This is a genomic window from Microtetraspora sp. AC03309, from assembly GCF_020826795.1.
Taxonomy (GTDB): Bacteria; Actinomycetota; Actinomycetes; order Streptosporangiales; family Streptosporangiaceae; genus Microtetraspora; species Microtetraspora glauca.
On record NZ_JADDIL010000023.1, the window covers coordinates 1 to 56,193 of the forward strand.

At 69.6% G+C, this 56,193-nt stretch carries 56 protein-coding genes (1 of these 56 only partly in view); 24 read left to right on the forward strand and 32 right to left on the reverse strand.

The genetic code is table 11. The features are described from left to right. The 3 genes from IMZ11_RS15700 to IMZ11_RS15710 all read left to right on the forward strand — a co-directional run. The coding region (locus IMZ11_RS15700; RefSeq protein WP_228642040.1) for an acyltransferase family protein at nucleotides 1–1,508 on the forward strand (1,508 nt) is incomplete at its 5' end. Between the two features lie 60 nt (nucleotides 1,509–1,568). Next, nucleotides 1,569–2,711 (forward strand): glycosyltransferase, encoded by a 1,143-nt coding sequence (locus tag IMZ11_RS15705; RefSeq protein WP_228642042.1) that lies wholly within the window; start codon nucleotides 1,569–1,571, stop codon nucleotides 2,709–2,711. A 100-nt stretch (nucleotides 2,712–2,811) separates the two neighbouring features. Next, nucleotides 2,812–3,546 carry an acetoacetate decarboxylase family protein gene (locus tag IMZ11_RS15710; RefSeq protein ID WP_228642044.1) on the forward strand — a complete coding sequence of 245 codons (735 nt, stop codon included), beginning with the start codon at nucleotides 2,812–2,814 and terminating at the stop codon, nucleotides 3,544–3,546. 60 nt (nucleotides 3,547–3,606) lie between these two features. On the opposite strand, the gene IMZ11_RS15715 is transcribed toward IMZ11_RS15710, so the two are convergent. The 6 genes from IMZ11_RS15715 to IMZ11_RS45250 form a co-directional block, all read right to left on the reverse strand. Then, entirely contained in the window at nucleotides 3,607–4,488 is an 882-nt protein-coding gene (locus tag IMZ11_RS15715) for a glycosyltransferase family 2 protein (protein WP_228642046.1), read from the reverse strand. 202 nt (nucleotides 4,489–4,690) lie between these two features. Continuing rightward, entirely contained in the window at nucleotides 4,691–5,449 is a 759-nt protein-coding gene (locus IMZ11_RS15720) for a CDP-alcohol phosphatidyltransferase family protein (RefSeq protein WP_228642048.1), read from the reverse strand. Further along, on the reverse strand, nucleotides 5,427–6,467 hold the full coding sequence (locus IMZ11_RS15725) for an iron-containing alcohol dehydrogenase family protein (protein ID WP_061253704.1): 1,041 nt from the start codon (nucleotides 6,465–6,467) through the stop codon (nucleotides 5,427–5,429). Before IMZ11_RS15725 ends, IMZ11_RS15720 begins: the two co-directional genes overlap by 23 nt. A 159-nt stretch (nucleotides 6,468–6,626) precedes the next feature. After that, on the reverse strand, nucleotides 6,627–7,358 hold the full coding sequence (locus tag IMZ11_RS15730) for a sugar phosphate nucleotidyltransferase (RefSeq protein ID WP_228642050.1): 732 nt from the start codon (nucleotides 7,356–7,358) through the stop codon (nucleotides 6,627–6,629). A gap of 121 nt (nucleotides 7,359–7,479) precedes the next feature. Next, nucleotides 7,480–8,121, reverse strand: a complete 642-nt coding sequence (locus tag IMZ11_RS15735; RefSeq protein WP_255706530.1) for a DUF5941 domain-containing protein — start codon at nucleotides 8,119–8,121, stop codon at nucleotides 7,480–7,482. After that, nucleotides 8,118–9,719, reverse strand: a complete 1,602-nt coding sequence (locus IMZ11_RS45250; RefSeq protein ID WP_308066796.1) for a CDP-alcohol phosphatidyltransferase family protein — start codon at nucleotides 9,717–9,719, stop codon at nucleotides 8,118–8,120. The genes IMZ11_RS15735 and IMZ11_RS45250 overlap by 4 nt, the downstream gene beginning before the upstream one ends. A 92-nt stretch (nucleotides 9,720–9,811) precedes the next feature. Here IMZ11_RS45250 and IMZ11_RS15745 point away from each other — a divergent pair, with 92 nt between their 5' ends. Together IMZ11_RS15745 and IMZ11_RS15750 are read left to right on the forward strand one after the other, a co-directional pair. After that, nucleotides 9,812–11,218, forward strand: a complete 1,407-nt coding sequence (locus tag IMZ11_RS15745) for a bifunctional cytidylyltransferase/SDR family oxidoreductase (RefSeq protein WP_228642052.1) — start codon at nucleotides 9,812–9,814, stop codon at nucleotides 11,216–11,218. 18 nt (nucleotides 11,219–11,236) lie between these two features. Beyond that, nucleotides 11,237–13,012, forward strand: a complete 1,776-nt coding sequence (locus tag IMZ11_RS15750; protein WP_228642054.1) for a CDP-glycerol glycerophosphotransferase family protein — start codon at nucleotides 11,237–11,239, stop codon at nucleotides 13,010–13,012. 6 nt (nucleotides 13,013–13,018) lie between these two features. On the opposite strand, the gene IMZ11_RS15755 is transcribed toward IMZ11_RS15750, so the two are convergent. After that, nucleotides 13,019–14,005, reverse strand: a complete 987-nt coding sequence (locus IMZ11_RS15755; protein ID WP_255706531.1) for a glycosyltransferase family 2 protein — start codon at nucleotides 14,003–14,005, stop codon at nucleotides 13,019–13,021. On the opposite strand from IMZ11_RS15755, the gene IMZ11_RS45255 reads away from it, so the two are divergent. Continuing rightward, on the forward strand, nucleotides 14,004–14,129 hold the full coding sequence (locus IMZ11_RS45255; protein ID WP_255706532.1) for a hypothetical protein: 126 nt from the start codon (nucleotides 14,004–14,006) through the stop codon (nucleotides 14,127–14,129). The genes IMZ11_RS15755 and IMZ11_RS45255 overlap by 2 nt on opposite strands. Before the next feature lie 7 nt (nucleotides 14,130–14,136). Further along, nucleotides 14,137–15,621, forward strand: coding sequence for an LCP family protein (locus IMZ11_RS15760; protein WP_228642056.1), 1,485 nt, complete (start codon nucleotides 14,137–14,139; stop codon nucleotides 15,619–15,621). Nucleotides 15,622–16,006: 385 nt separating this feature from the next. On the opposite strand, the gene IMZ11_RS15765 is transcribed toward IMZ11_RS15760, so the two are convergent. Further along, nucleotides 16,007–16,708 carry a TetR/AcrR family transcriptional regulator gene (locus IMZ11_RS15765; protein WP_228642058.1) on the reverse strand — a complete coding sequence of 234 codons (702 nt, stop codon included), beginning with the start codon at nucleotides 16,706–16,708 and terminating at the stop codon, nucleotides 16,007–16,009. A gap of 116 nt (nucleotides 16,709–16,824) precedes the next feature. Here IMZ11_RS15765 and atpB point away from each other — a divergent pair, with 116 nt between their 5' ends. Further along, nucleotides 16,825–17,613, forward strand: a complete 789-nt coding sequence (gene atpB, locus IMZ11_RS15770; protein WP_228642060.1) for a F0F1 ATP synthase subunit A — start codon at nucleotides 16,825–16,827, stop codon at nucleotides 17,611–17,613. 402 nt (nucleotides 17,614–18,015) lie between these two features. Continuing rightward, nucleotides 18,016–18,366: a hypothetical protein gene (locus IMZ11_RS15775; protein WP_228642062.1), complete on the forward strand. Its 351-nt coding sequence runs from the start codon at nucleotides 18,016–18,018 to the stop codon at nucleotides 18,364–18,366. A gap of 140 nt (nucleotides 18,367–18,506) precedes the next feature. On the opposite strand, the gene IMZ11_RS15780 is transcribed toward IMZ11_RS15775, so the two are convergent. Both IMZ11_RS15780 and IMZ11_RS15785 read right to left on the reverse strand, forming a co-directional pair. Beyond that, nucleotides 18,507–18,836: a DUF4288 domain-containing protein gene (locus IMZ11_RS15780; RefSeq protein WP_228642064.1), complete on the reverse strand. Its 330-nt coding sequence runs from the start codon at nucleotides 18,834–18,836 to the stop codon at nucleotides 18,507–18,509. Between the two features lie 62 nt (nucleotides 18,837–18,898). Continuing rightward, nucleotides 18,899–19,462: a hypothetical protein gene (locus IMZ11_RS15785; protein WP_228642066.1), complete on the reverse strand. Its 564-nt coding sequence runs from the start codon at nucleotides 19,460–19,462 to the stop codon at nucleotides 18,899–18,901. Nucleotides 19,463–20,024: 562 nt separating this feature from the next. Between IMZ11_RS15785 and IMZ11_RS15790 the strand changes: the two genes are divergently transcribed. Beyond that, complete coding sequence (locus tag IMZ11_RS15790) at nucleotides 20,025–20,501, forward strand: signal peptidase II (RefSeq protein WP_228642068.1); 477 nt, start codon at nucleotides 20,025–20,027, stop codon at nucleotides 20,499–20,501. Between the two features lie 455 nt (nucleotides 20,502–20,956). Here the strand turns inward: IMZ11_RS15790 and IMZ11_RS15795 are convergent, their stop codons facing one another. Further along, nucleotides 20,957–21,451, reverse strand: a complete 495-nt coding sequence (locus tag IMZ11_RS15795) for a hypothetical protein (RefSeq protein ID WP_228642070.1) — start codon at nucleotides 21,449–21,451, stop codon at nucleotides 20,957–20,959. A 335-nt stretch (nucleotides 21,452–21,786) separates the two neighbouring features. Then, nucleotides 21,787–22,425 carry a hypothetical protein gene (locus IMZ11_RS45940; protein WP_305075881.1) on the reverse strand — a complete coding sequence of 213 codons (639 nt, stop codon included), beginning with the start codon at nucleotides 22,423–22,425 and terminating at the stop codon, nucleotides 21,787–21,789. 805 nt (nucleotides 22,426–23,230) lie between these two features. Here IMZ11_RS45940 and IMZ11_RS15805 point away from each other — a divergent pair. Both IMZ11_RS15805 and IMZ11_RS15810 read left to right on the forward strand, forming a co-directional pair. Then, nucleotides 23,231–24,178 (forward strand): LysR family transcriptional regulator, encoded by a 948-nt coding sequence (locus IMZ11_RS15805; RefSeq protein WP_228642072.1) that lies wholly within the window; start codon nucleotides 23,231–23,233, stop codon nucleotides 24,176–24,178. A gap of 684 nt (nucleotides 24,179–24,862) precedes the next feature. Then, nucleotides 24,863–25,471 carry a peptidase inhibitor family I36 protein gene (locus tag IMZ11_RS15810; RefSeq protein WP_228642074.1) on the forward strand — a complete coding sequence of 203 codons (609 nt, stop codon included), beginning with the start codon at nucleotides 24,863–24,865 and terminating at the stop codon, nucleotides 25,469–25,471. 174 nt (nucleotides 25,472–25,645) lie between these two features. On the opposite strand, the gene IMZ11_RS15815 is transcribed toward IMZ11_RS15810, so the two are convergent. Both IMZ11_RS15815 and IMZ11_RS15820 read right to left on the reverse strand, forming a co-directional pair. Then, complete coding sequence (locus tag IMZ11_RS15815) at nucleotides 25,646–26,143, reverse strand: nitroreductase/quinone reductase family protein (protein ID WP_228642076.1); 498 nt, start codon at nucleotides 26,141–26,143, stop codon at nucleotides 25,646–25,648. A 213-nt stretch (nucleotides 26,144–26,356) separates the two neighbouring features. Beyond that, the gene (locus IMZ11_RS15820) at nucleotides 26,357–26,827 is read right to left on the reverse strand and encodes a hypothetical protein (protein ID WP_228642078.1); all 471 of its coding nucleotides are present in this window, start codon (nucleotides 26,825–26,827) and stop codon (nucleotides 26,357–26,359) included. A 197-nt stretch (nucleotides 26,828–27,024) separates the two neighbouring features. On the opposite strand from IMZ11_RS15820, the gene IMZ11_RS15825 reads away from it, so the two are divergent. After that, a complete protein-coding gene (locus IMZ11_RS15825) occupies nucleotides 27,025–27,756 on the forward strand; it encodes a TetR/AcrR family transcriptional regulator (RefSeq protein WP_228642080.1) in 732 nt (243 codons plus the stop codon). 154 nt (nucleotides 27,757–27,910) lie between these two features. Next, on the forward strand, nucleotides 27,911–28,357 hold the full coding sequence (locus tag IMZ11_RS15830; protein ID WP_228642082.1) for a DUF1801 domain-containing protein: 447 nt from the start codon (nucleotides 27,911–27,913) through the stop codon (nucleotides 28,355–28,357). Between the two features lie 202 nt (nucleotides 28,358–28,559). Here the strand turns inward: IMZ11_RS15830 and IMZ11_RS15835 are convergent, their stop codons facing one another. Next, entirely contained in the window at nucleotides 28,560–29,723 is a 1,164-nt protein-coding gene (locus IMZ11_RS15835) for an acyl-CoA dehydrogenase family protein (protein ID WP_308066797.1), read from the reverse strand. Nucleotides 29,724–29,814: 91 nt separating this feature from the next. Here IMZ11_RS15835 and IMZ11_RS15840 point away from each other — a divergent pair, with 91 nt between their 5' ends. The 3 genes from IMZ11_RS15840 (at nucleotide 29,815) to IMZ11_RS15850 (ending at nucleotide 32,207) form a co-directional block, all read left to right on the forward strand. Continuing rightward, nucleotides 29,815–30,498: a TetR family transcriptional regulator gene (locus IMZ11_RS15840; RefSeq protein ID WP_228642084.1), complete on the forward strand. Its 684-nt coding sequence runs from the start codon at nucleotides 29,815–29,817 to the stop codon at nucleotides 30,496–30,498. 144 nt (nucleotides 30,499–30,642) lie between these two features. Then, entirely contained in the window at nucleotides 30,643–31,962 is a 1,320-nt protein-coding gene (locus tag IMZ11_RS15845; protein WP_228642087.1) for a UDP-glucose/GDP-mannose dehydrogenase family protein, read from the forward strand. Between the two features lie 98 nt (nucleotides 31,963–32,060). Further along, nucleotides 32,061–32,207: a hypothetical protein gene (locus IMZ11_RS15850; protein WP_228642089.1), complete on the forward strand. Its 147-nt coding sequence runs from the start codon at nucleotides 32,061–32,063 to the stop codon at nucleotides 32,205–32,207. Here IMZ11_RS15850 and IMZ11_RS15855 read toward each other — a convergent pair whose 3' ends face one another. The 4 genes from IMZ11_RS15855 to IMZ11_RS15870 form a co-directional block, all read right to left on the reverse strand. Next, nucleotides 32,208–32,942: an alpha/beta hydrolase gene (locus tag IMZ11_RS15855; protein WP_228642091.1), complete on the reverse strand. Its 735-nt coding sequence runs from the start codon at nucleotides 32,940–32,942 to the stop codon at nucleotides 32,208–32,210. A gap of 425 nt (nucleotides 32,943–33,367) precedes the next feature. Next, a complete protein-coding gene (gene purE, locus IMZ11_RS15860; RefSeq protein ID WP_228642093.1) occupies nucleotides 33,368–33,889 on the reverse strand; it encodes a 5-(carboxyamino)imidazole ribonucleotide mutase in 522 nt (173 codons plus the stop codon). Further along, entirely contained in the window at nucleotides 33,882–35,051 is a 1,170-nt protein-coding gene (locus IMZ11_RS15865; protein ID WP_228642095.1) for a 5-(carboxyamino)imidazole ribonucleotide synthase, read from the reverse strand. The genes purE and IMZ11_RS15865 overlap by 8 nt, the downstream gene beginning before the upstream one ends. 90 nt (nucleotides 35,052–35,141) lie before the next feature. Then, entirely contained in the window at nucleotides 35,142–36,104 is a 963-nt protein-coding gene (locus tag IMZ11_RS15870) for a hypothetical protein (RefSeq protein WP_228642097.1), read from the reverse strand. Between the two features lie 286 nt (nucleotides 36,105–36,390). On the opposite strand from IMZ11_RS15870, the gene IMZ11_RS15875 reads away from it, so the two are divergent. Further along, nucleotides 36,391–36,876, forward strand: a complete 486-nt coding sequence (locus IMZ11_RS15875; protein WP_228642099.1) for a GtrA family protein — start codon at nucleotides 36,391–36,393, stop codon at nucleotides 36,874–36,876. Here IMZ11_RS15875 and IMZ11_RS15880 read toward each other — a convergent pair. The 9 genes from IMZ11_RS15880 to IMZ11_RS15920 form a co-directional block, all read right to left on the reverse strand. Continuing rightward, complete coding sequence (locus IMZ11_RS15880) at nucleotides 36,849–38,117, reverse strand: ATP-binding protein (RefSeq protein ID WP_228642101.1); 1,269 nt, start codon at nucleotides 38,115–38,117, stop codon at nucleotides 36,849–36,851. The two genes, IMZ11_RS15875 and IMZ11_RS15880, sit on opposite strands and share 28 nt — an antisense overlap. Before the next feature lie 26 nt (nucleotides 38,118–38,143). Then, on the reverse strand, nucleotides 38,144–38,812 hold the full coding sequence (locus IMZ11_RS15885; RefSeq protein WP_030451323.1) for a response regulator transcription factor: 669 nt from the start codon (nucleotides 38,810–38,812) through the stop codon (nucleotides 38,144–38,146). Between the two features lie 264 nt (nucleotides 38,813–39,076). After that, the gene (gene bfr, locus IMZ11_RS15890) at nucleotides 39,077–39,559 is read right to left on the reverse strand and encodes a bacterioferritin (RefSeq protein WP_061253398.1); all 483 of its coding nucleotides are present in this window, start codon (nucleotides 39,557–39,559) and stop codon (nucleotides 39,077–39,079) included. Between the two features lie 15 nt (nucleotides 39,560–39,574). After that, nucleotides 39,575–39,754, reverse strand: a complete 180-nt coding sequence (locus tag IMZ11_RS15895) for a bacterioferritin-associated ferredoxin (RefSeq protein WP_061253397.1) — start codon at nucleotides 39,752–39,754, stop codon at nucleotides 39,575–39,577. A 141-nt stretch (nucleotides 39,755–39,895) separates the two neighbouring features. Next, the gene (locus tag IMZ11_RS15900) at nucleotides 39,896–40,501 is read right to left on the reverse strand and encodes an MBL fold metallo-hydrolase (RefSeq protein WP_228642103.1); all 606 of its coding nucleotides are present in this window, start codon (nucleotides 40,499–40,501) and stop codon (nucleotides 39,896–39,898) included. Between the two features lie 79 nt (nucleotides 40,502–40,580). Next, nucleotides 40,581–41,666 (reverse strand): S-(hydroxymethyl)mycothiol dehydrogenase, encoded by a 1,086-nt coding sequence (locus IMZ11_RS15905; RefSeq protein ID WP_228642105.1) that lies wholly within the window; start codon nucleotides 41,664–41,666, stop codon nucleotides 40,581–40,583. A gap of 59 nt (nucleotides 41,667–41,725) precedes the next feature. Next, nucleotides 41,726–42,751, reverse strand: coding sequence for an adenylate/guanylate cyclase domain-containing protein (locus tag IMZ11_RS15910; protein WP_228642107.1), 1,026 nt, complete (start codon nucleotides 42,749–42,751; stop codon nucleotides 41,726–41,728). Nucleotides 42,752–42,768: 17 nt separating this feature from the next. Next, nucleotides 42,769–43,281 (reverse strand): PH domain-containing protein, encoded by a 513-nt coding sequence (locus IMZ11_RS15915; protein ID WP_228642109.1) that lies wholly within the window; start codon nucleotides 43,279–43,281, stop codon nucleotides 42,769–42,771. 54 nt (nucleotides 43,282–43,335) lie between these two features. Then, nucleotides 43,336–44,166 (reverse strand): biotin--[acetyl-CoA-carboxylase] ligase, encoded by an 831-nt coding sequence (locus IMZ11_RS15920; protein ID WP_228642111.1) that lies wholly within the window; start codon nucleotides 44,164–44,166, stop codon nucleotides 43,336–43,338. A 153-nt stretch (nucleotides 44,167–44,319) separates the two neighbouring features. Here IMZ11_RS15920 and fdhD point away from each other — a divergent pair, with 153 nt between their 5' ends. Continuing rightward, entirely contained in the window at nucleotides 44,320–45,186 is an 867-nt protein-coding gene (gene fdhD, locus IMZ11_RS15925) for a formate dehydrogenase accessory sulfurtransferase FdhD (RefSeq protein ID WP_228642122.1), read from the forward strand. 48 nt (nucleotides 45,187–45,234) lie between these two features. Here fdhD and IMZ11_RS15930 read toward each other — a convergent pair whose 3' ends face one another. The 3 genes from IMZ11_RS15930 to IMZ11_RS15940 all read right to left on the reverse strand — a co-directional run bounded on the left by IMZ11_RS15930 (nucleotide 45,235) and on the right by IMZ11_RS15940 (nucleotide 50,297). Then, nucleotides 45,235–47,871, reverse strand: coding sequence for a phosphoenolpyruvate carboxylase (locus IMZ11_RS15930; RefSeq protein ID WP_228642124.1), 2,637 nt, complete (start codon nucleotides 47,869–47,871; stop codon nucleotides 45,235–45,237). A 117-nt stretch (nucleotides 47,872–47,988) separates the two neighbouring features. Next, complete coding sequence (locus IMZ11_RS15935) at nucleotides 47,989–49,545, reverse strand: hypothetical protein (RefSeq protein WP_228642126.1); 1,557 nt, start codon at nucleotides 49,543–49,545, stop codon at nucleotides 47,989–47,991. Further along, nucleotides 49,521–50,297 (reverse strand): ABC transporter ATP-binding protein, encoded by a 777-nt coding sequence (locus IMZ11_RS15940; protein ID WP_228642128.1) that lies wholly within the window; start codon nucleotides 50,295–50,297, stop codon nucleotides 49,521–49,523. The genes IMZ11_RS15935 and IMZ11_RS15940 overlap by 25 nt, the downstream gene beginning before the upstream one ends. Nucleotides 50,298–50,363: 66 nt before the next feature. On the opposite strand from IMZ11_RS15940, the gene IMZ11_RS15945 reads away from it, so the two are divergent. From IMZ11_RS15945 to IMZ11_RS15965, 5 genes are all read left to right on the forward strand, one after another. Then, a complete protein-coding gene (locus IMZ11_RS15945; RefSeq protein WP_228642130.1) occupies nucleotides 50,364–51,953 on the forward strand; it encodes an acyl-CoA carboxylase subunit beta in 1,590 nt (529 codons plus the stop codon). Nucleotides 51,954–52,021: 68 nt separating this feature from the next. Then, entirely contained in the window at nucleotides 52,022–52,189 is a 168-nt protein-coding gene (locus IMZ11_RS15950) for a hypothetical protein (RefSeq protein WP_374462277.1), read from the forward strand. 101 nt (nucleotides 52,190–52,290) lie between these two features. Further along, nucleotides 52,291–53,229 carry an NYN domain-containing protein gene (locus IMZ11_RS15955; RefSeq protein WP_228642135.1) on the forward strand — a complete coding sequence of 313 codons (939 nt, stop codon included), beginning with the start codon at nucleotides 52,291–52,293 and terminating at the stop codon, nucleotides 53,227–53,229. A gap of 70 nt (nucleotides 53,230–53,299) precedes the next feature. Beyond that, on the forward strand, nucleotides 53,300–54,778 hold the full coding sequence (locus IMZ11_RS15960; protein ID WP_228642137.1) for an AlkA N-terminal domain-containing protein: 1,479 nt from the start codon (nucleotides 53,300–53,302) through the stop codon (nucleotides 54,776–54,778). A 22-nt stretch (nucleotides 54,779–54,800) separates the two neighbouring features. Further along, nucleotides 54,801–55,331: a methylated-DNA--[protein]-cysteine S-methyltransferase gene (locus IMZ11_RS15965; RefSeq protein ID WP_228642139.1), complete on the forward strand. Its 531-nt coding sequence runs from the start codon at nucleotides 54,801–54,803 to the stop codon at nucleotides 55,329–55,331. On the opposite strand, the gene IMZ11_RS15970 is transcribed toward IMZ11_RS15965, so the two are convergent. Further along, nucleotides 55,321–56,193 carry the 3' portion of a hypothetical protein gene (locus tag IMZ11_RS15970; RefSeq protein ID WP_228642141.1) on the reverse strand. It continues 108 nt past the right edge of the window, so the window shows 873 of its 981 coding nt (coding positions 109–981); the start codon falls outside the window, past its right edge; the stop codon is at nucleotides 55,321–55,323. The genes IMZ11_RS15965 and IMZ11_RS15970 overlap by 11 nt on opposite strands.

Here is a 56,193-nt window from a genome sequence, read left to right on the forward strand (position 1 = left end):
ACCCCCACGCCACCACGCCCGGACCGGACCCCCTGGCCGCGCGTGACCCCTTCTCCGCCCCGGCACAGGACCCCCTCGCCGCGCCCGTACAGGATCCCTTCGCGCCGCCCGCCGCGGACCAACTGCCCAAGCGGTCACGCCGCGCGTCTCTCCAGGGGCAGGCCCCGACGCAGGCGATGCCCGCCGTCCCCCCGGCGGCGCCGGCCCAGCAGTGGCCCGAGTTGCCCGCCGACCCGTGGGACCCCTGGCGTCGCGCGGACCACGACGTCCCGCAGGGCCTCGCCGTACCGAGCACGGTGGAGCCTCCCCCCGCCGCCCCGGCCGCTCCCCCGCCGCCGAGCCCGGAGCCGCTCCCGCTGCCCGCGTGGGCCCAGGCCCCCCAGCAGACGTCGCCGTACGCTCCCGGCGGGATGCCCGGCTTCGGCGAGGTCAGGCCGCCCACCGGCTGGGAGGAGCAGGAGCCCGAGGAGGAGCCCGCTCCCCAGCCCAAGCGGCGCGACCCGTACCTGGACAACGTCAAGTTCCTGCTGATCGCGCTCGTGGTGACCTCGCACGCGATCCGCCCCACGGTCGGCGCGGACGCCAACCGGGCGCTGTACATCTTCATGTTCTCGTTCCACATGCCGCTGTTCGTGATGATCAGTGGCTTCCTGTCGAAGAACTTCTGGAACTCGAACGCGAAGACCAACAAGCTCGTCGACACCTTCCTGGTGCCGTACGTGATCGTCGAGTTCGGCTACAACCTCCTCCGCGTGGCCTTCGGGCACAAGTGGAGCATCTCGATCCTCGATCCGTACTGGCTCAACTGGTATCTCCTCGCGCTGTTGTTCTGGCGGTTGTCCACTCCGGTGTGGAAACGCATGCGCTACCCGCTGCCCACCGCGGTGGTCGTCTGCCTCTTCTCCGGCCTGTCCCAGCTCAGCGGTGATTTCAGCATCGACCGCGTGTTCGGCCTGCTGCCCTTCTTCGCGATGGGCCTGGTCCTCAAGCCCGAGCACTTCGAGGTGCTCAAGCGCACCCCGGTCCGGATCCTGGCCGGAGTCACCCTGCTGGCCTGGGCGGTCGCGGTGTACGTCCTCGCGCCGCGCCTCAAGCTGGGCCTGTGGTACTTCAACGCCAGCTACCACGACCTGCACATGACGTGGTGGTACGGCATGGGCTTCCGCGTCGTCTTCCTCGCCGGGGTCACCGTGATCTGCTTCAGCGTCATGGCCCTCGTGCCCCGGCGCCAGATGTGGTTCTCCGAACTCGGGACGCGCACGCTCTACGCGTACCTGCTGCACGGCGTGCCCGTGATGATCGCCAAGGAGATGGGCTGGCTGAACGCCTCGTGGCTGAACGGCCCCCTCGGCGTCGTCGCCATCCTCAGCGGCAGCTTCGCCCTGGCCACCATCCTGTGCCTGCCGGTGACCCGCACGCTGTTCAAGTGGATGCTGGAGCCCCGCCTCGCCTGGCTGTACCGCAGGCCCAGGAAGAGCAACGATCAGCAGCCGGAAGTTCAGCGGTAGTTCCGCATGGATTAACGCGGCACATCCGGGCTCGACGGGATAGGACCGCAGAGTCGTCGCATGAGGGTATGTGTCGGCACAATCGTCCACCACCCCGAGGACGCCCGGATCGCGCACAGGCAGATCCGGGCCCTGCTGGACGCGGGGCACCAGGTCACCTACGTCGCGCCCTTCACGGACTGCAACGTGACGCCGCCGCCGGAGATCCGGGCCGTCGACGTGCCGCGCGCGGTCGGCATGCGGCGCGCGAAGGCGCTCAGAGCGGCGCGGGCCGCGTTGTCACGGGGCTGCCGGGACGCCGATCTGCTGCTGGTCCATGACATCGAGCTGCTGCTCGCGCTGCCCCGCAGGAGGCCCGTGACGGTCTGGGACGTCCACGAGGACACGCGAGGACTGCTGGAGGCCGAGGCGCCCCTCCCGGGGCCGCTGCGTCCGGTTCTGCCGCGTCTGATCGACACTCTGGAACGGCGCGCGGAGCGCCGCCTGCATCTCATGCTCGCCGAGGAGTCGTTCCGCGACCGGTTCCCCGGCGGCCACCCGGTGGTGCCGGACCACACCTACGTCCCGTCCGCGCCGCCCCCGCCGCCGGGCGACGACCGGCTGGTCCACGTCGGCCGCCTCTCACGGGCGCGCGGCGCCGCCGAGCTGATCGAGCTCGCCCGGCGCCTGCGGCCGTACCGGATCCGGCTCGACCTGATCGGCCCGGCCGACCCGGGGGTACGGCCGCTGCTGCGGGACGCCCAGCGGGAGGGCCTGCTCGACTGGTTCGGGCACGTGCCCAACACGCACGCGCTCCGGATGGCCGAGGGTGCCCTGGCCGGCCTGTCGCTGCCGCACGACGTGCCCGCCTTCCGGAACACCACGCCGACGAAGGTCGTCGAGTACATGGCGCGCGGCCTCCCGGTGATCACCACGCCGCTGCCCGGCGCCGCCTCGCTCGTGCTCGGGACCGGGTGCGGCACCGTGGTCCCCTTCCCGGCGGAGGGCGCCGAGAGCACCGTGGACGCGACGGTACGGGCCGTCCTCGCCCTACGGGACGACCCTGAGGGGCGCACCGCGATGGGGGCCCGGGGTCACGCCGAGGCGCGGCGCCGCTTCCACTGGCCGGTACGCGCCGCCGAGTTCGTGGCCCAGCTCGAACGCTGGGCGCAGGCCCCGGACCGGGTCACGGCCCGCCCGCGCGGGCGCGCCCTTCCCGCCTGACCGCGCGGGGGTGCCCTCCGTGAGCCGCCGGGATCCGGCGCGACCCTCCCCGCGAGCCCACGGCTACCGCCGTGGCGCCGATCTTGTTCTACTTGGAGATGTGAGAAGCCATCTCGTCCAGGGACGCCGGATCGACATGCCGGTACGGATCAGGGACGCGTCGGCGTGCGCCGCGACCTATCTCGTACGGGCCGACGCCGCCCGCGCCGTGATCGCGTACTCGGGACTGGACGTGACCGAGGTGCTACCCGGAAAGGCCGCCTGCACGCTGGTCTTCGTCCAGTACCGCGACGGAGATCTGGACGCCTACCACGAGTTCGGCATGGCGTTCCTGATCCGGCCGCCGGGTGCCGGACGCCCTCCCGGGCGCGGCCTGCTGGCCGGACTGAAGGACGTCCGCGCGGCGGGCTCCGGCGCCTTCGTCCACTGGCTGCCCGTCGACCAGGGGTTCACCCTGGAGGCGGGACGGCGGATCTGGGGCTTCCCCAAGGAACGCGCCGAGATCGACCTGCGGCTGGCCACGCCGTACAAGCGGTGCATCCTGCACAGGGACGGGCGGCTGGTGCTCGACCTGCTGCTGCGTCCCGGAGTCCCCCTCCCGCCGGGGACCATGGCGCCGATCGACGCCTACTCGCACCTCGACGGGATCACCCGGCGCGTTCCCTGGACGGCACGCGCGAGCGGTGTCCGGGCTCGGCCCGGCGGCGCCCTGATCAGGCTGGGGAACCATCCGATCGCCAAGGAACTGAGCGAGCTCGGCCTACCGGGGACCGCGCTGATGACGGTGACCGCGGATCACGTGACGATGTCGTTCGAGGACGCCGTGCCCATGTGAACCCGTGCCCATGTGAACCGGTGACCGGAGTGCCGGGCGCCCCGCGTCGGCGCGCGGCCGTCAGACGATGGGCGGGCGGCCGAGGCGCAGCATCCGCCACGCCGTACGCCAGGCCATCGGGCGGCGCTCACCGGCGGGCTCGCGCAGACCTTCGCGGAAGCCCTGGAACCACGCTTTGAGCGACGGGCCGGACCGCTCCCTGAGCAGGGTGAGGGCGATCCAGTTGCCCAGGTAGAGGACGGCGAGCGGCCAGGGCAGGTTCCTGCGCGCCAGCCACACCCGGTTGCGGGCGTTCAACCGGAAGAAGTCGGAGTGCCGGGTCGGCAGCACCAGCGGGTGGTACATGACGGTCCGGGCGTCGTACTCGATCCGGTAGCCCTCGCCCAGCAGCCGCCAGGCCAGGTCGGTCTCCTCGTGCGCGTAGAAGAAGCGCTCGGGCAACCCGCCGACCTGGAGGAACGCCGACCTCCTGATGGCGCAGGCGCCGCCGAGGAAGGTGGTCACCGGCGAGGAGCGCTCGGGGTCTCCGGCACGGAGCCGGGGGACGTGCCGGCGCTGCACCGAGCCGCCGTCGGGATCCATGACCCGGAAGGAGATCACCGCCAGGTCGGGCTCGGAGGCGAACCGCTCACGGATGTGCGCGACCAGCTTGGAGTCGGCGTACCACCCGTCGTCGTCGAGGAACAGCACGACGTCGCCCGAGCACTCCTGGACACCGCGGTTGCGCCCCATGGGGATGCCCGCGTTGTGGCCGATCCGTACGGTCCTGATCGTCGCGGCGGAGCCGGGACGTGGCCGCGCGCTCAGCGGCGGCACGTCCGCGCCGTTTCCGACGATCACCACTTCGACGTCGCCGTCGGTCTGCGTCAGCGCGGACTCGACCGCCCGGTCCAGCTCGGCGACCCGGTTGCCCATGGTGAGGATGACGCAAGAAATCTTCACCGCGTCATCGCCTCGACGCGTGACAGAGGGCACACGATTTCATGATCACCGAGTCTGTACGGCTGAACCATCCCGGACCTGTCTGGTTTACTGCGAATCAAGGGTATCGGAACAGCCGCCGAACCCCCACCAAACACTCCGACGCGGGAAGCCGCCCCGTGGTTCCCCGATTCGTCGTCGGCAAACCTCGCCCGCCGTCCGTTCACGACAGCCGCCGCGACGCCAGGATGCTGACGAGGTGCAGGACGAGCTGGAGCAGAGCGATCACCGCACAGGCGACGGTCAGGATCCGCGTCGCCGGGAACCAGAAGTCGAGCACCGCGGCGACCACCACGATCAGGGACAGCTCGACGGCCTGGATCACGCGGTGGAAGCGCAGCGCGGCGGCCACCTTCCTGGCCGCGCCGAGGCGGCGCGACTGGAACTGACCCGCGGACGCGTCGGTGGCGGCGATCAGACCGGACCGCGCTCTGGCCACGTCGACCAGGTCGGTCTCCGCCTTGATCAGGATCGCGCCGAGCGCGGCCACGACGCCGAGCACGGTGTACCAGTCGGGCAGCACCTCCGAGGCGCGGAAGCCCAGGCCGATGAGCAGTGCCGCCTCGGCGAGGTAGTGGCCCACCCGGTCGAGGTAGACGCCCGTGATGGAGGTGCGTCCGGTCCACCGGGCCAGCTCGCCGTCGGAGCAGTCGAGCAGCAGGTAGACCTGGATCAGCACCGCGGCGCCGACGGCGGCCCAGAGCCCGGGGAGCGCGAGCACGGCTCCCGCCAGCACGCCGCACAGGATCATCAGGCCGGTGACCTGGTTCGGCGTGATGGGCGTCTTGGCCAGCACCCATGTCGCGTAGATGGACAGTTTCCGCATGTAGAGCAGGCCGGCCCAGTGCTCGCCGCTGCGGCGGTCCATCGTGGTCTGCGGCTGCGCGACCGCGCGCAGCTCAGCGACCGACGGCGCGGACATAGTCCTCCACCCTCGTCCTGACCTCGGTCTCCGACAGACGGAGGTGTTCGAGGATGGTATACCTGCCGGGCCTCGTCGACGGTGCCAGCATCACGGCGGCGGTGAACTGCTCGGCCGTCAGGCCGACGTCTCCGGGAGTGACGGGCAGCGCGTGCCGCCTCAGGCAGTCGGTGACCTGATCGAGGCGGCGAGAGTCCTCTCTCAGGAAGAAACAGAACGCCGTGCCGATGCCGGCGAGCTCGCCGTGGTTGGACGTTCCGGGAAAGAGCTGATCCACGGCATGAAGGATCTCATGGTCACCACCGCTCGAAGGACGGCTCGACCCCGCGATGACCATCGACATGCCGGAAAGGATCAGAGATTCGGCCAGGACGGTGAGGAAAGCGTCGGACTCGATGGAGTCGGACCGCCCGATCACCGCCTCCGCGGCGGTGCGCGCCATGGAGATGGCGAGGCCGTCGATCGGCTCACCGCGCTCGGCGTTGCCGAGCTGCCAGTCCTCGATCGCGGACAGGTTGCTCATGACGTCGCCGACCCCGGACCGGACCAGGGCCTCGGGCGCGTCGTGCACGAAGTCGAGGTCCACCATGATCGCCAGCGGCATGGGCACCCCGAAGGAGCCCTTGCCCCCGTCGTGGACGAGGGAGGCGACGGGCGAGCAGATCCCGTCGTGCGAGAGGTTGGTGGCGACCGCGACCATCGGGATGCCGGCGAGTGACGCGGCGTACTTGGTCGCGTCGATGGTCTTTCCCCCGCCGATGCCGATGACCGCCTCGTACGCGCCCTTGCGCAGGTCGGCACCGAGCGAGACGGCCGCGTCGACCGAGCCGTCGGGCACCCGGAAGACCCGGGCTTCTCCCAGGGACGGCGCGATCACCTCGGCGATCTTGTCGCCCTGGCTCACCCCGACCGCCACCGCCACCCGGCCCGAGGTGGCGACCCGGCTGTCGGACAACAGCACACCGAGTTGCGCGATCGCGCCCCGCCGTACCTCCATCGTGAGGGGGGCGGGGAGCATCCTGGCCAGAATCGGCAAGAGGGTCTCCTTAGGGGACGAGGGCCAGTGCCCCGACCGGCGGGATCTGCGCGGAGGGAGTGGCGTCCAGGGGGGTGCATCGCGAGGCGGCGGGGTGCCGCTCCGGGCGACGCGATGGGGCGGGGATCGACCGGAGGGACACTAGTAGCGGCACGCGATCTCGCGAGCCTTGGACAGATCGTCGTGGTTGTCCACCTCGACCCAGTCGACCTTGCCGATCGGAGCGACGGAGATCTTCTCGCCCCGGTTGACCATCTCCTGGTAGCCGTCCTCGTAGTAGAGCTGCGGGTCGCGCTCGAACGTCGCGCGCAGCGCGTCGGCGAGCCGCTCGGCGGCGCCCGGACGGATCAGCGTGGCGCCGATGTACTCGCCGTACGCCTTGGCCGGGTCCATCAGCTTGGTGATGCGCTTGAGGCTGCCGCCGTCGAGGGTGACCTTCATCTCCTCGTCGGCCAGCGACTTCACGTCGTCCACCGCGAGGAGGACGTCACTGGTGTCGTCGGCGGACAGCAGGGTCTCCTCGACCGAGACAGGGTGCACGGTGTCGCCGTTCACCAGCAGCGCGCCCTGGGCGAAATGGTCGCGCGCGCACCACAGCGAGTAGGCGTTGTTCCACTCCTCCGCCTTGTCGTTGTGCACGAGCGTCAGCTTCACGCCGTGACGGCGCTCCAGCTCCGCCTGACGCTCGTGTACGGCCTGCGCCTGGTATCCGACGATGACGACGACGTCACGCAGGTCCACCGCGGCGAGATTGCGCAGCGCGATGTCGAGGATCGTGGTCTCGCCGTCGACCGGCACGAGCGCCTTGGGCAGCGTGTCGGTGTACGGCCGCAGGCGGCGTCCGGCTCCGGCGGCCAGCACCATTCCCAGCAACGTGCACTCCTAGAGGTCGATCGACTGACAGTAACCCCAAAGATTAGTTGCCTTTGTGCCGTGATCGTGTAATCCGTACGTGGTCGGGGGTTCATCACGGGCCGGCCCGGTCACTCGGGGATCAGTCTCCGGCGCCGAGATCGGCGGCCTCGACGCCGGAACGCGGCGCCGCCAGCCAGCAGGTCAGGCTCTCCCAGCAGAACAGGCCCCACAGGTAGAGGCCGAGCAGCGCGAACATCGCGGTGACCAGGTCGACGGCGCCGCCGATCGCCACGGCCAGCATCCGCCCGTCCCAGCCCAGCCCGGCCACCGGCAACCACGAGGGCGGGTAGACGTGCTGCCGCACCCGGTAGACCGTGTCGTAGTGGTGGAACACGATCGCGCCGAGCAGCGCGAAGATCAGTAGAGGCGGGACGCCGTGCGCGAAGCCCACGCAGGCGATGAGGCCGTACTCGGTGAGCCGCAGGATCGGCGGGACCATCCAGTCGAGCCGCCCGTCGTGCCGGTGCGAGCTGCCCGGCCCGGCGAGCAGCAGGGCCACCGCCGGACCGAAGACCGCCAGGCCGTCGCTGCCCGCGACGCCGACGAGGAGCAGCACCCCGGTGACGAAGGCCCCCGCGACGGCGGGCGGCAGCGGCGGGAGCTGTCCCGCCACCAGCACGCCCATCGCCCGGGACAGGGCCCCGTCGTCCCGGTACGCCACGACCGAGCTGCGCGGCACCGGCGTCATGTGCACGGAGATCATGCCCGCGCCCTCCGTCATGTGAGAGACCTGCCGATCCGCCCGGCGAGGGTGTAGATGAGCGCGGCCGTGCCCCAGGTGAGCAGCGCGAGGAAGGTCACCCTGGCGTTGAACACGGCGGCGGTGACCGCGATGAGGGCCATCCGCTCGCCGATCGGCAGCACGATGACCTTCTTCGCCCACCGGGTCACGGCGCCGAGGTCGAGCCGCCGGGACAGGCCGATCATCCGGCTCGCGACCGTGCCGCCGGTGCCGCCGGGGACGCCGGGGACGCCGAACTCGCCGCCGCGACCGCCCGCGAAGCCGCCCTTGAACGGGCCGCTCGTCGCGTCGTCCAGGCGGGGCAACTCCGAGGCGACGGAGAGCGGGAGCGGCGGGCGGTTCCCGGCGGCGCCGTCCTTGGCGGCGTCCGCCACGGCGCCCGCGTACGAGAAGTCGATCATATGCCGGATGGCCTGCAGCAACATGGCGGCGACCGCGAGCGCCCAGATGCCGCCCGGCCCGGTCGCCCCGCCCTGCGTGGTCCCGGCGTAGCCGATGGCGAGGCCGGCGTACACGAGGTATTCCTTCACCCTGTCGAAGGTGGCGTCGAGCCAGGCGCCGAGCGGCGAGAAGCCGCGGGTGTAGCGGGCGAGCTGGCCGTCCACGCAGTCCAGCGCGAACGACAGGTAGAGCGCCACGGCGCCGGCGATCTGGGCGGTCCGCTCCCCCGCCGAGAACCAGATCGCGGCGATCACGGCCAGGCCGACCGAGACGCCGGTGACCGCGTTGGGCGTCATGCGCAGCCGCGCGGCCAGCCGTACGAGATGGGGGGACCACGTGCTCACGCAGAAGGTGGCGAACAGGCCGTCGTCGGACTTGACCGCGGCCCGCAATCTCGCCCCGGTCTCGTCCACGTCGGCCAGCCGGCGTATCGCCTCCTCGGCCGCGGGCCGGCTCCCGACCCGCTCACAGCGCAGCCCGCCGAGCGGGGCGGCGCGTACGGGCACCCCCGCGCGGACCAGGCCGGCGAGCAGCAGGCCGGCCACCTCGGTGTCGCTCACGCGTCCGAGCCTGCGGTTCTGGGCGAGGTCGGCGAGTTCCTCGGCCACGTCGGCGAGGCTCGCCAGGTGGGCCTCGCCCACCTGGAGGACGCCGCGGAAGGTGGCGTCCGGCGACTCGACCTGATGGAAGGAGTTGCCCGCCGCCGCGATCTGTCCGCACTCGGTCCGCACCGGAGGGAGCAGCGGGGTGGCGGCGCCGGGCGCGACCAGCGCGCCGGAACCGCGCGAGGGATGGTCGAGCAGTACGGCCAGGGCCTCGGTGTGAGCCACGAGATCGCCGTGGAGCACGGCCACGGGGCAGGTGGAGGCGCGGGCCACCTTGGCGACGGCGCGCAGGTCCTCGGCGAGCCCGCCGCCGGTGTCCTCGGCCCGGATCACGACCTGGACGTCACGGACGGACAGCGTCCGGAGCTGGCCGGTGACACGTTCGAGGAGGCTCGTCCTGCCGCAGACCAGAGCGGCCGCGGGTGTCGTCGCGAAGACCACGGCGACGGCGCCGGGTGTGGTGCCCGGGGTCCCCCGGGCCGCTTCTGCCCCCATGGTCTCCCGCTCCACTTCGATCACTGCCGTGTCCACACCGCAACGTAACTGAGCGATCACTAGGTGGCAATGCCATTCGGCAGCGGTTCGTGAACGGCCTCCGGGTATGGTCAGTGCGGGGAGGCATCATGATCGCGAAATCGCGTCTGCGCACGGTCGGCGTCGTACTGGCCGGCGGGGTCGGCCAGCGGGTGGGACTGAACACCCCCAAGCAACTGCTGAAGATCGCCGGCAGGACCATTCTGGAGCACACGCTCGGCGTGTTCGACGGCCATCCGGAGATCGACGAGGTCATCGTGCTGATGACCCCCGGTTTCACCGACGAGGTCGCCTCCCTGGTCGAGCGGAACGGCTACACCAAGGTCACCCAGATCCTCGAAGGCGGCGCCAGCCGCACCGAGACCACGTGGCGCGCCCTCCAGGCGCTGGGCGACGAGGAGTGCGACGTGCTGCTGCACGACGCGGTCCGGCCCCTCGTGGAGCCGCGCATCATCAGCGACTGCGTCGCCGCGCTCAGCCGCTACGAAGCGGTGGACGTGGCCATCCCCTCGTCGGACACCGTCGTCGTGGCCGTTCCCGGGCCGCGCGGCGAGATCATCCGCGACATCCCGGACCGTTCGCGGCTCCGGCGCGGCCAGACCCCCCAGTGTTTCCGGCTGTCGGTCATCCGGGCGGCGTACCGGCGGGCCTTCGCCGACCCCGACTTCGACAAGCTGCCCGCGACGGACGACTGCGGGGTCGTCCTGCGCTACCTCCCCGACGTGCCGATCTACCTGGTGCCGGGCAGCGAGCACAACATGAAGGTCACCCACCCCGTCGACGTGTTCATCGCGGACAAGCTGTTCCAGCTCGCCGAGAGCACCGCGCCCGCGCTGACCGAGGACGGCTACCACGAGGCGCTGCGCGGCAGGAGCCTCGTGGTCTTCGGCGGCAGCTACGGCATCGGCGCCGACATCGTGACGCTCGCCCGGGGCTACGGCGCGACCGTGCACTCCTTCTCCCGGACCGCGGGCGGCGTACGCGTGCAGGACGCCTCCGCCGTCGAGGACGCGCTCGCCGGGGTGTACGCGGAGACCGGCCGCATCGACTACGTGGTGAACACGGCGGCCGTCCTGCACATGGGCAAGCTCGGCGAGGCCGACCACACCACCATCGAGGAGACCGTCGGCGTCAACTATCTCGGTCCGGTCAACATCGCCCGCGCGTCGCTCAAGTACCTGGCGGAGACCAGGGGGCAGCTCCTCCTCTACACCTCCTCGTCGTACACGCGGGGCCGGGCGGACTACAGCCTCTACTCCTCGACCAAGGCGGCGGTCGTCAACCTCACCCAGGCGCTCGCCGACGAGTGGGCGGACCAGGGCGTACGGGTGAACTGCGTCAACCCGGAGCGCACCGCCACGCCGATGCGGCTGCGGGCCTTCGGTGACGAACCGGCGGGAACGCTGCTCTCTTCGACCGCCGTCGCCCGTACCAGCATCGACGTGCTCATCTCCCGCCTCACCGGACACGTCGTGGACGTGCGGCTGACCAGGTGAGTGGGTAGGCAGCCATGCATGGGGGGATCGTTCAGGGGGAGAAACGCCCTGCTCATCGGGGTCGTGCTCGCGTCGTATCCGGCACTGGTGGGGGCCGCGCTGTACCCGCTTCCGTGGGTGTTCGTGGTCCTGGTGCCGGTGTCGTACGCCGCGGAGCTGGCCCTGCCGCGGCGGGCGGCCGAACGGCTCGGCCGGCTCCAGCTCGCGGCCACGCCGCGCTTCCTGATGCGCGAGATGGCGGCCGTGCTGCTGCTCGCCAGGACCGCGGGAGCCGAGTCGCCGTGGTTCGCCCTCCTCGCGGGCGGCCTGTTCCTGTTCCACTGGCTGCGTGCCGTCCAGAGCGCGCTGGCCACCTATCTGAACCGATGCCACAACCTGAAGCCGGTCGACACCAGGAACATCGACGTCACGTTCCCTCCCGCGCCGCCTGAGACGCTCGTCAACTGGCGCGGCGCACGCCTGCTCTACCTGGACGTGCTCCCCGTGGCGACGGCCGCGTTCGGCGCCCTGGCCGGCATGGACTGGCTCGGCGCGGCCGGTGTGGGGGCGGCGCTCGGGCTGGAGATCACCGCCCTGTTCGCCTTGTATCTCCATGTGGTGCGCGCCGCCCCTCTGGCCGACCGGCGGCGGGTCATCGCCTCGGTGGACGACGAGGTACGCGCCTACCGCCCCGAGGTGCTGCTCTACTTCTCCGGCCCGGCCGACTCGGCGTACCAGGCGACCATGTGGCTGGGCACGCTGGAGCGGATCAGCAGCCGGGTGCTGGTCGTGCTGCGGGAGCGCGACCTGCTGACCGCGCTGGGCCGCACGACCCTTCCGGTGCTGTGCATCCCCTCGGCCGTCGACATGATGAACTTCCGCGGCCTGGACACCGCGCGGGTCGCCCTGTTCGCGTCCAACGTCGGCAACAACATCCACATGCTTCGGATGCCCGGCGTCACCAGCGTCTTCATCGGGCACGGCGACAGCGACAAGGAGGCGTCCTTCAACCCGTTCACGAAGGTGTACGACGAGGTCTGGGTCGCCGGTCCCGCCGGGCGGGACCGCTATCGCCGCGCCCAGGTGGGGGTGCGGGACGAGGTCGTCGTGGAGGTCGGCCGGCCCCAGCTCCACGGGGTGCGGGCGAGCGGTCCCGGCCTGCCGTACCCGAGCGTCCTGTACGCACCGACCTGGGAGGGGTGGACGGACGATCTGTTCCACACCTCGGTCGTCGCGATGGGCCCCACCCTGGTCCGGAAGCTGCTCGCCCTCGGAGCGCGGGTGATCTACAAGCCGCACCCGCTCACCGGCCACCGTTCCGCGCTCGCGCGCGAGGCGCACGCCGCGATCATGCGGCTGCTGCGCGAGGCCGAGCCGGGGGCGGCGGCCCCGCCGCACCTCGCGGTGACGGGGGACGAGCCGCACCTGTACGAATGCTTCAACCAGGCCGACCTGCTGATCAGCGACATCTCCAGCGTGATCGCCGACTTCCTCGCCGGCGGCAAGCCGTACGCGGTCACGAACGTCGCGGGGCTGCCCGCGCACGAGTTCCGGGAGCGCTATCCGACCGCCGCGGCGGCGTACCTGATCGGCCCGGACTGCGGTGAGCTGCCCGGCGTCGTGTCACGGGTCCGCCCGGAGGAGGACGTCCTGGCGGGTGCGAGGCGCGAACTGAGGGCGTACCTGCTCGGCCCCGACCACCCGGACGCGCTCACCCGGTTCGACGACGCCGTCACCGCCGCCGGCGCCCTCGCCAGAGCCGGCGCGGGCGACGCGGGGAAAAGCCTCGCGACGGCCGGGGACGAGGTCGCCTAGTCTCCGCTAGTCTCCGCGGAGGTTCTGCGACAGGGCCGTCTGCCGCGCCGGGCGGGGCTTGCTGAGGCTCGGCGGACTGGTCAGGAAGCCGGTGCCCCAGGAGACGTGCATCGTGACGTAGACCAGCGGGAGCCTGAGCAACGCGGCGGCGGACAACCCGCGGCCGGTGAGCACGGAACCCGCCAGGATCGCCGCGAGGTAGACCCCGGGAACGAGCAGGCCGGGCCAGAAGAACGGCGAGACGACGATGCCGAGGAGCATGGCCAGCACCGCCGCCGGCGGCGCGAGGTAGCGCAGGTTGATCGTCCCCTGGTGGGTCCGGGAGACCACGCGCCGCCAGCGACCGTAGTGGAAGTACTGCTTGGCCAGCGCCCGCGCCTTCGGCCGGGGACGGTAGGACACCCGCATGCGCGGCTGGAAGAAGACCAGGCCGCCGGTCTCGCGGATGCGGTGGTTCATCTCCCAGTCCTGGGCACGCTGGAAGTGCTCGTCGTAGCCGCCGACCCGCTCCAACGCCGCACGGCGGAAGACGCCGAGGTAGACGGTGTCCGCGGGACCCGCCTGGCCGCCGGTGTGGAACCGGGCGTTGCCGACGCCGATCTTGGAGGTCATCGCGCACGCGACGGCCTGCTCGAACGGGGTGACGCCCTCGGCGGCCATGATGCCGCCGACGTTGTCGGCGCCCGTCTGCTCGAGCGTCTCGACGGCGGTGGCGAGGTAGTCGGGCGGGAGCATCGCGTGCCCGTCCACCCTGGCGATGATCGGATTTCGGGACGCGGCGATGGCCGCGTTCAGGGCGTTGGGGGTGCGACCCGTGGGGTTCGGCACGACGACGACGCGCGGATCCGCCGCGGCGATCGCGTCGGCGACCTCCTGCGTGCGATCGCGTGACGGGCCGATGCTGAGGACGACCTCGATGGGGCCCTCGTACTGCTGGGCGAGGACCTGCCGTACGGCTTCCGCCAGGTGCCGCTCCTCATTGAGCACCGGCATGATCACCGAAATCGGCGGCCAGTCGCGCGCGGGCGACGGGCTCTTTTGTGGCGAGTCGGGGAAGGGCTTCATGGCCTGGCTCACGCTACTGTACGTGGGGGCGAAGACGGCAACCGAAAGGTGACCCACGGATGCGTGGCGACCACGAGGAGGACTCCGGCGTCCACGTAGGGGGCGACGGCAACGGCGGTGTCAGACTCGCGGCGCAGCGGGCCAGACGCGGGCGCACCAGCCTCCGATCGCTGATCGTCTCCGGTTCGCTCTCGGGAGCGGTGTTGCTCGGCTCCGGCGCGCTGTGGGCGATTCCCAACTACGCCGCCAGCCAGATCAGGTCGGTCGACGCGGGCATCGACGAGTCGGTGCCCCAGGGCGCGATGAACATCCTCCTGGTCGGCCTGGACAAGCGCGACGACCTCACCCGGCAGCAGCAGAACCAGCTCCACCTGGGCCGCGAAGAGGGCCAGCGCACCGACACGATGATGGTGATCCACCTCTCGGAGGACCACAGGAAGGTCACGGTCGTCAGCCTTCCCCGGGACACCTGGACCGAGATCCCCGGCCAGGGCATGCACAAGATCAACTCCGCGTACCAGTACGGCGGGGCGAAGCTCGCGGTGCGCGCGGTCCAGCAGGCCACCGGGCTCAAGATCAACCATTATGTCGAGGTCAACGTCCTCGGCTTCATCGACGTCGTGGAGTCCCTCGGCGGCGTCACCGTCTGCACGCCGGTCCCGATCAACGACCCGAAGACGAAGCTCGACCTCCAGTCCGGCACGTACAACCTCAACGGGGCGGACGCGCTCGCCTACGCGCGCACCCGGGCCACCGCGCGCTCCGACCTGGACCGGATCGATCGCCAGCAGCAGGTGATCTCCGCGCTCATGCAGAAGGCCCTGAGCGGCGGCACGCTCACCAACCCCGCCAAACTGACCGGCCTGGTCAACTCGGCACTCAAGACGCTGACCGTCGACGACGCCCTCAAGAAGGACGTCTTGGGCCTGGTCGGCCAGCTCAAGGACGTCTCGACGGACGACGTGTCGTTCGCGACCGTCCCCCTCTCCGACGTGAACTTCACGACTCCGACCAACGAGTCCGCCGTGCTGTGGGACAAGAAGGCCGCCCGCGAGCTGTTCCAGCGGATCGACTCCGACCAGCCACTGAGCGGGCCGACGGCCGCGGCCTCCCCCGCCGCCTCCGGGAAGGCCGCCGCCTCTCCCAAACCCAGCCCCTCCGCCTCCACGGCGCTGACCGTGCCGCCGGAGCGGATCGCGATCCGCGTGCTGAACGGCACGCTGATCACCGGCCTCGGCGCCAGGACCAAGACCGCGCTGATCGGGGCCGGCTTCATGGTGCCCGCCGCTCCGGGCGACACCGCCAACCGCGACTTCACCACCACCGTGATCCGGTACGCCAAGGGCCGCGAGGACTCGGCCCGCACGGTCGCCGCCGCGATTCCCGGCGCGGAGCTGCGCGAGGCGGATGTCCAGGGGATCGAGGTCGTCGTGGGCCAGAACCACAACACCGTCAAGAAGGTGAAGGTCACCGTCACCCCCTCCGCGGCACCCACGCCCTCGCCGTCCGCCAAGACCGCGACGGAGAACATCTGCAAGAAGTGATCACGTTGTCCGGGTGATCTGGGCGCGCGCTCGCTTGCACTGGTTCTCGACATTCCGTGCATGGAAAGATCACGAACGCCGAATATGCTCCGCGTCGTGCCGCTTACCGCCAAACCGGTCACACTTGTCGCCGAACCGGACGAGGCAGACGCGGGGCAGGGCCCGTGGGCTCCCCCTCGACGCTCGCGTCGGCTCGCGTCGGCTCGCGTCGGCTCGTGACGGCTCGTGACGGCCGTCCTCTCCGCCGTGGCTGTGGTGACGGGTGCCACGCTTTCCGGATGCTCGGGCCTGGCGCATTTGACCGGGCTGGACTGCATCGGCGATCCAGCGACCGGCGAATGGGGAGACCGAGCGCTGGAGGAACCGATCCTCCGTGGCCGCATGGTTAGCCCGCCGGTCGCGGGAGGTCGGTCGCGAGGCCGTTGAGCAGGCGTTCCAGTCCGTACTCGAACCGCTCCTCGATGTCGGCGTACGCGCGGCCGCCCTCGGTCGCCATCCTGGCGACCATGGGAAAGTCGCCGCTCGCGATGACGGCCATCATGAACGGCGCCTGGAGAGCCGTCCACCCCTTCAGGTCGAGGCCCGTGCGGCGCAACGCCTCGGCCTCGGCCAGCTCGCTCTGCACGAACCCGTTGACATAGGCGAAGACCGCCCCGATGAGCGTCAGCATCTCGTCGACGCCGAGGCCCAGGCCGTCCACCATGCGAAGGGACGCCTCCAGCAGCCGCAACCGGTTGGGGCTCGCCCCCTGGCGGCTCGCGGCCAGGGGCGCCAGCCACGGATGGCGCAGGACGGTCCGCCGGGCCTGCCGTGCCATCGCGCCGAGATCGGCCCGCCAGTTGCCGGAGAGGGCGGTCCCCTCCGGGAGGTAGTCAGCCACCACGGCGTCGACCATCAGCTCGATCACGTCGTCCTTGCCGGAGACGTAGCGGTACAGCGACATGGTGCCCGCGCCGATCTCCGCGGCAAGTCGCCGCATCGAGATCGCCTCCAGCCCCTCCGCGTCCGCGACCCGGATCGCCGCCTCGGTCAGCGCCGCCCGGCTGAAGCTCGGCTGCGGACCCCGGGAGGGGCGCTCAGGGCGCATCCACAGATTCTCCGGCACGTTCCATCGCCCCCATTGCGTACGCCGTACCTGGTTGAGTATGGTCGAAAAGTAAGTGAGTACGCAGTACCCAGTTTTGTGGACTACGAGGAGCGCCGGTGGCGATTCGCCTGGCAGACGACGTGTTCCGGGCTCCCGGAGTGGAGCTCTTCGACTTCCCGCCACTGTGGTCCGGTGCCCCGTTCTGGCTGACCAAACCGGTCGTGATGGCCGTGACCGGGGCGTTCCTGCTGTGCGCGCTCGCCTGGGCCGCCTTCGCCAAGCCCGCGCTGGTGCCACGGGGCATGCAGAACGCCGGAGAGATCGTCTATCTCTTCGTCCGCGACCAGGTGGCGCGGCCGTTCCTCGGCAAGGACGCCGACCGCTGGATGCCGGTGCTGCTGAGCCTGTTCTGCCTGATCCTGCTGTGGAACTTCATGGGAGTGATTCCGGGGATACAGTTCCCGATCAACTCCCACATCGCGTTCCCTATCGTGTTCGCGCTCGTCGCCTACGTGATCAAGATCTATCTCGGCATCAGGCACCAGGGCCTCGTCGGCTACTTCAGGAATCTGATGTTCCCGCCGGGATTGCCCAAGGCGCTGGCGCTCGTGCTGTACGCGCCGCTCGAACTGCTCTACACCTTCGTCACGGCGCCGTTCACGCACGCCGTACGGCTGTTCGCCAACATGTTCGCCGGGCACCTGCTCCTCGCGTTCTTCAGCGCGGCCGGTTTCTGGCTCCTGTACGAGCATCCGACCGTGGCCGGGGCGCCGGTGGGGCTGCTGAGCGTGGCCGTCGCGGTCGCCATGACCGGGTTCGAGATGTTCCTGCAGTTCCTCCAGGCGTTCCTGTTCACCATGCTCACCGCCATGTACATCGGCGGCGCCCTCCGCCCCGAACACTGAACGCGGAAGCGGTCGACGGACAGGTCCGATGACCACGTCTGATTGACGGCGAATCACAGACGATTCAGTGCTCGTGACCCTGCTCGTCCTGCGCCGGATCGACGCGGCCGCCCGGGTCACATCGGCGCCGCGGCGCACCGGGCTCTCATCCGCTACCTGATCTGGGCGCACCGGCCGGATGAGGCTCGCCGCTCCCCCGAAGTCGGATCCCGAGGCCCAGGCCGGTGAACACAAAACCGACTGACCGGAGCAGGAGAACCGGCATTACCGACGTCTGCCACACCGATCCGACCGGAGATTCCCCAGCTGATCACCGACGACCTTGTGTGGATATGCTGGCCGCGTCGGGAAGGTCGGCGCCTGGCATTCGTTCCCCCCGTTGCCGGCCACAAGGAGCGACTGATGGCACTCTCAGCGGCCGCCCGTTGGTCGGGAGCAGTTCTCGCCGTTCTCCTGGTGAGCGGCTGCTCGTCACCTCAGTTGGGCGATCGTGGCGGGCAGGAGGAAGCGTCTCCTGACAAGATCAGCGATGTCGACTACGTCGAGGTCTTTCGCAACGTCGACAATTTCCCCAACATCGCTCGCGTCTGCATCGAAGGCGTGGCCTTCGCCAGCACGTCGAGCGGGGTACGCGGTGAGAACGGTGTCGCCAATCCAGCGCTGCTGCGCGTCCCGGAGTGGGACGCCAAATGCACGAGTCACGCGAAGCCCGGACAAGGACCCACGGTGACTTCCACGCCGTCGCCCGGCTGACGCGTTCACGTCGGCCGCGAGCGTACGAACGACTCTCGATGAGAACGGGAGCCGGAGTGACCGGGTGGCGTCTTCGGGTCTCGCGTTCGCCGAGAAGAATGAACTGATCTCCACCCGCCGATCAGCCGATACGTCGCAGGTTACGAGATGTGACCATGACGCTCGCGCCCCGTATCGAAAAAGGTGTCGAGATACTCTTCCGGGTCGAGATCACTGTCTCGCAGGAGGGAGAAGATTTCCGTTCCCGAGCTGATCGTTTCATTGTCCAGATAATACGCCTGCGCCAGGCCAAGATATTCGAACGGACGGTCGTCGACATATTCTTCGGCCTCACGCTCCGCCATGGCTATGGCCTCGTCGAACGAATCGGCCCTCCAGAGGGTGAGGCGTTCCTCGTAGGTATCGTACGGCTGACGCCACCTGAAGACGCAGCGGACCGCATACCAACCCGTTTCAGGCGTCTCGTTCATGACGCAAGGATGCCAGACGCCGCCGCCCACCTCAACGGAGGTTGACGCACCCGTCGCCGCCGTCATTGTTTTCCCGGCCAATATATGCGTGCACTGACCTGTCCGGTCGAATTCTTGTCCGCCCATTTGGCCGGCACTTCACCACTGCTTGTTACGGTGGTGGCCGCCGAGTAGTAGCCCGCCCGAGGAGGATTCGCCGTGAACGGCCCGCATCTCTGATATCCGTCGCCGAGCTTGATGAGGCACTTGTGCGGCTCTCCCTTCGCGTTCTCCGCGTCCCTCCACCACGCCCACACGACGACTTCATTGGGATCATCCGGACTACCCGGTTCGACGTCGACATAGATCTCGAGACTGTCGCCTTCCCTGCGAATACAGGGGTTCACGAGCGCCCCTTCGATCAAAAGGTTGTCCTTGCCTCGGCATGCCGTCGGGATGCCAGGTTTCGGATTCTCCGGCGCGGCGGAAGAAGTATCCCCTCCCACCCCGGAAGGCCGCCCTTTGCCACCGGCACACTCGTCGACGACACGACAATAGACACCGACAGCCATCGTGCGGATTCCGAATACATCGTTGAACAGCGCGAGCACGGCGATTATCACGCTCAGGGTGGTCGCGGTGGGCAACCATCTCCGGCGACGGCGAACCGCTTCCCGACTACCCACTCCCGCCCTCCGCGAATCTCCGCAATACGCTTCGCTCAACGTACGGAACGGGTACAGGTCAGAGGAAGTTCCCGGTTCGTTCAGCAACGGTTCCGTCTGGGCGAAGCCCGCGGAGCGAGACGCCGCATTATTGCGATACGGGCCTACCGAAAATACATAACGCCATTCGTATTCCTCGATATAGGTCAGCGGTCAGAACCGGCTTCTTCCGAACCATGACACCGTGTCCTCCCCTCTGGCCGGACGCGGCGGTGACGGAGACCGTCTCAGCGATGGAGCCGCTCCAGCGGCCGGCGGCGTCCCGGTAGACCGCCGACGGCCGGACCCTCATGACTTCTCGGCACGCCCCCTACGCCGGGCCCGGCACTGGCCTCGAACCATCAAGCTCGAACCATCAAGGACGACACCGCGCGACCCGTCTCTTTGTCGTTACGATGCGAGAAAGCTTCAGATTGCGAGGTAAGAGTTGTCGGTCGGACAGAGTTCGCAGAGGCCGAGGCGAGACCTGCGGCTGTACGGGTGGATGCTCGTGCTGGCGGCGGTGGTCCTTCTCGCAGATCAGTCCTCCAAGTTCTGGGCGACCTCGGCACTCTCGGACGGCGAGCGCATCACGGTCATCCCGAACCTGATCCGGCTGCAACTGCTGTACAACCCTGGTGCCGCGTTCTCGATCGGCGTGGGCGCGACGTGGGTGTTCGCCCTGACGGCGGCTGTCGCGGTCGTCGGTTTGCTGTACGTCGGGCGGCGGCTGCGCTCGCCCGCCTGGACCGTCGTGCTGGGCGCGCTGCTGGGTGGCGCCACCTCCCACCTGCTTGATCGCCTTTTTCGTGCCCCCGGCTTCGCCCAGGGGCATGTCGTCGACTTCATCGACTATGGCGGCCTGTTCATCGGCAACGTCGCCGATATCGCTCTCACCGGGAGTTGCGTTCTGCTCGTGCTGCTCAGCCTGCGTGGCGTCCCCCTCGGGGATGTAGCCGACAAGGCACATTCTGACTCATAGCCGGACGCAGGTCCGGACTCACCGCGGCACGGGTGTCTTCGACGTACTCCCCTATAGCGGGAACAATGTCTTTGACGGCAACTTCATCCCCTTCGTGTTGATCTGAGCGAGACCGAAGGGAGTGGCCTGCCAGCGTCTAGACCACCCGCGCACCATCTCCCTGAACGCAAATCCTCTCCTTCCACGATTGGGCCACCGGCCAGGTTTTTTCCATCCCAATACGACATCACGCACTACTGCGTACCATTTTCCCATACTTGCAGAAATTGTGATTTTTGCAGTAGTACTGGGCATCCCCGCGGCGTTTGTGTGCGGTTCCGTCTTCTTCGCGGCCACCGAACGGAAGGCACGTGGGACAGATCGGAAGGTCACCGAGAAGTCCGAGCGCTCGCTATCGCCGAGTAGGTCAGGAGTCGCCGCAACCAGACGAAGATCCACTCGACCTGAACCAGCTGTCAGACACCGAGTTCATCACACAGGTCGACGTAGCGCTCAAGATGATCCGGGTTGCTCCGGAACTCGCCGAGACCGATCACGTCGAACTCATCCGCCGACGCGGAGGCCCGCACGCCAAGTGCGGCAAGCGCCTCGTTTATCGATGCCTGATCAGCTGTCAGTCTCCTTCTACCGGCGAACGCCACAGCCCACTGGTCGCCGATACCGCCGAAGTAATCCGTCTGAATGATCGCGAACCGCGGCTCGTCCGTGCCGGTCACCTCACGAACGAGGTCACACAGCACCGCCTCGTCCGGGAACGTGGCGGGGAGGCCGTCAGGCAGGTCGAGCTGTGCGCTACTGCCCCGTCTCGCGGCCCAGTAGGCCGAGAAGTAGTGATCGATCGGGAACACACTGATGTCGTCGTGCACGAGTTCGGCACGCAGTCCCACTGAGTGGCCGTGCCCGGCGTCAACCCGTCCGGCCACAACGAGAGCACAGATATGGTGTCCCACGCCCGAAGCCTAATCGGCGGTCGTGGATCGCGCCGCGCGCGGGTTGTGGCACGACAAGTACAGGCACCATGCCGGAGTCGAGGGCACCATGCGCCAGGCCATCGTGGTCACCTACGTGCGCGCCCGCCACCGTGACCACGTCTTGTCCGCTGCGGCGCTCAACCTCGTACGCCTGGTCGCCTGGTGGAAGGGGCATCTCCTGACCAGGGGCGCACCGGCCACCTCGCCCGCCTCGAACTCGCAGAACTCGCTGTCGCCGCCTGAGCTGGGTCAGTCAGGAGGGTCCCGACTTCCGATGCGGACCGGCACGGGTGCCGTACCGGCCCGCACAGTCGCTAGCCCCGCTTCAGGCAGATCACGAAGATGTGGCCGGAGACAGTGGCCGTGCCGGTGCCGGTCCTGCTCAGGCGGACCATCCAGCCCTGGCCGTCCTCGGGGGCCACGGGCTCGCTGGCGTAGACCTGAGCGTTGATGAGCTGCGGGAACGAGTACCCACCGCCGGTCACCACATCGCCGCCGTTGCAACCGATCGCCCCCGTGGCGGGCGCGTTGAAATCCATGCTCCTCCGGTAGGTCGAATAGACGGCGCCGGGGCCGGCCTCACCCTTGGGGCCCTGCGGGCCTTCGGGGCCGCGCTCACCCTTCGGACCGGCATCGCCCTTCGGACCAGCGTCACCCTTCGGACCGGCATCACCCTTCGGACCTCGGGGACCGGCGTCGCCCTTCGGGCCTTGATCGCCCCTGCCGCCCGTCGTCACGGTGCTGCCTCCGATCGTTATCCGCTCCTCGGTCCTGCGGCAGGCAGTCGACGCCTTCACGATGCGCGCGTACCGGGTCTTCTTGTGGACGCAGGCGTACACCTCGTTCGTCGCTGACGAGGCGGTGGCAACACCGCCGACAGCGAGGAGCGAGGCCGCAAGCGTTCCGGCACTGATGATGGTGAGCGTGCGCCCACCGCGAATCTTCATAGTCATGGCTACCTTTCAGGAAAGTCACTTACGCGAAGAGGGACGGAGTCGCGACGGCCGAACGGTCGCGGACGCCGCCGGAAACGGCTCAGCACCTCGCGGCGATCGCTGAGTCCGGGAACGCGATGCCGGAGCGGCATGGTGTGGATCTCATTGCCGACGTGCCCTTGTCGAGGAGGGGGTAGGACCGCCGAAGACCAGGGGGTCGTAGCCGTCGCCGGCGAACCCTGTGTTCTTCACGGCAGGCAGGCCTGTACGGGTCCGGTCCGGCCTCCGGCCGGGATCGACCGTATGGTCGTCGCCGCTTCCATGGGCAGAGATGATGGCGTGCGTCCTTGCGAGCGACTTGTGAGTCCTTGTAGCAGAATGGCGCTCGGCGAGGGCCGGATGGATGATCAGTAACGACCTCGTCGCCTCCGAGCGGCCTTCCATGAGCGTCGATCGCGGCTCTGGTCATCGGACTTCCCGTACTCGCCGCAGCGATCGCGGCCCTCGCCGGCCCCGGTCGGCTCACCCGGTCGGACCTCACGCCGACGCCCTCGGCTTCTGCCAAGCCGCGGTTGGCTCCTCCGACATAGAGGGCGTTGCGGGTTGTCGAGGTCCCGGTCCCCGCGCAGGTACGCCGCTTGACCCGGTTGACTTCCCTCCGCGAGCGCACGATCGGCTCATACATCGAGCTGAGATCGAGATATGTGTTCCCAAACGGACTGTCCAGAGTGCCAGCGACGTAGAGTTGCGCTTTTCTCACGCAAACGATCAAGTGGCATCAATTCACCATGAAAGCCGTAGCTGAGTACTTATACTTCGCCTTATGGATCGCAGTGGCGCCAGCCGGGGGCGGCGCTCTCGAGACGGGGCACTTTCCCGCGAACCCAGCCTTCACCAACTGCGGTTGTTTTTGGTGCTGGCCGAAGAACTCCATTTCGGCCGTGCCGCTCAGCGTCTGTTTCTGACACAGCCGGCGCTGAGCCAACAGATCCGGGCACTGGAGGACCGGCTGGATATCAGCCTGGTGCAGCGCTCCTCCCGTCGTGTGGATCTCACCGCCGCCGGCCGGGCTCTGGTATCCGAAGCGCGTGGCGTCGTGGCGGCCATGGACCGCTTTCGAAAGATGGCCGCCACCCGCGCTCGGCAAGTGCGGGGCCACCTGAGGATCGGCGCCATAGGCGGTGAGGCCTTCATGCCTTACGTGAACGCCATCCTCGCCGAACTCTCCGCCCGGCACCCTGGTATCACGGTGGAGATCCGCTCCCTGGACTTCGTCGAGCAAACCTACGTCCTGCACCACAGAGAGGTCGACGCCGCGTTCCTCCGGCCCCCTCTGCCGCCCGGGGTACGGAGCCTGCACCTGGCGACAGGGTCCCGCGTCGCCTGTCTGCCCGCCGACGACCCACTGGTGGCTCAGGCTCCGCTGACCTTGGCCCAGTTGTCCGACCACGTGGTGGTCGATGTCCCGATCCCGGAATTGCGGGAGTGGTGGGACTACTGGACGGTCAACCCCCGCCCCGACGGCAGGCCCGTACGCTACGGCCCCGTGGCCGGGGACATGGACGCGCTGCTGTCGGCCGTCGCCCGAGGCCAGGCCATCGCCTTCCTGCCCACCGAGGCGCGCCACGACTACAGCCGCCGTGGCGTCGCGTACGTCGATGTCACGGATCTGCCCCTCTCGACGTCGGCCCTGGCCTGGCTTTCCGACCATGACCACTCCCCTGTCGCCGCTCTGCTTCAAGCGGCACGCGCCGTGATAGAGCGCGACTGAAAGGGCTCGACGTCACACATGTGGCCGAAGGCGGCGCCTGACGAAACACCGTTGGGTCCCCTGGGTCATCTCGGACGATCCGCAGGCGGAGCCGCGCCGCCAATCGCTGTCTGAACGGGTTCAGCGCCGGCTTCTTCTTCCGGGTCCGGCGGCGGCGACGCTCGGCGCTCAGCGGCCTCACCAGGAACTCGACGGTCTCGCGGCGCATGTCCAAGATGGCGCCGTAAGTGATTTCGGTGGGTGCGCGGAGCCCTCTCAGTTCGACCACACACAGTCACGATCCGTTGCCTGTTCACCGGTCACCCCGACGGCGTGGTGGCCGGCGAGGATGCGCGTAGGCCGGTTGCCGCGCTCCCGCGCCACTATTTGCATTCATAACGAATAGTTTATCGATCTCACCGTCTTACTTATGGCTGGAATCTGGCACCTTTCGCCAGGGCGTGAGATTGTTCCGACAGGGCACCCGATGGCGATTTTACCAACGGAACCAAGTCGGGGAAGGAGAAGATTGCGCAGCGAAATCGCCAATTTCGTCGTCGCGGCTTTCCCGCCACACTTCCAACGGCCCTCGCCCGTACCCGCCTCTGCTAACACCGGCGAAACCGTTCCCCAGGGCCACATCGCCCGATTACGAAGTCGCGTACACCATCGAGAACGAGGAGATTCATGTCCAGGTCAAGAGTCATGGCTGGTCTGCTGGCCGGCATCGTCACCGTGGTCGTCGCTGCCACGGGCACGGGCCAGGCGATGGCCAAGTCCGCCCCGGGACAGGAACCGGTCGCCTCGCACGGCCTTGACGCAGCGGACGAGGCGTTGCTCCACCGGCCTGCCCGCTCAGACGAAGAACTGCGCAGGCAGATCGCGCTGCAGTTGAAGATCGCCCCTGGGGGCCGGCAAACCGCTCGCAATGAGGTTACGTATGGCGATGGAACGTTCGTCGTCACCTACGCCCTTCCCCAGCAAGATGCCTCGACGGTGAGTCCGCTATCAGCGGCGGCCGTGGCCGACTGTCCGTCCGGCTGGTTCTGCTTCTACGACGGGGACAACTACGTATATCCCCGAGGGAAACTCAGTGACCGCGGCTGGCAGGACCTCGCTACATATGGCTGGAGCGACCGTACAAACTCGGTTCACAACAACACGAACACCTTGGTGCAATTCATCCAGCACTTGGACTACGGCGATCCCGCGAACGGCCACGGCTATGACTACAACATCTTCGGGGTTTCGGCTGGAAATCAGACTTCCCATGTGAGCCCTTCCGACGCGGCGGACCACGTGTACCGGTACTGATCGCTCGGCGGCGCGCCGGGCGGGCCGGGCGGCCGGTCGACGCCGCAGTGCCGGCACGAGCACCTCCGTGATCCCACCGGCCACGCCTCGCCCGGGCGTGGCCGGTTCTCGCCTTCAGGTGGCAGGTTTGTGGGCGCTGAGCGGTTCTGCCAGGGCAGCCGACGGGCGATGCACTCATCGTCGGCTGTGGATCAGGAAGACCGGATACCGGCTCGCGATCCCCTCGAACTCCGACAGCGGTGCCCGCCGGTCTACGGGGATGTGAGGCCGCGCGCCGGGAGCGACGGCGAGATAGCGACGTAGCACGGGAGCCCGTCGCTCCACCGGAATCTCTTCCAGCATGACCGCCTCACGGCCACGCCGGTGCAGGATGGCGTGCCCATCTGCGGCGCGGACGTTGCGCACCCAGTTCGCGTTCGGTCCGAGCATCGACACCAGGAAGCGCTCCCCGTCATGGTCCGCGACGGCGACCGGCACCGATATCGGCCGTCCTGTACTCCTCCCGACCACCTCCAAGGTCACCGCGTTTCGTGGGAAGAAGACTCCCGATGCGTACAGCAGTGCGTCAACGCGGTTCATCGCCCGCATGAACGCCCCGGGCCGACCACCTTCGTACAGCTTGCGCTTGAGCCCACCGAAGTACCCGACCAACGACTGGATGATCCGGTTCATTGCGACCCTCCGGGAGCGGTCGCAGTGAGCGATTCCCTTGCGATGACGTCCTGGCTCAGTCGACGATCCGCCACATGCGGCGGTCGCCCGTCTCTTGCTTCGACGGCGACGGGCTGCCGGTTCAGCCGACGCAACAGCCGATATCTCGGAAGGATCACGACTCCGGGTTTCTGCGGACACCGTTCGCGGGTGGGCCTGAGGTCACGCATTCGGTCATGCCTGCGATGTCGGCTGCGATGTCGACTGCGATCTCTTCCATAGCAGCGCGACCGCCAGGAGTCCTGCCAGGCACGGCAGCATCCCGACCCAACCGAGCAATGGCGGCAGGCCGGTGTCCCCAGAGGTGTCCCTCACGAGCAGGTCGAACAGGGCGATGCCCAGGCCGAGCGCGCACACCAGGGTCACGACGCCGCGGGCCCACCGCTTGCCCGTCCTGGCCGCCCAGATGGCGCAGAACCAACAAATGACGCCGAGTGCCCCGACAACCGACAGGCAGACAAGCCACGTCATGACGGCGGCGTCGATGCGCCCCTGCGGGAAGGTGGGATAGCCGGCCCGGATGTGGCCGGCCAGCACGTTGCCGGTGGCGAGGTCGATCCACGGGACGATCATCGCGACGACGGTGAGCCCGAGGCCCGCGTACATCGCGCCGATGGCTGATCGCGCATGTCGGGTCTTTGTCATCGAACTGTCTCCTTCGAAGTCGACCGCACATGCCGGGCAAACCTGGCGGAATCGGGTGCTCGCTCCGCCGCTCTGCCCGTGACGCTGGACTGGTCGGGCGCAGGATCGTGGATGTGATACCTACACCGTAAGTATTACCTATGATGGAGAATATAGACCTACGATGTAGGTTGAGCAAGGCGCGGAGAGGGTGGCGAGTGGCGAAACGTACGCAGGGCAAACCGGCCGGACTGAGCCGCCAGCGGATTGCCGCCGCGGCAGTGGACCTCGTCGATCGCCAGGGTCTGGAATCATTCGGGGTGCGGCGCCTGGCGTCCGAGCTCGGCGTCGATCCGATGTCGATCTACAACCACATCAAGGGCAAGGCCGCGCTGCTGGACGCCGTCTCCGAAGCCGTCCTGACAGAGGTCTCGGCCACCTCCGCGCAGTGGCCGGACGACTGGACGGCCATCGCGCGCACGATGGCCCGTGGATATCGGGACATGGCGATGCGCCATCCCCGCATCTTCCCGTTGCTGGCGACCCGAGCGCAGACCTCAGCGGTGGCCCTTGAGGCGCTCGAGCGGCTGACAGCGGCGATGCGTCGCGCCGAGATCCCCGACCAGACGATCGCGGACGCCCCCCTCGTTCTCTTTGGATTCCTCAACGGGTACCTGCTCGCCACCGTGAGCGCGGATCCCGATGGGACCGGCGACCCCGCAACGGGCGCGGCCCCACCGGCGTTCGATCCGACCCTGTATCCGACCCTGTCCGCCCTGGCTCCCCTGCAAGCGGGGTTCGGTGGTGAGGCCGAGTTCGAGCGGATGCTGGAAACGGTCGTGGCCGGCATCGCCGAGGGTGCGACCAGACCGCGGGCGGCGCGTTCAGGGCGAGGGTCCCGGGGCGTCACGGCCGCGAGGCCGACAAGCGACGGAACAGTGATCGTTTAGCGTCGGACAAGTTCGTTCGGGCGCGACCGCCTGTTCCGCCCGCGCGCCAATTCCCAAGAGCGCGGTTGGAGGATCGTCGGTGTCCGGCGCGACGTCGTGTGCGGCCCCTATGCGCCCCACGAACTTTGTCGTCCTGACGTGGGAGCATGACTTCATGGCGACATCGAAACAGCCGGTGACGGTCCCGACGGACGCCAGCGTCGACGACTTCCTGGCCGCGGTCCCCGACGAACGCCGGCGGGCCGACGCGGAGCGCCTCCGCACGATTCTGCGCGAGGTGACCGGCGAGCCCGCGGTGATGTGGGGCCCGAGCATCGTCGGCTTCGGCAGCTACCGCTACACCTACGAGAGCGGGCGCACGGGCGACTGGCCCCTGGCTGCCTTCTCGCCGCGCAAGCAGCAACTCGTCGTCTACCTGGTGGGCGGGTTCGAGGAGCGGCACGCATCGGTGCTCGCCCGGCTCGGTCCACACAAAACCGGAAAGGGATGCCTCTACCTGAAACGGCTCGGCGAGGTCGACGAGAGCGCGCTGCGCGAGCTCATCGACCGCACGGTGCGGGTACATAAGGGCGTCGACCGGGCCAACCAACGCCGAGGATAACGGGGAGCCCATAAAACGTTGCGCCTCCACATGATGTCCGGCTCCCACGACCGCGCCCGGAAGGCCATCGATGACCGTCTGTTCCGGCCGCGCGGCGTCTCTCACGGAACAGGGACGGAACAGTGATCGTTTAGAGGCCTTGTCCGGACACAGGAAACCCCGCCTCCCGGATACGGGAAGCGGGGTTTCCGCACGTCAGGGGTTACTTCAACAGCTGGCGGGCCATGACCATGCGCTGGATCTGGTTGGTGCCCTCGTAGATCTGGGTGATCTTGGCGTCGCGCATCATGCGCTCGACCGGGTACTCGCGCGTGTAGCCGTAGCCGCCGAGAAGCTGGACGGCGTCGGTGGTGATCTCCATGGCGGCGTCGGAGGCGGCGCACTTGGCCGCGCTGGAGAAGAACGTCAGGTCCTTGACCGGCGTGCCGTGCATGGCGAGCTCGGACTTCGCGGCGGCGGCGTAGGTGAGCTGCCTGGCGGCCTCCAGCTTCATCGCCATGTCAGCGATCATGAACTGGAGCCCCTGGAACTCGGCGATCGGCTTGCCGAACTGCTTGCGCTCCTTGACGTACCCGATGGCGTAGTCGAGCGCGCCCTGCGCGATGCCGAGCGCCTGGGCGGCGATCGTGACGCGGGTGTGGTCGAGGGTGGCGAGCGCGGTCTTGAAACCGGTGCCGGGCGCGCCGATCATGCGGGACTCAGGGATGCGCACGTTCTCCAGGATGACCTGCCGGGTGGGCGAGCCCTTGATGCCGAGCTTCTTCTCCTTGGCGCCGAAGGACACCCCCTCGTCGGCCTTCTCGACCACGAACGCGGAGATGCCGCGCGCGCCGGCCGACGGGTCGGTCACCGCCATGACCGTGTAGTACTCCGACACCCCGGCGTTGGTGATCCACATCTTGGTGCCGTTGAGCACGTAGTGGTCGCCGTCCTTGACCGCGCGGGTCTTCATTGCGGCCGCGTCGGAGCCGGCCTCGGGCTCGCTCAGCGCGTACGAGAACATCGCCTCGCCGCGGGCGACGGGCGGGAGGTAACGCCGCTTGAGCTCGTCGGACGCGGACAGCAGCAGCGGGACCGTGCCCAGCTTGTTGACGGCGGGGATGAGCGAGGACGAGGCACAGGCGCGCGCCACCTCCTCGATCACGATGACGGCGGCGAGCGCGTCGGCCCCGGCCCCGCCGTACTCCTCGGGAACGTGCACGGCATGGAATTCGGCGGCGACGAGGTCCTTGTAGACCTCCCACGGGAACTCCTCGTTCTCGTCCGCCTCCGCGGCACGCGGCGCGATCTTCTCGTCGGCGAGGGCCCGGATGGCCTCGCGGAGCATCTGGTGCTCCTCAGATGGCTGGTACAGCTCCGCGTCCACGGTTTATCCTCCTTTGTGGCATCTTGTGCATCACTATAAGACACTGAGTGCCAACCGAGAAGGCGCTCTTACCCGAAAGGACGGGTCACGCGTGCCGGTTCGACGTGACGTACGGCGAAGCCTTACCGCCGCCGCCCTCGACCTGTTCCTCGCCCAGGGCTTCGACGAGACGACGGTGGACCAGATCGCCGAGGCCGCGGGTGTGGCGAGGCGCACCTTCTTCCGGCACTTCCGGGTGAAGGAAGACGCCATCTTCCCCGACCACGACGCCATGCTGCGGGAGATCGTCGCGCATCTGGAGGCGGCGTCCCCGCTGATCTCACCGCTGACGACCGTCACGGAGGCGGCGCTGATGGTCGTCGACACCTACGCCGAGGATCCGGAGACGTCGGTCAAGCGCTACGAGCTGACCCGGCGCGTCTCGTCCCTGAGGGAACACGAGATCGCGGCGACCAGCCGCTACCAGCGGGCGTTCGCGGCCTTCCTCAACGAGCGCGACGGCGCCGAGGAGCCCCGGCGGCTGCGCCACGAGGTGATCGCGGCGGCCATCGTGACCACCCACAACCATGTGCTGCGCGGCTGGCTTCGCGGCGGCGGGACGGGCGACGTGCGAACCCGGACCGCCGAGGCGCTGTCCGGCGTCCTGGCGGGCCTGGAACCCTGGTTGGACGATCACGATCGACCTGCCGACAACCAGGACGAGGTGCTGATCGTGGTGACCCGCCGCCGCACGCCCCTGTGGAAGATCGCCCAGGAGATCGAGTCCGCCAGGTGACCTCCAGATGTCCTTACAGGAAAGGGATTGTGGACATCAGGTGCGCCTACCAGCGGCCCGACCGTTGTTTGGTGAGGTGCTGACTGGGGCAGTTGACTGGCCCGATACCATGCGCACACCCCGTACAAACAGGTAGATGGGAGCATGGCCGTGCCGTACCGCCTGACAGTGCTCGGGACCGGATACCTGGGAGCCACCCATGCGGCGTGCATGGCCGAGCTGGGCTTCGAGGTGCTCGGCCTCGACGTCGATCCCGGCAAGATCGAGCGCCTCCAGCGCGGCGAGCTGCCCATCCACGAACCCGGCCTTGAGGAACTGCTCCAGCGCAACCTCGCCGCCGGCCGGCTCAGGTTCACGACCTCCTACCAGGAGGCGGCCGAGTTCGGTGACGTCCACTTCGTCTGCGTCGGCACGCCGCAGAAGAAGGGCGAGTACGCCGCGGACGTGTCCTACCTCGACGCCGTCGTGGAGTCCCTCGCCCCTTTTCTCGACCGCGAGTGCCTGGTCGTGGGCAAGTCCACCGTCCCCGTCGGCACCGCCGAGCGGCTCGCCGAGAAGCTGATCCGACTCTCGCCCGCCGGGTCGCAGGTCGAGCTGGCGTGGAACCCCGAGTTCCTGCGTGAGGGCTTCGCCGTGCAGGACACCCTCAAGCCCGACCGGATCGTGATGGGTGTGGCCTCCGAGCGCGCCGAGAAGGTGCTGCGGGACGTCTACACGCCGCTCGGCGACATCCCGGTGGTCGTGACCGACTACCCGACGGCCGAGCTGGTCAAGTCGGCGGCGAACGCCTTCCTCGCCACCAAGATCTCTTTCATCAACGCGATGGCCGAGGTGTGCGAGGCGTCCCACGCGGACGTCAAGCAGCTCTCCCTGGCCCTGTCGTTCGACGAGCGGATCGGCGGGAAGTTCCTCAACCCCGGCCTCGGCTTCGGCGGCGGGTGCCTGCCGAAGGACATCCGGGCGTTCATGGCGCGCGCGGGGGAGCTCGGCGCCGACCAGGCGCTGACGTTCCTGCGCGAGGTCGACGCCATCAACATGCGTAGGCGGGCCCGCATGGTCGACCTCGCGCGCGGCCTCGTCGGCGGCTCGTTCCACGGCTGCACGGTGGGCGTCCTCGGCGCGGCGTTCAAGCCCAACTCCGACGACATCCGGGACTCCCCCGCTCTGGACGTGGCGGTGACGATCAGCCAGGCGGGCGGGCAGGTGACGGTGTACGACCCTGTCGCGCTCGAGAACGCGCGCCGGGCGCACCCCGGGCTCGGCTACGCGGAGAGCGCCACCGGCGCGGTCAGCGGCGCCGACGTCGTGCTGCTGCTGACCGAATGGCGGGAGTTCGTGGTGCTCGACCCCGAGGAGCTCGGTACGGCGGTGCGTACCCGGAACATCGTGGACGGCCGCAACGCACTCGACGCCGAGACCTGGCGGGCGGCCGGATGGAACTACCGCGCGCTCGGCCGCCCGTAGCCCGCTACTCGGCATAGTCGACGGCGACGCCAGCGCCAGCGGGACCTTCACCGACGTCAATCCGGAGACGCGCCCGCCCCGACCGGCCGGTACCGCCGATGGCCGGTACCGCCGCGATCGGGGCGGGCGTGCATCTGATGGCCACCGCCTTCGAGGAGGGCCGGGACCTGTCCTCGATGAGCGGCGTGCTGGCCGGCGCCGCCTACCGCCTGCCGCCGGCCTGGGGGCTGGGCCCCTGCCCGTAGCTAGCGCAGATGCCGGGCGAAGAACCCGGCCGCGTCCTCCCCTGCGAACTGCGGGACGCCGGTGTGCCCGCCCATGTTGGCGTGCAGCGATTTCTCTTTGGAGCCGAAGGCGTCGAACAGGTCCAGAGCCGCCTGCCGGTCGTTCCCTTCGTCGTCCCACTGCAGTAGGACGTGCAGCGGAATGGTGACCTGCCGGGCCTCCTCGAACATGGTGCGAGGCACGAAACTCCCGGCGAAGAGGCCGGCGGCCACGATGCGCGGCTCGACCACCGCAAGCCGGATGCCGATGGAGATCACTCCTCCGGAGTACCCGACCGGGCCACCGATCTCGGGCAGCGACAGGAGGGCATCCAGGGCAGCCTGCGATTCCGGGACCGCCTTGTCGACGAGCGGGAGGATGAGGGCGTCGATGATCTCGTCGCCGACCGGCTCGCCGGCCTCCATAGCCCGGCGCAGGTCGGCGCGAGCCTGCTCGGCGGCGGCCCAACGGGGCCGGTCACCGCTCCCGGGGAGCTCGATGGCGGCCGCGGCGAAGCCCTCCGCCGCAGAGTGCCGGGCCCGCGCCACCAGCCGGGGGTACATCTTGTGCAGTCCGAGCGGGGGGTGGCCGAGCAGGATCAGCGGGACCGGTGCGGATGCGGATGCGGGCGTCCACAGGATGCCGGGGATCTCGCCGAGGGTGAATTCGCGTTCGAGGACGCCGTCGTCGAGGCGCTGTTCAGAAGTGAATCGCATGGTCGTGCCTTTCGGGAGTGCTCTTGAACGGCGCTCCCGGACGACCTATCGCCCGACCGTGACCCCAGAAGAGGGGAGCACCCATGTCGATATTGCGTTCACGGGTACCACCTCCTCGTTCTCTGGCACGGCCTCCGAAAAATTAGCAGAGGTCGCCGTGGTCCGCCAACGGGTTTTTGCGGAGGCTCCGTAGCCGGACGCCACGGAGCCACTCGCCTGAAGGCAGGCTTCAGGCTCCGGGGCCCGCCGCGAAGGCGGTCACGCACAGCCAGCAAGATCCAACGGATTCACAGCCGCTCGCTTGACAAGCGCGGAGAAGGCGCCCAGGCGCCCCTCCGGCACACCACTCCATGCGCCGCGCCGACCGAGAGCCGGCCTCGGCCGGCGCGGCCGGCGCGGCCGGCGCGGCCGGCGCGGCCGGCGCCTCAGGAGAGGGAGCCCAGCTCTCTCGCCTCGGCGCGGAGCCGCTCCCCCTTGGCGTACGCCTGGGCCTTGAGGTTGGCCTGGAACTCCTCCATCCGCTCCCGCAGGGCGGGATCGGCGGCGGCGAGGATGCGTACGGCCAGCAGCCCGGCGTTGCGGGCGCCGCCGACGGCCACGGTGGCGACCGGAACCCCGGCCGGCATCTGGACGATCGACAGCAGCGAGTCCATGCCGTCGAGGTACTTCAGCGGCACCGGGACGCCGATCACCGGCAGCGGCGTGACCGACGCGAGCATCCCCGGCAGGTGCGCCGCGCCGCCGGCTCCCGCGATGATCACCTGCAGGCCGCGGGAGGCCGCATGCGTGCCGTACTCGATCATCTCGGCGGGCATCCGGTGCGCGGAGACGACGTCGGCCTCGAACGGCACGCCGAACTCCTGGAGCGCCTCGGCGGCCTGCCGCATGACCGGCCAGTCCGAGTCGCTTCCCATCACGATCCCGACGGGGGTCCCCACCTCAGACATCGATCGGTCCCCTCAGACAGTCGGCGGCGTGCCAGGCGCGGGCGCGTACCTCGTCGAGGTCGGTGCCGAGCGCGGTGACGTGCCCGATCTTCCGGCCGGGCCGTACGTCCTTGCCGTAAAAATGGATCTTGATGCCGGGGTCGTTCGCCATGACGTGCTCGTACCGGGCGAAGACGTCGGGATCGGGCCCGCCCAGCAGGTTGACCATGACGACGACGGGCGCGGTGGGCGACGGCGAGCCGAGCGGCAGGTCGAGGACGGCCCGCAGGTGCTGCTCGAACTGGGAGGTCCTGGCGCCCTCGATGGTCCAGTGACCGCTGTTGTGCGGGCGCATCGCCAACTCGTTGACGACCAGTCCGGACGTGGTGGCGAACATCTCGACGGCGAGCAGGCCGGTCACGCCGAGCTGCTGCGCGATGCGGAGGGCGACGCGCTGCGCCGCGGCGGCGTCCTCCGCGGCCAGGCCGGGGGCCGGGGCGATCACCTCGACGCAGATGCCGTCCTTCTGCACGGTTTCGACGACGGGATAGCTGACGCCCTGCCCGTGCGGCGATCTGGCGACCAGTACGGCCAGCTCCCGCTCGAACGGTACGAACGCCTCCGCGAGCAGCGGCACGCCGGAGTCGACGACCTCGCGCGCCTCGTCCGCCGACGCGCAGACCCAGACGCCCCGGCCGTCGTAACCGCCGCGCACGGCCTTCAGCACGACCGGCCAGCCGTGCTCCTCGCCGAACGCCTCGACGTCGGAGAGCTCGGACACGCGCGCCCAGGCCGGGCAGGGGGCGCCGATCTCCGTCAGCCGCTCCCGCATGACCGCCTTGTCCTGCGCGTGGACCAGCGCCTCCGCCCCCGGATGTACGGCGAGGCCGTCGTCGACGAGGGCCCGGATGTGCGCGGTCGGCACGTGCTCGTGGTCGAAGGTGACCGCGTCGCAACCTTTGGCGAAGTCGCTCAGGTCTCCCAGGTCACGGTAGTCACCGATGCGGGTGTCGACGATCACGCGGGCGGCGCTCTCGTCCCGGGAGTTCGCGAGGACCCGCAGCTCGACGCCGAGCGCGATCGCCGCCTGCTGCATCATCCTGGCGAGCTGTCCCGCTCCCACGACGCCGACAACCGGGCCGACGACCGGGCCGGGGGTTTGGGGCACGTTTGGGCTGTTCACGACATGCCAGCCTACCGATTCCACCGGACCGGGATTCCCCTGCCATGCCCTCCGCCCGGGACGCGGGACGCGTCCCGCCGCGGATCGCGGTCAGGAGGTGGTGATGTCCGCGAGAACCCGGCGCAGCCCGACCGTGGACAGCCCGCCGCTCGCCGACACCCGGGTGGCCAGGAAGAGCAGCTCTCCGCTGGTGACGCTGCCGGTGGGCCCCTGCCCGGTGAACGCGCGTACGGCGGCGGCGCCGTACCGGGGATGGGCGAGGGACGAGCGCCCGGCTCCGGGCTTCTGGGTGAGGACGAGCCGCAGCGTGTGGAAGACCAGCGCGCCTCCGTCGGGCAGCGGCAACGCGTACGCCGGCCCTTCCAGCCGGACGTCGGCGGACAGCCGGTCCCGCTGGGCTCGCGCGGGCCTCGCCGCCAACTCGCGCAGCAGGTCGCGCATGGGATCACCGGACGGGAGCCGGACCCCGCTCACCCCCGCCGGGTCGGTGAGGAACGCGAGCAGCCGGGTGGGCACCAGGCTGGCCCGGACCTGCGTGTCCCGGTCGGCTCCCGCGGCGACCGGCCCCTCCTCCAGCTCGGGGACCTCGCCGACGACCGGAATGGGGCCTGCGCCGAGCCGCCAGCGCCCGTCGGCCCGTACGAACACGAAGTAGGCGGGCCGCGGCGCCCGGGCGAGGGCCGCGAACCAGGGCCGCTCCCCGGGGTCCTCCGGCAGGTAGAACTCGACGTCCGTGTAGGCGTCCGCGGCGGGGACCGGCTGCCCCTTCCTGGCGGCCTGGCAGGCCCGGCCGGACAACACGCTCTCCGTCCACGCCGTCAGGAACTCGATCTTCGCGCAGTCCTGGTGCTTCCAGGCGTCCCTGAGGTCGGAGAGCCCCGCGAAAGCGGCGGTGGCGTCCTCGCGCGTGGCCGCCGCCGGTCGTGAGACGGTTTCACCGGGCCGCTCACCGACCGTGGCCGGGCTCCGGTCGCCGCATCCCGCCAGCAGTACGGATCCGAGGGCGACGACGGACACGACGGCGGGTGGTCGCATCAAGGGTCGGCGCGGCACGGCGGAGCCACCTTTCCAGTCACGCTTCCAGTCACGCTTCCAGTCACGCTTTCCGGTCACGCGTCAGTACGCGCTCACGATCCCCGAACCAGTCGGGAGAGTAGTGGGTCTCACTCGCCTTAACCCGAGATAGCCGGATATTTCATGAAACTTTCTTCCGTTTCTGGGAAGACCGGCCCTCCTTCCCAGGTAGTGGAGAGGGAGCGGGAGGACTGTGACCATCGGAACCCCCGGGACCGGTAGCCTGGGGAGAACGCAGTGCAGGCCGGGAAGGATCGAGCGAGTCGTGCAGCTTCTCCGAGGCGTCTACGAGCGGTTCGCCGCCATCCTCCATGAGCTGATCAAGTTCGGCCTGATCGGCGCGCTCGCGTTCGTCATCGACTTCGGCGGCGCGAGCCTGCTCCGCTTCGTGATCGAGCTGGGGCCGCTGACCTCCAAGACCATCGCGACCGTCGTCGCGGCCACGTTCGCCTACTTCGGCAACCGCTTCTGGACGTTCCGGCATCGGGAGCAGAGCGGCCTCGCCCGCGAGTACATCATGTTCTTCCTGCTCAACGCCGTCGGCCTGGCGATCTCGCTGGCCGTGATCGCGTTCGTCACGTACGCCCTGGGGCGGCACGACGCGGTCAGCTTCAGCGTCGCGCAGATCGTCGGGCTGGTGCTGGGCACGCTGTTCCGCTTCTGGTCCTACAAGAAGTGGGTGTTCCTCGCCGTGCCCGACACCCCCGTCTCGGTGGTGGAGACTCAGGCCGGGCCGCTCACCACGCGGTAACGCCCGTCGTCCTCGACGTGCCGCAGGAAGATCGCGAAGATCGCCGGCCGTCGTTTGATCAGCTCCAGCCGCCCGCCGTCCGCGGCGACGATCGACCGGGCGAGCGTCAGCCCGAGCCCGGTGCCTCCCGCTCCGCTCACGTTGCGTTCGAAGACCCTGGTGCCGAGCTCCTCGGGGATGCCCGGTCCCTGGTCCGCCACCTCGATGACGACCGATTTCTCCGTGCTCGTCGTGGTAATGGTGAGCGTGCCGCCGCCGTGCTGGAGGGAGTTCTCCAGGAGGGTCGAGATGGCCTGACTCAGCCCGCCCGTGGTGCCGAGCGCCCGTAGGCCACGGCTGCCCACCAGCTTGAGCGAGCGCTGCGCCCGCCGGAAGGCGGGCTCCCACTCGGTGACCTGCTGGTCCAGGATCTGGTCCACGTCGATCGGCTCGGCCTGGGAGTGCCGCTGCCGCCGCGCGGCGGCGAGCAGCTCGTCGATCACCGCGGTCAGACGCTCGACCTGCACGATCGCGGCCTCGCCCTCCTCGCGGACGATCGCGGGCTCGCCCGCCGCGGCGACGATCTCCTCCAGCCGCATGTTCAGGCCGGTGAGCGGTGTGCGCAGCTGGTGCGACGCGTCCGTCGCGAACTCGCGTTCCCTGCCGAGCAGCTCCGCGATGCGTACGGCACTGCGGTCCAACACCTCGGCGACCCGGTTCAACTCGGGGATGCCGTATCTGTGCCGGCTGGGCCGGGCGTCCCCTGAGCCGAGCCGCTCCGCGATCCTGGCGAGATCCTGGAGCGGCAGCGTCAGGCGTAACGAGGTCACGATGGCGAGCCCGACCGCCACGCCGAGCGCCGCGAGGACGAGCGCGACGATGAGCACCAGTCGCGCCCGGACGCCCTGCTGGACCTGCGCGGCGTCCCGGCTGATCCGGACGTAGCCGTTCTCCGACCGCGCTTCCGCGGTCAGTTGCCGGTGCGCCGGAGGTGCCGTGCCCGCCGCGATCGGCGCGGTCCCCTGCACGAACACCTGGATGTACCGGTCGGGATAGTTCTTCTCCAGCTGCTTGGGGTCGATGGATTGCTCCTGGCTTATGGAGTACTCGACCCCGATAAGCAGCCGGGTGGCCTCGGAATGCAGCTCCTGCGAGGCCTCGTCGTGGATCAGGCGGACGACGACCACGCCCAGGGGGACCCCGAGCAGCAGTACCGCGATGACCGCGACGAGCAGCATCGAGGAGAGCAGGCGCCGACGCACGTGCTAGTCCTTTCGCCCATATGGGCCTACTCGCGCTCGAATCGGAAGCCCACTCCCCTGACGGTCGTGATGTAACGCGGCTTGGCGGCGTCGTCCCCGAGCTTCCTGCGAAGCCAGGAGATGTGCATGTCCAGGGTCTTGGTGGACCCCCACCAGTTGGTGTCCCACACCTCCCGCATGATCTGCTCGCGGGTGACCACCTTGCCCGCGTCGCGCACGAGCACGCGCAGCAGGTCGAACTCCTTCGTGGTCAGGTGAAGCTCCTTGTCCCCCATCCAGGCGCGGCGGGAGTCGGCGTCGATCCTGACGCCCTGGACCACCGGGGTCTCGGAGGTACCGCGCCGCAGCAGTGCCCGTACACGGGCGAGCAGCTCGGCGAGGCGGAACGGTTTGGTCACATAGTCGTCGGCCCCGGCGTCGAGGCCCACGACGGTGTCGACTTCGTCGACGCGTGCGGTGAGAATCAGCACCGGTGTGCCGTGCCCTTCGGCGCGGATCCGGCGCGCGACCTCGAGGCCGTCCATCTCGGGCAGGCCAAGGTCGAGAACTATGAGGTCGACACCTCCCGACAGAGCCCTCTCCAGGGCCTGCGGGCCATCAGGGCTCACCTCTACCTGATAGCCCTCCCGGCGCAATGCGCGCGCGAGCGGCTCGGAAATCGAGGTGTCATCCTCGGCGAGAAGTACGCAGGTCATGAAGCGATCGTAGGACCTTAAGGGGTTGTTTCCCGGCCACAGCGCGCGGTTTGACTTGTCGTTGACCCATCAATTGACCTGGGCAAACACTGATAAATGGCCAATAGTCCGTACGCAAGGGTTCCAGCTTTTCGCCGTACCGCTCCACCGGCTGTACCCAGAACGGCGAATGGCGACACGCGGCGGCCACTCCTTCATCGCATGGGAAAGGGAGGCAAAAAAGAACGCCCGCCGAAAACGGCGGGCGTCAAATGTCCGGAAATTTCAGGAGGACGACGGAGGTTCGGCGTACCGCTGCAGATACAGCTTCTCCCCAAGGCTCTCGAAGAGCCCGAGCTCGGTCTCCAGGTAGTCGATGTGCTTCTCCTCGTCCTCGAGGATGTCCTCGAAGATGTTGGCCGAGGTGATGTCGCCGCGCTCACGCATGAACGCGATGCCTGACTTCAGACGCTTCACCACGCCGTACTCCAGCGCCAGGTCCGCCTGCAACTGCTCCTTGACGGTCTGCCCGATGTGCAGTGTGTTCAGCTTCTGGTAGTTGGGCAGCCCCTCCAGGAAGAGGATCCGGTCGGTGAGCCGCTCGGCGTGCTTCATCTCGTCGAAGGACTCGTGCCGGGTGTACTCGGCGAGCTTGGTGTATCCCCAGTTCTCCTGCATCTTGGCGTGCAGGAAGTACTGGTTGATCGCGGTGAGCTCGGAGGTGAGCTGCTCATTGAGCAGCGCGATGATTTCTTTGTCGCCCTGCATCAGGGGCCTCTCGATCTATGCGCTGGTGACGAGGTCGTCTGATCTCTTCAGCATGGCACAGATCTTCCGCACGCAGAGAGCGCAGTCCCCTCCGGCGCCCGTCATGTCGCGCACCTGGCGAGCGCTCTTGGCGCCGTCCGCGATGCAGTCGTGCACTTCGCTCTCGGTCACCGCACGACAGATGCAGACATACATGGCGGCCTCTCGGAGGGGATTAAGGTAAGGCACACCTAAGATAACCCACCAAGGTAAGGCTTGCCTATGTGAGGCGCCCCACATTCTCCCGTGCGGGGCGCCTCGGCGCGTCGCGGTGACGCGCGGCGGCCACAGGACGCTCTAGTCGATGTTCGGCGCCTCGGCGCCGATCGTGGTCGACTCGCCGTGACCGGTGTTCACGACGGTCTCCTCCGGCAGCGTCAGCAGCTTCTTCCTGATCGACTCGACGATGGTGTCGTGCGACGAGAACGACCGGCCGGTGGCACCCGGGCCGCCCTGGAAGAGCGTGTCCCCGGTGAAGACCACCCCCAGCTCGGGGGCGTACAGGCAGACCGCGCCGGGCGCGTGACCGGGCGTGTGCAGCACCCGCAGCTCCGGACCGCCGGTCTCGATGACCTGGCCGTCCTCAAGCGGCTGGTACGGCACCGCCGAGCCGTACTCCATCTCCCAGAGGACCTGGTCGGCGGGGTGGAGCAGGATCGGCGCCCCGGTGCGCTCGGAGAGCTCGGCGGCGGCGTTGATGTGGTCGTTGTGCGCGTGGGTGCAGACGATCGCCCGCAGCCGGCGCGACCCGACGGCCTCGGCGATGGCGGCGGCGTCATGGGCCGCGTCGATCACCACCACCTCGTCGTCGGAGCCGACCAGCCAGACGTTGTTGTCGACCTCCCACGTCCCGCCGTCCAGGGAGAACGTGCCCGATGTGATCAGGCGGGAGACAGTGCTCATCGATGGATCTCTTCTCGCGTAGCGGATTGCGCAGATTTCGCTGGGCTCGCAGGGTTCGCCGGTTCGGTCACCGGATCCGTCAGAGGAGCACGACCGAGCGCAGCACCTCTCCGCGGTGCATCTTGGCGAACGCCTCCTCGACCTGGTCCAGCCCGATCGTCTCAGAGACGAAACCGTCCAGGTTGAGCCGCCCCTGCAGGTAGAGATCGATCAGCATGGGGAAGTCCCGGCTCGGCAGGCAGTCGCCGTACCAGGAGGACTTGAGCGAGCCGCCACGGCCGAACACGTCGAGCAGCGGCAGGTCGAGCCGCATCTCGGGGGTCGGCACGCCGACCAGGACGACGGTCCCGGCGAGGTCGCGGGCGTAGAACGCCTGCTCGTAGGTCTCGGGTCGGCCGACCGCGTCGATCACGACGTCCGCGCCGTGGCCGTCGGTCAGCTCGCGGATCGCCTCGACGGCGTCGGTCTCGCGGGAGTTGACCGTGTGCGTGGCCCCGAAGTCGCGAGCCCAGGCGAGCTTGCGGTCGTCCACGTCCACCGCGATGACCTTGCCCGCTCCGGCGAGGCCCGCTCCGAGGACGGCCGCGTTCCCCACACCGCCGCAGCCGATGACGGCCACGGAGTCACCGCGGGTCACGCCGCCCGTGTTGATCGCGGCCCCCAGCCCGGCCATCACGCCGCACCCGAGCAGGCCGGCCACCGCCGGCTTGGCCTCGGGGTTCACCTTGGTGCACTGCCCGGCGGCGACCAGTGTCTTCTCCGCGAACGCGCCGATGCCGAGCGCCGGGCTCAGGACCGTTCCATCGGCGAGGGTCATCTTCTGCGCGGCGTTGTGCGTGTTGAAGCAGTACCACGGGCGTCCGCGCAGGCAGGCCCGGCACTGGCCGCACACGGCACGCCAGTTGAGGATGACGTAGTCACCGGGGGCGACGTCGGTCACGCCGGGGCCGACCGCCTCGACCACACCGGCCGCCTCGTGTCCCAGCAGGAACGGGAAGTCGTCGTTGATCCCGCCCTCGCGGTAGTGCAGGTCGGTGTGGCAGACGCCGCAGGCCTGGACGTTCACCACGGCCTCTCCCGGACCGGGATCGGGGACGTGGACGGTCTCCAGCGTCACCGGCTCGCCCTTGCCCCTTGCGATCACACCCTGGACCTCGTACGGCATATTCGCCCCTCATCTCAGATAAACGGGAAGGTTAGAGTTTTTCATGACACCTGGGCACGTCAAGCGCCCGTCCCCGTGGCGGAAGAGCTACGGCGAACGACGTACGGCTGGACGAGCCCCAGGCCACGAGCCGGTCGGCGGCGGATCCGCATCACCTCGACCCCCGCCGCGCCCTCCAGCCCCTGGGCCATCTCGCTGTCGGCGAGGATCGCCCCCGGCCGCGCGATGGCGGTCAACCGGGCCGCGAGGTTGACCGTGGTGCCGAACACGTCGCCCATCACCGGAAGCACCGGGCCGTAGGAGAGGCCGATCCGTACGTCGGGCCCCTCCGCGCCCCGCCCGATGGACCGCTTGAGCTCGTCGACCAGGTCGAGCGCGATCCGCGCCGCCGTCGCCGGGACGGGCGCGGTGAACAGCACCTCGTCGCCGAGGGTCTTGACGAGCCGCCCGCCGTGCGACGCGATGACGTCGGAGGTACGCGCCTCGAACCCCTCCACCAGATCGGCCAGGGCGAACTCGTCCAGTTGCCGGGAGAACGCCGTGAACGACACCAGGTCGGCGAACCCCACGGCCAGCGACATGCGCGACGCCGTCGGCCGCTCGTCCGCGAGCTCGGCGAGGGCGAGCAGGCGGCTCGCGGTGGCGGCGAGCTGCGCCCGCCACACGTGGACCAGCGTCTGCTCGAAGTCCGGCAGGAACTGGGCCGCGATGGTCATCGATCGGGCGAGGTCCTCGTCGCTCGGCCGCGTCTGCGGGTCGAGGACCGCGCCGATCATGATCTCCGCCTGCCACTCGGCGAGCCGCGACGTCGTACGGCCGAGCGCCCGCGCCATCCGGACGATCGCCCGCTCGTCCAGAAGGCCGGTGTCCAGCATGGCCTTGATCCGGCGCAGCGCGTCGACGTCGCCGTCGTTGAACGCCACCGCGTCGTCGGCGAGCGTGGCGAAGCCCAGCGCGCGCCAGATCCGGCCGGTGACGTCCTGCGGGAGGCCCGCCGCGGCGGCCACCTCGCGACGGGTGTAGCGGGGCGGCGAGCCGAGGAACAGTCGCCGGATGTCCTCAGCGGTGGGACGCCGTGTGGCCACCTTCCCCTCCTGCCGGCCTACTTGCCGTCGATGTTCCCGTCGGAGGCATCCTCCACCAGGCGGAACAGCTCCTGGCGGACCAGCTGGATCTTCGGGATGTCCAGATAGTCGATCTCGCCCTTCTCCGAGGCCGACTCGACCCGGAGCGTCCCGCATCCGAGGATCCGCTCGATGAACTTCTGGTCCGAGCTGACACTGTTGACCTTCGCCAACGGGATGTCGTCGTCCGACTTGTTCAGGATGCCGGTGCTGATGGCGAAACGGTGCGACGTCAAGGTGTACGACGTGGTCTTCCACCGCAGGTAGGGGATAAACGTCCACAATGTCAGGGCGACGACGGCGACCACGGCCACCGCGATCCTGGCGTACCCGGAATAGGTGTAGTCGTTGGGAATGAAGTAGATCGCGGCGCTGGAGACGGCCACGACGAGGACGAACGCGAGGAAGGGAACGATGAGCCGCTTCCAGTGAGGGTGAAACGAGTGCACGATGCGCTCGCCCTCAGTCAAATGGTGTTCAGGGAGACCCATGCGGCAAATCGTGGCACGTTCGCACCCCGCCGCGCGACGGTCACCGCCAAGGTGTCATACGGCCGGCCGTACGTGGACCACGTCACCCGCGCTCAGCGTGTGCTCCTCGCGGCCCGAGCGCACGAGCAGGCAGCCGGACGCGTCCACGCCGGTGGCGACCCCGGTCAGCGTCCGGTCGCCCGGCAGCTCCACCCTGACCTCCTGCCCGATCGTCGCGCACGAGGCGAGGTACGCGGCGCGCAGGCCGCAGGCGTCCGGATCGCCGCCCGCGGAGACCCACTCGCGGTAGTGCGTCTCGATCTCCCGGAGCACGGCGCGGAGCAGCGGGTCGCGGTCGACGCACGCGGCCTTCTCCACGGCCAGCGAGGTCGCCCGCTCGACGGGCAGCTCGTCCGGCCGCAAGGAGACGTTGAGCCCCATGCCCACGACGATGCCGCCCTCCACCCGCTCCGCGAGGATCCCGGCCAGCTTGCGCTCGCCGACGAGCATGTCGTTGGGCCACTTCAGCCGGACGTCCACCTCCGCCACGCGCCGTACCGCCGACGCGGCGGCGACACCGACCAGCAGCGGCAGCCAGCCCAGCCGGGCCGGGCGAGCCGCCGCGGCGCCGGGCCGGAACAGCATCGAGACGGCCAGCCCCGAGCGCGGCGGGGCCGACCACACGCGGCCGAGCCGTCCCCTGCCCGCGACCTGGGACTCGGCGACGAGGACAGCGCCCTCCGGAGCGCCGCCGCAGGCCTCCTCGGCGAGGTCGGCGTTCGTGGACCCCGTCTCCTCGACCACCGTGATCTCGGACCAGAGCGATCCGGGACGGATCAGGGCCTTTCGCAGCGCCTTCTCGGACAGCGGCGGCCGATCGAGGTCGGTGAAGGGCGAGTCCGGCATCTCTTCAGGCTATCGGCCTCGCCTCTCCCCCCGCCGCGGGGTCCCCGGAGGCCGGCCGGGCGTACCCTGAACACGCACCCGGGCACCGGAACGCGAGCCCTTCCGCACGATCGCGGTTTCCGCCCGTCCCCTCCGACCAGTGAAAATGAGATCGTGACCTTGCAATCGGGCGACAGCCGTACGACCCGCCCCGGACCGGTCACCAGGACCCGTGTCCGCCACGTGTCCGGCTCCGGCGTGCGGGACCGGCGGGACGACCTCGCCACCGAGGAGCCGCTGGAGATCCGGCTGACCGCCGGAGGCGAGAGCCGCACCATCGCGATCACGATGCGGACGCCGGGCGCGGACTTCGAGCTGGCCGCCGGGTTCCTGCACGGCGAGGGCGTCGTCGGGACCGGGGACATCGCGGCCATCGGCTACTGCACCGACGAGGACATCGAACCGGAGGCCCGCTACAACACCGTGACCGTCCGGCTGGCCGCCCAGACCCTGCCGGACATATCTCAGCTTGAGCGGCATTTCATGACGTCGAGCGCCTGCGGGGTCTGCGGTACGGCGAGCCTCGACGCGCTCCGCGGCCGTTGCGCGCCCCTCGCCGCCTCCCCGGACCTCACCGTCTCCGCCGAGGTCCTGTACGGACTGCCGTCCCGGCTCAGGGAGGCACAGGGTGTGTTCGGGCGCACCGGCGGGCTGCACGCGGCGGGCCTGTTCACACCCGACGGCACCCTGGTCGCGGCCCGCGAGGACGTGGGACGGCACAACGCCGTGGACAAGCTGGTCGGCTGGGCGCTGCTGGACCGCCGGCTGCCGCTGGGCGAGCACGTCCTGCTGGTCAGCGGGCGATCGAGCTACGAGATCATGCAGAAGGCCCTGACCGCGGGCGTCCAGGTCGTCTGCGCGGTCTCCGCGCCCTCGTCGCTCGCCGTCGACCTGGCCCGCGAGTTCGGCATGACCCTCGTCGGCTTCCTGCGCGACGAGCGGTTCAACGTCTACTCCGGCGCCGACCGGATCACCACCTAGCCCGTACGGCCGGGGCGGTGATCCGGGGCGAGGGCTCCGGGCTGACGGTCAGCCGGTGTTCTGCAGGCCGGCCGCCACGCCGTTCACGGAGAGCAGCAGCAGCGTGGAGAGGCGATCCCGCTCCCCCTCGGACAGGTCGCCGTCCGCGCGCAGCGCCGACAGCGCGCGGAGCTGGAGGTGGCTGAGCGCGTCCACGTAGGGGTCGCGCAGCTGCACCGCCCGGGACAGGACCCGGCGGTTCTCCAGCAGCCGGGAATGCCCGGTGATCTCAAGGACCAGCTTCCTGGTGAGGTCGTACTCCGTGAGCACCTGCTCGACGAAGTCCTCCCTGCCGCCCAGCGCGAGGTAGCGCGAGGCGATCGCCCGGTCGGTCTTGGCCAGCGACATCTCCACGTTGTCCAGCAGCGAGGCGAACAGCGGCCACTCCCGGTAGGCCGATCGCAGCTCGGCCAGTCCGCCGCCGGAGACGACCGCGGCCAGCCCGCTGCCCAGGCCGTACCAGCCGGGGAGGTTGACCCGGGTCTGGGCCCAGGCGAACACCCACGGGATGGCCCGCAGGTCGTCCAGGGACCGGGGCGCGCCGAGCCCGCGGCGGGCCGGACGCGACCCGAGCCGCAGCGAGCCGATCTCCTCAAGGGGGCTGACCAGCGCGAACCACTCGGCGAAGCCCGGCGCCTCGGTCAGCGCGCGATAGGCACTCTCCGACGCCGACGCCACCTGCTCGGCCAGCGTGCGGAACTTCGCCGCCGCGGCGGCCGTACGCGACTCGACCATGGGCGTGGAGGCGAGCAGGACGGCGTTGGTGACCTGCTCGATGTGGCGGCGGGCGATGGCGGAGTGCCCGTAGCGGGCGAAGATGACCTCGCCCTGCTCGGTGACCTTGAACCGACCCGCGACCGAACCCGGAGCCTGGGCGAGCACCGCCCGGTTGGCCGGGCCGCCGCCCCGGCCGAGGGCGCCGCCCCGGCCGTGGAAGAGCGTGAGGCGGACGTCGTTGGCCTCGGCCCACGCGGTCAGCGCGGCCTGCGCGTCGTACAGGCGCAGCGTCGCGGCGGCCGGGCCGAGTTCCTTGGCCGAGTCGGAGTATCCGAGCATGACCTCCAGCCTGCGGCCGTTGGCGGCGAGCCTCCGGCGTACCGGTTCGAGCTCGACCATGCCCGTGAGCACGTCGGACGAGTTGTCCAGGTCCTCACCCGACTCGAACAGCGGCACGACGTCCAGGACCGGGGCCCGGTCGCCGAGCGCGTGCCTGGCCAGCTCGTAGACGGCCGCGATGTCGTCGGCCGACCGGGTGAACGACACGACGTAGCGGGAGCAGGCGGTCACGCCGAACCGCTCCTGGATCCAGGCGATCGTCCGGATCGTGGCGAGGACCTCCTCGCCGCGCTCGGAGAGCGTGCCCGAGGCGATCTCCTCCAGGGTCGCCGCGTGGACCTGCGAGTGCTGGCGCACCTCCAGCTCGGCCAGGTGGAACCCGAAGGTCTCCACCTGCCAGATCAGGTGCTGCAGCTCGCCGTACGCCTGCCGTACGGCGCCGGCCCCGCGCAGGGACTCCTGTACGAGTCTGAGGTCGTCGAGCAGCTCGTCCGGCGAGCGGTAGGCCAGGTCCAGGTCGCGGCGCCGCGTGGCCGCGACGCGTGTGGCGACGTAGAGCAGCCACTGGCGGTGCGGCTCCTGCGGCGAGCGGGTGGCCATCTCCGACACCATGTCCGGGAAGTCGCCGGTGGCGCGGGCGAGCGCGGCCCGCAGTTCGGCCGACGGCGGCGTGTCCATGGCGCCCGCGGTCATCGTGCGGCCGATCCGGGTGGTGGCGTTCTCCAGCGCGGTGAGCACGTGCTCGGACTGGATCAGGACGGCCTCGCGGGTCACCTTGGACGTCACGTTCGGGTTGCCGTCGCGGTCGCCGCCGATCCAGCTTCCGTACCGGATGTACGCCTTGGCCAACGGCTGGCGCGTACCGGTGCCCGGTTCGAGCGCCGCGTCCAGCGAACGGTAGATCAGCGGCACGGTGCGGAAGAGCGTCTCGTCGAAGGCCGCCATGGCGGTGCGGACCTCGTCGAGCGGGTCCAGCTTCGTCGAGCGGAGCTGCGCGGTCCGCCAGAGCAGGTCGATCTCCTCCAGCAGCCGCCGGTGGGCCTCCTCGCGCTCGCCCGCTCCCCTGCCCGGGGCGTTGTACGCGTCGAGCCGGCCGCTGATCCGCTGGATCGCGGTGACGACGGCCCGCCGCCGCGCCTCTGTCGGGTGGGCGGTGAGCACGGGACGGTATTCCAGCCCGCCGACCAGGTCGGCGGGCCGCTCGTCACCGCGCAGTTCCTGCACGGCCTCCGCGAGCGACTCCCTGAGGGGGACGTCGTCCCGGTCCCGCTGCCGGAGGATGCGGATGCGGTAGTGCTCCTCGGCGAGGTTGGCCAGGTGGAAGTAGCAGGTGAACGCCCGCGCGATCTGCACCGCGCGGTCGATGGGCCACTCGGCGACGAGGGCGGCGACCTTGTCGGCCGTCGTGTCGCCGCGCCGTGCGCCGATCACCGCTTTGCGCAGGCGTTCGACGTCGGCGAGGAGGTCGGGACCGCCGTGTTCGGCGATCACCTGACCCAGGAGTCCACCCAGGAGACGGACGTCCGCACGGAGCTCATCAGGCATCTCCGTGACGGCACTGTGTCGTTCAGCAGGAGCGATGGCGGCCATGTTTCGAAGACTAGCGACTTGGGTCACAGCGTCGGATATCGGTCTCACCAATTGGACTAGACCACTTGTCTGGACCGCTCATCGGACCTTTCACCAGGCCTTATGCGGCCTCACCTGTCAGGTCGGGCGGGACACCGCCGCGATGATGTCCGGGAGGCGGTTGTTTCCGATCATGCCGCCGAGCCTGCGGCCGCCCCACGCGGCCAGGAACCCGTACGGCACGGCCAGCGCGCTCGCCCACGTGAGGCCGAACAGGACCGGCAGGAACACCGGAAGCGCGATCACGCTGGTGCCCAGCATCGCCCCGAACGAGCCGAGGAACGCCTCGCCGCCCTGTCCCGGGGCCGCCCCGCTGAAGGCGTTGAGCCGGTCGGGGAAGGTGTAGGGGAGGATCACGCTGGTCACCGCTCCCACACCGAGGCCGACCCCGAGCACGCCCCACGCGCTGAGCACGGCGGGCACGGCCCAGACCGGCTCGCCCGCGACGACGGACGAGACGACGGAGAGCACCAGCAGCAGCGGCACCGCGATGATGGCGACCGCCAGGTGCCGGCCGGCGAGGTCGGTGCGCACGTCGCGCTCCGTGGCGAACGCGACCGCGTTCATCCAGAGGGAACGGCCGTCGATGCCGTAGGCGTTGGCCGCCTGCATCCCGATCATCATCGCGGCCAGGCACGCCGGGCCGATCACGAACACGGGTCCGCTCCAGCCGTCCGGCCCGCGAAGCGAGAGCATGAGGACGCCGGTCACCGCGACCGATGTGAACCAGACGACCCGGCCGCGCGGCTCCCGCCTCGCGTACTTGAGCTCCTTGGCGACGACCGCGCCGAGCATCCCCCGCGGCAGGAGTCCGCCGAGGCGCGAACGGCGTACCGAGCCGCCGCTCTGGCTGGAGGAGTCGGGCGTGACGAGGGCCCTGCGCAGCGCGACGATCCACAACCAGGCGAGCACGGCGACCGTCAGCGCGACGATCACGAGCTCGCCGAGACCGGCGATCCCGCCGTCGACGATCGCGTGGGCCGCCATCCCGGGCGGTGCCCAGCGCAGCACCGAGGCGGCGGCGTCCACCATCTCCGCGGGGTCGCCGGAGAAGCCCTGGTTGGCGAGCAGCCCGGGGAGCTGGAACAGGAGGATGACGAGCACGGCGCCCACGGCGAGCGCGTCCCGCCCGCGGCGGCTGCGCAGCGAGGCGGACAGCGCGGTGGTGACGGCGCGGGAGGCGACCAGGCACAGGGAGAACTGCAGCACGACGGCGACGACGCCGATCAGCACGCCGCCCGGCTCGGAGGCGAGGCCGGCGACCGCGCCCGCGAGCACGATCAGCGAGGCGAGCGGCCAGGGCCCGGCCGCGGACGCGGCGAACAGGCCGGTCGCCATCTGCCGGGTGGTGAGCGGGAACAGCGCCAGCCGGGACGGGTCGAGCGTCTCGTCCAGGCCGAAGGCCAGCAACGGGACGAAGATCCACGCGATGGTGAACACCGTGAACGCCACGATCCCGATGTCCGCCGCGACGCCGGGGTCAGCCAGCCGCAGCAGGGCGAAAAGGGTGAACCCCACGATGGCGCAGGCGAGGGCGGCCAGGCTCGTGAAGACGAAGCCGACCTGCTTGATCGTGTCGCCGTGCAGGTTGCCCCGGATCAGCCGCAGCTTCAGACGGACGAAGAGCCCAACCACGACAGCCCCTCCTCCCCTCCGCCGCGCACGCCGACCAGGTCGAGGAACGCCTCGTTGAGAGTACGGCCGCGCCGGATGGAGTCGATGGGGCCCTGGGCCACGATGCTGCCCCGGCTCATCACGGAGACCCAGTCGCAGAGCCGCTCGACGAGGTCCATGACGTGGCTGGAGAAGACGACCGTGGAGCCGGACGAGGTGTATCGCTGGAGGACCTCGACCAGCGTGTTGGCCGAGACCGGGTCGACGCCCTCGAACGGCTCGTCGAGGAAGAGCACGTCGGGGTTGTGCAGCAGCGCGGCGGCCAGGCCGATCTTCTTGCGCATGCCGGTGGAGTAGTCGACGACCAGCTTGTCCTGTGCCTCGACCAGATCCATGACCCGGAGCAGCTCGTCGGCCCGGCGCTCGACCTCGTCTCGCGGGATGCCCCTGAGCTGGCCGTTGTACAGCAGGAGCTCCCGGCCGGAGAGCCGCTCGAACAGGCGCAGCCCCTCGGGGAGCACGCCGATGCGCGACTTGACCTTCACCGGATCGCTCCACACGCCGTGGCCGTTGATCTCGATCACGCCGGCGTCCGGCCGCAGCAGGCCGGTGACCATGCTGAGGGTGGTGGTCTTACCCGCGCCGTTGGGCCCGACCAGCCCGGCGAAGCTGCCCCTCGGCACGATGAGGTCGACGCCGGCGACGGCGATCTGCTGACCGAATCTCTTGAACAACCCTTGGGTGCGCACCGCCTCGGGCTTTCCCTCAACCATGCCGTCAACTCTGCCAGACGGCCCAGAGTCGCGGGCCTCCCCCGGCGCCTGGTTACCCTGCAGAACATGACCGCGGAACGGGTACCCGAGATCGATATCCACACGACCGCAGGCAAGATCGCCGACCTGGAGCGTCGCCGGCACGAGGCCGCCCACGCCGGTTCGGCCAGGGCGGTCGAGAGACAACACGCCAAGGGCAAGATGACCGCCAGGGAGCGGGTGCGCGCCCTGCTCGACGAGGACTCGTTCGTCGAGTTCGACACCATGGCCAGGCACCGGTCGACGAGCTTCGGCCTCGACCGCGAGCGGCCGTACGGCGACGGCGTGGTCACCGGCCACGGAACCGTCGACGGCCGCCCCGTGGCGGTGTTCGCGCAGGACTTCACGGTGTTCGGCGGCTCCCTGGGCGAGGTCTTCGGCGAGAAGATCGTCAAGGTCATGGACCACGCGCTCAAGACCGGCTGTCCGGTGGTCGGCATCAACGACTCGGGCGGCGCGCGGATCCAGGAGGGCGTCGTCTCCCTCGGCCTGTACGCCGAGATCTTCAAGCGCAACGTGCACGCGTCGGGCGTGATCCCGCAGATCTCCCTGATCATGGGCCCGTGCGCGGGTGGCGCGGTCTACTCCCCCGCCCTGACGGACTTCGTCCTGATGGTGCGGGAGAAGTCGCACATGTTCATCACCGGCCCGGACGTCATCAGGACCGTGACCGGCGAGGAGGTGACGTTCGAGGAACTCGGCGGCGCGCACGCGCACGGGTCGAAGTCCGGTGTCGCCCACTACGAGGCCGCGGACGAGGAGGACTGCCTGGATTTCGCCCGGGCGCTGCTGTCCTACCTGCCGTCCAACAACATGGACGACGCCCCGGTCCACGACGCCGACGCGCCGATGGAGGTCACCCCCGAGGACGTCGAACTCGACACCGTCATCCCCGACTCGGCGAACCAGCCGTACGACATGCGCTCGGTGGTCGAGCGCATCCTGGACGACGGCGAGTTCCTGGAGGTCCACGCGGGCTTCGCGCCGAACATCGTGGTGGGTTTCGGACGGGCCGAAGGGCGTTCCGTCGGCGTGGTCGCGAACCAGCCGATGAGTTTCGCCGGAACGCTGGACATCGCGGCATCCGAGAAAGCCGCACGTTTTGTCCGGACTTGCGATGCCTTCAATATTCCAGTCCTGACATTTGTTGATGTTCCTGGATTCCTACCAGGTACCGACCAGGAATGGAACGGAATCATCAGGCGCGGGGCGAAACTCCTCTACGCGTACGCGGAGGCCACGGTGCCGCTGGTCACGGTCATCACCCGCAAGGCGTACGGCGGGGCGTACGACGTCATGGGATCCAAGCATCTCGGCGCGGACGTCAACCTCGCCTGGCCCACGGCGCAGATCGCGGTGATGGGCGCCCAGGGGGCGGTCAACATCCTCTACCGGCGCGAACTGGCCGCCGCCGAGGACGCCGAGGCGGCGCGCGCCACGTTCGTCAGCGAGTACGAGGACATGCTGGCCAACCCCTATCTGGCGGCGGAACGCGGCTACGTGGACGCGGTGATCAGGCCGTCCGAAACCCGGATCCAGATCATCAGAGCTCTGCGCGCCCTCCGCAACAAGCGGGCGACGCTGCCGCCCAAGAAGCACGGGAACATCCCCCTGTGACGACGCCGGAGACGCCCCGCGTCGAGATCGTCCGCGGTGACCCGACCCCGGAGGAGGTCGCCGCGCTCGTGGCCGTCCTCCTCGCCGCGCGCGCCCACGAGTCCGTCTCCGGAGGAGGCGTTCCCGGGCCTTCCACCGAACCCGTACGTAAGAAATGGGCAAACCCCGCACATGGGATGCGGAGGGGACTCGCGCACGGTCCTGGGGCATGGCGTTCGCCCATGCTTCGGCATTAGATCAGCGGAACAGGGTGTCAACACGCTCAAGAGTTGGGAGTATCTAGAAAAGGGGGAGATATAGTCAGCCGATCATCTAGTGACGAGTCCTGGAGGACGACATGGCCATCCCGGACCTCACCGCACACAGCATGGCTGCCAAGTACGCGGTCCTCGTGGACGTCGGCTACCTTTACGCCGCGGCCGGCGAAGTCCTGCTGGGGGCGAAGGAGCGCAAGGAGTACCGCGTCGCCGCGGATGAGCTCATCCAGTCGCTGCAGAAGCACGCGATGGAGCGCATTCCCGGCGAGTTGCTCCGTGTCTATTGGTACGACGCCGCACGCGACCGGGTTCCGACGGTCGACCAGCGCGTGATCGCCCAGCTTCCCTGGGTGAAGGTACGGCTTGGCAACCTGAACGCTCGCGGCCAGCAGAAAGGCGTGGACGCCCAGATCCGCAGCGACCTGGAAGCCCTCGCCCGGCATCACGCCGTCAGCGACACCGTGCTGATCGCGGGTGACGAGGACATGGTTCCCGCCGTGGAGGCCGCGCAGGCGTACGGCGTCCGTGTGCATCTTTGGGGGGTGGAGCCGCCGTTCGGCACCAACCAGGCGGAGCGGCTGGTGTGGGAGTCGGACACTGTCGAGATTCTGAGCGCCGATTTCCTGCGTCCCTATTTCAACCGAGCGCCCGTCCCGGTTCCCGTCACGCCCGCGCCGTCCCCGGCGCAGGTCTTCGCCGGCCGCACCGTCAAGCCGATGCCGCCGAAGGCACCCGTCGGGCAGATCACCAAGCTGGGCCCCGGACGACCGCACGTCGAGGAGGTCGGCGAACATGTCGCGCAGAAGTGGATACTGACCCGCGGCCGCGACAACATCAGGGATCTGCTTCCCGGGCCCATCCTGCCGACCGTCATCGACACCGAACTGCTGATCGAGGCGGAGAAGGAGCTGGGCCACTCGCTGCGCCCCTATCCGGAGGCGAGGGTGTGGCTGCGCGACGGCTTCTGGGCCAGGGTCTACCGCGAGTTCGACCTCGGGGTCGGCATCTCCAGCAAGTGAGGGCCGGCCGGCGTGGTGAGGTCCGATTCCCGCCAGCAGGAGGGTCCGGGCAGGGCATAACGTCGAATACGTGAGCACGCGAGAGCTGGACTTCAACTCGTGCTACGTGGCGGTGTCCGCCCGCGACTCCCGGTTCGACGGGCGCTTCTACACGGCGGTCACCTCCACGGGCATCTACTGCCGCCCGGTGTGCCCGGCGCGCACCCCGGCCCGGAAGAACGTCCGTTTCTACCGGCACGCGGCCAGTGCCGAGGCCGCCGGATTCCGGCCCTGCCGCCGATGCCGCCCGGAGCTGAGCCCCGGCGCCCCCGGCTGGGACGTACGCGCGGACCTCGTCGGGCGGGCGCTGCGCCTGATCGGGGACGGCGAGGCCGACGACCACGGCGTCAGCGGCCTCGCGCGGCGGCTCAACGTGACAGAACGTCACCTCCACCGGCTGTTCGTCGCCGAGCTGGGGACCGGGCCGCTCGCCGTCGCCAGGACCAGGCGGTTGCTGCTGGCCAAGCAGCTCCTCACCGAGACCCACCTGCCGATCGCCGATGTCGCGTTCGCCGCGGGGTTCGGCAGCGTGCGCCAGTTCAACGCCGCCATGAAGGAGTCGTACGGCTTCGCCCCCGGAGACCTCAGGAAGGCCGCCGGGCCGGCGGGCGGCGCCGGCGGGCCGCTCCTCGCCGCGCACGGCCTGACCCTGCGGCTGCACTACCGCGGGCCCTACGACGCGGCGGCCCTGCTCCGCTTCCTCTCCGCCCGTGCGATCCCCGGCACCGAGTTCGTCACGGCCGACGCGATCGAGGACGCCACCTACAGCAGGGCGATCCCCGGCGGGTGGTTCACGCTGGCGCCCGCGCGGGACCACATCCGGCTCACCGTGCGTACCGGGGACACCCGGCAGCTGGCCAGGATCGTGGCGCGATGCCGCCGCCTGCTCGACCTGGACGCCGACCCCGAGGCCATCGCCTCGGTCCTCGGCGCGACGTCGCTCGAGCCGCTCGTCGCGGCGCGTCCCGGGCTGCGCGTGCCCGGCGCGTTCGACGGGTTCGAGCTGGCCGTACGCGCGGTCGTGGGGCAGCAGATCTCGGTCGCCGGAGCCCGGACGCTCCTCGGCCGCATCGCCGCCAGAGCCGGCACGGCCGTAACGGTGCCCGACGGCGAGGCCGCACCGGTCACCCTGCTCTTCCCCACGGCGGACCAACTCGCCGGAGCCGACCTGACCGGGCTCGGGCTGACCAACCGCCGCGTCGAGACGCTGCGCGCGGTCGCCGAGGCGGTCGCCGGCGGGCTGATCGACCTGGACGGAGCCGAGGACGTCCCGGAGACGGTGGCCAAGCTGCTCCGGATCCCGGGCATCGGACCGTGGACCACGAGCTACATCGCGCTGCGCGCCCTCGGCGACCCCGACGCGTGGCCCGGCGGCGACCTGGTGCTGAAGAAGACCATGCAGTGCCTGGGCATCCCTGCCGAACATGTCGAGCGGTGGCGGCCCTGGCGGGCCTACGCCGCGCTGCACCTGTGGAACGCCACCCCTGGAAAGACCGGACACAACGCCTGATAGGAGGGAGCGGCGAGCCCATGTGGCGGCCGCGATCACCATGATCACTACCCAGATCCTGCCCACTCCGGTGGGCCCGGTGACCGTCCTCGCCCATGACGGGGTCGTCGTGGCCGCCGGATTCAGCGCCGACCCGCAGGAGCAGTTCGTCCGGCTTCCCGCCGCGCTCCGGGCGCTGCCGCTGGTCGAGGGTGACCTCGGCGACATCGCGCAGGCCGTACGGGACTATCTGGACGGCGACCTCGACGCACTGGACCGCGTCCCCGTGGAGCAACCCGGAACGGAGACCCGGCAGCGGCTGTACACGGCGCTGCGCGGCGTGCGTGCCGGGACCACGGTGTCGTACGGCAGGCTGGCGGAGATGGCGGGGCTGCCCAGGACGGCGGCCCGGGCGGCGGGGTCGGCGTGCGCGCAGAACTTGATCGCGCCGTTCGTCCCATGTCACCGCGTTCTGCCCACGACGGGCGGGTTCGGCGGCTACTACTACGGCGTCCCGGTGAAGGAGTGGCTGCTCGCCCACGAAGGGCGCCGCCCGGCCCTTGTCACCCCGTGACGACGGACTGCACCTCTCCGACGGGGACGTCTCGGGTGACGGTGGCCCGGATCGGGTCGAACGGGAACGGCTGGCCTCCCTGGTCGTCGGTGCTGACGACCTGCCACACGGAGGTGACGGTGAGCGTGTAGACGTCGCGCGACTGGTCGATCGAGGCCCTGAGATAGCGGACGCCGCAGGTGAAGGTCCCGCCCTTGGTGTAGGGACGCCCGGCGGCTCCGCAGTTCTCGCGCACCTCGGCGCGGTCCGACGTGGTGCCCGGGTCGATCTCCACGTCCTTGGGAGTGGCGGTGACCGTGACGCTCATGAACCCCGGCAGGGTCGCGGTCACCGAGCGCGGCTCCTGCGTTCCGCCCTCCAACCAGATCCAGGTGGGCAGGTTGACGAAGCTCCTGGCGTCCGGGCTGAGCTTGACCTGCGGATCGGGCACGGTCAGCGCGGCCCTGGCGATCTGCCGGAGCTCGTCGGCGGTGATCCCGCCCGGGGGTGGGGCGGCCCCGTCCGGAACCCAGACGGCGGCGGCCAGCGCGGCCGAGCAGACCACCCCGTTCTGATCGCCGGCGTTGTACGCGGCACGCCACCAGCGGCCCGGTTGCCCCATTTTGTCGCGATATTTCTGGAGGAGATCATTCGTGTACTGCTGGCTGTTCGCGCTGGCGTCGGCGAGGTCGGGGTCGGCGCGGAACGCGTGGCGCAACGTCGCGTCCTCCTCACGCAGCATCTCCTCGGCGTTCTTGTACGGCTCGTACCAGCAGGGGCGCGGAATCCGGTAACCGTCGCCCTTCGCGCCCTTGCCGCCGAGGCCGTTGCCGGAGAGCACGATGGAGGAGTTCATCAGCCGTACCCCGGCGGTCTTGCCCTC

Bases quoted from the DNA above. Each gene is read 5' to 3' on its own strand.
- IMZ11_RS15705 (WP_228642042.1), top strand. From the start codon at position 1,569: ATGAGGGTATGTGTCGGCACAATCGTCCACCACCCCGAGGACGCCCGG.
- IMZ11_RS15720 (WP_228642048.1), bottom strand. From the start codon at position 5,449: ATGTCCGCGCCGTCGGTCGCTGAGCTGCGCGCGGTCGCGCAGCCGCAG.
- IMZ11_RS15725 (WP_061253704.1), bottom strand. From the start codon at position 6,467: ATGCTCCCCGCCCCCCTCACGATGGAGGTACGGCGGGGCGCGATCGCG.
- IMZ11_RS15735 (WP_255706530.1), bottom strand. From the start codon at position 8,121: ATGACGGAGGGCGCGGGCATGATCTCCGTGCACATGACGCCGGTGCCG.
- IMZ11_RS15745 (WP_228642052.1), top strand. From the start codon at position 9,812: ATGATCGCGAAATCGCGTCTGCGCACGGTCGGCGTCGTACTGGCCGGC.
- IMZ11_RS15750 (WP_228642054.1), top strand. From the start codon at position 11,237: ATGGGGGGATCGTTCAGGGGGAGAAACGCCCTGCTCATCGGGGTCGTG.
- IMZ11_RS45255 (WP_255706532.1), top strand. From the start codon at position 14,004: ATGATCACCGAAATCGGCGGCCAGTCGCGCGCGGGCGACGGGCTCTTT.
- IMZ11_RS15755 (WP_255706531.1), bottom strand. From the start codon at position 14,005: ATGCCGGTGCTCAATGAGGAGCGGCACCTGGCGGAAGCCGTACGGCAG.
- IMZ11_RS15760 (WP_228642056.1), top strand. From the start codon at position 14,137: ATGCGTGGCGACCACGAGGAGGACTCCGGCGTCCACGTAGGGGGCGAC.
- IMZ11_RS15765 (WP_228642058.1), bottom strand. From the start codon at position 16,708: ATGCGCCCTGAGCGCCCCTCCCGGGGTCCGCAGCCGAGCTTCAGCCGG.
- IMZ11_RS15775 (WP_228642062.1), top strand. From the start codon at position 18,016: ATGGCACTCTCAGCGGCCGCCCGTTGGTCGGGAGCAGTTCTCGCCGTT.
- IMZ11_RS15780 (WP_228642064.1), bottom strand. From the start codon at position 18,836: ATGAACGAGACGCCTGAAACGGGTTGGTATGCGGTCCGCTGCGTCTTC.
- IMZ11_RS15790 (WP_228642068.1), top strand. From the start codon at position 20,025: ATGCTCGTGCTGGCGGCGGTGGTCCTTCTCGCAGATCAGTCCTCCAAG.
- IMZ11_RS45940 (WP_305075881.1), bottom strand. From the start codon at position 22,425: ATGACTATGAAGATTCGCGGTGGGCGCACGCTCACCATCATCAGTGCC.
- IMZ11_RS15805 (WP_228642072.1), top strand. From the start codon at position 23,231: ATGGATCGCAGTGGCGCCAGCCGGGGGCGGCGCTCTCGAGACGGGGCA.
- IMZ11_RS15810 (WP_228642074.1), top strand. From the start codon at position 24,863: ATGGCTGGTCTGCTGGCCGGCATCGTCACCGTGGTCGTCGCTGCCACG.
- IMZ11_RS15815 (WP_228642076.1), bottom strand. From the start codon at position 26,143: ATGAACCGGATCATCCAGTCGTTGGTCGGGTACTTCGGTGGGCTCAAG.
- IMZ11_RS15820 (WP_228642078.1), bottom strand. From the start codon at position 26,827: ATGACAAAGACCCGACATGCGCGATCAGCCATCGGCGCGATGTACGCG.
- IMZ11_RS15830 (WP_228642082.1), top strand. From the start codon at position 27,911: ATGGCGACATCGAAACAGCCGGTGACGGTCCCGACGGACGCCAGCGTC.
- IMZ11_RS15845 (WP_228642087.1), top strand. From the start codon at position 30,643: ATGGCCGTGCCGTACCGCCTGACAGTGCTCGGGACCGGATACCTGGGA.
- IMZ11_RS15850 (WP_228642089.1), top strand. From the start codon at position 32,061: ATGGCCGGTACCGCCGCGATCGGGGCGGGCGTGCATCTGATGGCCACC.
- IMZ11_RS15855 (WP_228642091.1), bottom strand. From the start codon at position 32,942: ATGCGATTCACTTCTGAACAGCGCCTCGACGACGGCGTCCTCGAACGC.
- purE (WP_228642093.1), bottom strand. From the start codon at position 33,889: ATGTCTGAGGTGGGGACCCCCGTCGGGATCGTGATGGGAAGCGACTCG.
- IMZ11_RS15885 (WP_030451323.1), bottom strand. From the start codon at position 38,812: ATGACCTGCGTACTTCTCGCCGAGGATGACACCTCGATTTCCGAGCCG.
- bfr (WP_061253398.1), bottom strand. From the start codon at position 39,559: ATGCAGGGCGACAAAGAAATCATCGCGCTGCTCAATGAGCAGCTCACC.
- IMZ11_RS15895 (WP_061253397.1), bottom strand. From the start codon at position 39,754: ATGTATGTCTGCATCTGTCGTGCGGTGACCGAGAGCGAAGTGCACGAC.
- IMZ11_RS15900 (WP_228642103.1), bottom strand. From the start codon at position 40,501: ATGAGCACTGTCTCCCGCCTGATCACATCGGGCACGTTCTCCCTGGAC.
- IMZ11_RS15905 (WP_228642105.1), bottom strand. From the start codon at position 41,666: ATGCCGTACGAGGTCCAGGGTGTGATCGCAAGGGGCAAGGGCGAGCCG.
- IMZ11_RS15915 (WP_228642109.1), bottom strand. From the start codon at position 43,281: ATGGGTCTCCCTGAACACCATTTGACTGAGGGCGAGCGCATCGTGCAC.
- IMZ11_RS15920 (WP_228642111.1), bottom strand. From the start codon at position 44,166: ATGCCGGACTCGCCCTTCACCGACCTCGATCGGCCGCCGCTGTCCGAG.
- IMZ11_RS15930 (WP_228642124.1), bottom strand. From the start codon at position 47,871: ATGGCCGCCATCGCTCCTGCTGAACGACACAGTGCCGTCACGGAGATG.
- IMZ11_RS15940 (WP_228642128.1), bottom strand. From the start codon at position 50,297: ATGGTTGAGGGAAAGCCCGAGGCGGTGCGCACCCAAGGGTTGTTCAAG.
- IMZ11_RS15945 (WP_228642130.1), top strand. From the start codon at position 50,364: ATGACCGCGGAACGGGTACCCGAGATCGATATCCACACGACCGCAGGC.
- IMZ11_RS15955 (WP_228642135.1), top strand. From the start codon at position 52,291: ATGGCCATCCCGGACCTCACCGCACACAGCATGGCTGCCAAGTACGCG.